General features: G+C 56.0%; 51 protein-coding genes and 1 riboswitch (1 of these 52 running past the window's edge). Of the genes, 20 read left to right on the top strand and 31 right to left on the bottom strand.

All coding sequences use genetic code 11. The features are described 5' to 3' along the window. A protein-coding gene (locus COO59_RS09635) for an ABC transporter ATP-binding protein (RefSeq protein ID WP_103059588.1) crosses the window boundary here: on the bottom strand, positions 1-37 show its 5' portion. It extends 1,796 nt beyond the left edge of the window; 37 of the gene's 1,833 nt are visible here — the first part of the coding sequence; the start codon lies at positions 35-37; its stop codon lies beyond the left edge, outside the window. 111 nt (positions 38-148) lie between these two features. Here COO59_RS09635 and COO59_RS09630 point away from each other — a divergent pair, with 111 nt between their 5' ends. Beyond that, positions 149-760, top strand: coding sequence for an alpha/beta hydrolase (locus COO59_RS09630; RefSeq protein ID WP_103059587.1), 612 nt, complete (start codon positions 149-151; stop codon positions 758-760). A 122-nt stretch (positions 761-882) separates the two neighbouring features. On the opposite strand, the gene crcB is transcribed toward COO59_RS09630, so the two are convergent. Further along, positions 883-1,260, bottom strand: a complete 378-nt coding sequence (crcB, locus tag COO59_RS09625) for a fluoride efflux transporter CrcB (protein WP_103059586.1) — start codon at positions 1,258-1,260, stop codon at positions 883-885. Between the two features lie 101 nt (positions 1,261-1,361). Continuing rightward, positions 1,362-1,436, bottom strand: a riboswitch (Fluoride riboswitch). A gap of 146 nt (positions 1,437-1,582) precedes the next feature. Further along, positions 1,583-1,765 carry a hypothetical protein gene (locus COO59_RS09615; protein ID WP_103059584.1) on the bottom strand — a complete coding sequence of 61 codons (183 nt, stop codon included), beginning with the start codon at positions 1,763-1,765 and terminating at the stop codon, positions 1,583-1,585. A 399-nt stretch (positions 1,766-2,164) separates the two neighbouring features. Here COO59_RS09615 and COO59_RS09610 point away from each other — a divergent pair, with 399 nt between their 5' ends. Beyond that, positions 2,165-2,329 carry a con-10 family general stress protein gene (locus COO59_RS09610; protein WP_103059583.1) on the top strand — a complete coding sequence of 55 codons (165 nt, stop codon included), beginning with the start codon at positions 2,165-2,167 and terminating at the stop codon, positions 2,327-2,329. A 320-nt stretch (positions 2,330-2,649) separates the two neighbouring features. Further along, complete coding sequence (locus tag COO59_RS09605; protein WP_103059582.1) at positions 2,650-3,126, top strand: YciE/YciF ferroxidase family protein; 477 nt, start codon at positions 2,650-2,652, stop codon at positions 3,124-3,126. Between the two features lie 52 nt (positions 3,127-3,178). On the opposite strand, the gene COO59_RS09600 is transcribed toward COO59_RS09605, so the two are convergent. Further along, positions 3,179-4,570: a hypothetical protein gene (locus COO59_RS09600; RefSeq protein ID WP_103059581.1), complete on the bottom strand. Its 1,392-nt coding sequence runs from the start codon at positions 4,568-4,570 to the stop codon at positions 3,179-3,181. Next, positions 4,563-5,486, bottom strand: coding sequence for an alpha/beta fold hydrolase (locus COO59_RS09595; protein ID WP_103059580.1), 924 nt, complete (start codon positions 5,484-5,486; stop codon positions 4,563-4,565). The genes COO59_RS09600 and COO59_RS09595 overlap by 8 nt, the downstream gene beginning before the upstream one ends. A 676-nt stretch (positions 5,487-6,162) precedes the next feature. Here COO59_RS09595 and COO59_RS09590 point away from each other — a divergent pair. The 4 genes from COO59_RS09590 to mqo all read left to right on the top strand — a co-directional run bounded on the left by COO59_RS09590 (position 6,163) and on the right by mqo (position 9,413). After that, the gene (locus tag COO59_RS09590; protein ID WP_103059579.1) at positions 6,163-6,405 is read left to right on the top strand and encodes a DUF1158 family protein; all 243 of its coding nucleotides are present in this window, start codon (positions 6,163-6,165) and stop codon (positions 6,403-6,405) included. Positions 6,406-6,615: 210 nt separating this feature from the next. Next, positions 6,616-7,011, top strand: coding sequence for a YgiW/YdeI family stress tolerance OB fold protein (locus COO59_RS09585; RefSeq protein WP_103059578.1), 396 nt, complete (start codon positions 6,616-6,618; stop codon positions 7,009-7,011). A gap of 36 nt (positions 7,012-7,047) precedes the next feature. Then, positions 7,048-7,443, top strand: coding sequence for a YgiW/YdeI family stress tolerance OB fold protein (locus COO59_RS09580; RefSeq protein ID WP_103059577.1), 396 nt, complete (start codon positions 7,048-7,050; stop codon positions 7,441-7,443). Positions 7,444-7,793: 350 nt separating this feature from the next. Further along, positions 7,794-9,413: a malate dehydrogenase (quinone) gene (mqo, locus tag COO59_RS09575; RefSeq protein ID WP_103059576.1), complete on the top strand. Its 1,620-nt coding sequence runs from the start codon at positions 7,794-7,796 to the stop codon at positions 9,411-9,413. Positions 9,414-9,548: 135 nt separating this feature from the next. Here the strand turns inward: mqo and COO59_RS09570 are convergent, their stop codons facing one another. After that, positions 9,549-10,850 carry an SLC13 family permease gene (locus tag COO59_RS09570; RefSeq protein ID WP_205960861.1) on the bottom strand — a complete coding sequence of 434 codons (1,302 nt, stop codon included), beginning with the start codon at positions 10,848-10,850 and terminating at the stop codon, positions 9,549-9,551. Positions 10,851-10,999: 149 nt separating this feature from the next. Between COO59_RS09570 and COO59_RS09565 the strand changes: the two genes are divergently transcribed. Beyond that, the gene (locus COO59_RS09565; protein ID WP_103059575.1) at positions 11,000-13,390 is read left to right on the top strand and encodes a phosphoketolase family protein; all 2,391 of its coding nucleotides are present in this window, start codon (positions 11,000-11,002) and stop codon (positions 13,388-13,390) included. A gap of 39 nt (positions 13,391-13,429) precedes the next feature. On the opposite strand, the gene COO59_RS09560 is transcribed toward COO59_RS09565, so the two are convergent. After that, on the bottom strand, positions 13,430-14,011 hold the full coding sequence (locus COO59_RS09560; RefSeq protein ID WP_103059574.1) for a LysE family translocator: 582 nt from the start codon (positions 14,009-14,011) through the stop codon (positions 13,430-13,432). Positions 14,012-14,145: 134 nt separating this feature from the next. On the opposite strand from COO59_RS09560, the gene COO59_RS09555 reads away from it, so the two are divergent. Beyond that, positions 14,146-15,603, top strand: coding sequence for an aminotransferase-like domain-containing protein (locus COO59_RS09555; protein WP_240614116.1), 1,458 nt, complete (start codon positions 14,146-14,148; stop codon positions 15,601-15,603). A gap of 5 nt (positions 15,604-15,608) precedes the next feature. Here COO59_RS09555 and COO59_RS09550 read toward each other — a convergent pair whose 3' ends face one another. Further along, the gene (locus tag COO59_RS09550; RefSeq protein WP_103059573.1) at positions 15,609-16,232 is read right to left on the bottom strand and encodes a glutathione S-transferase family protein; all 624 of its coding nucleotides are present in this window, start codon (positions 16,230-16,232) and stop codon (positions 15,609-15,611) included. A gap of 111 nt (positions 16,233-16,343) precedes the next feature. Between COO59_RS09550 and COO59_RS09545 the strand changes: the two genes are divergently transcribed. The 4 genes from COO59_RS09545 to COO59_RS09525 all read left to right on the top strand — a co-directional run bounded on the left by COO59_RS09545 (position 16,344) and on the right by COO59_RS09525 (position 21,075). Continuing rightward, entirely contained in the window at positions 16,344-17,195 is an 852-nt protein-coding gene (locus COO59_RS09545) for a PhzF family phenazine biosynthesis protein (protein WP_409371598.1), read from the top strand. A 307-nt stretch (positions 17,196-17,502) separates the two neighbouring features. After that, a complete protein-coding gene (locus tag COO59_RS09535; protein ID WP_103059570.1) occupies positions 17,503-18,402 on the top strand; it encodes a LysR family transcriptional regulator in 900 nt (299 codons plus the stop codon). Between the two features lie 54 nt (positions 18,403-18,456). Next, positions 18,457-19,461 (top strand): inner membrane protein YhjD, encoded by a 1,005-nt coding sequence (yhjD, locus tag COO59_RS09530; protein WP_103059569.1) that lies wholly within the window; start codon positions 18,457-18,459, stop codon positions 19,459-19,461. Between the two features lie 282 nt (positions 19,462-19,743). Continuing rightward, a complete protein-coding gene (locus tag COO59_RS09525) occupies positions 19,744-21,075 on the top strand; it encodes an MFS transporter (RefSeq protein ID WP_103059568.1) in 1,332 nt (443 codons plus the stop codon). A gap of 119 nt (positions 21,076-21,194) precedes the next feature. On the opposite strand, the gene COO59_RS09520 is transcribed toward COO59_RS09525, so the two are convergent. The 3 genes from COO59_RS09520 to pdeH all read right to left on the bottom strand — a co-directional run bounded on the left by COO59_RS09520 (position 21,195) and on the right by pdeH (position 24,793). Next, the gene (locus tag COO59_RS09520; protein WP_103059567.1) at positions 21,195-21,692 is read right to left on the bottom strand and encodes a hypothetical protein; all 498 of its coding nucleotides are present in this window, start codon (positions 21,690-21,692) and stop codon (positions 21,195-21,197) included. A 207-nt stretch (positions 21,693-21,899) separates the two neighbouring features. Then, positions 21,900-23,960 (bottom strand): AsmA family protein, encoded by a 2,061-nt coding sequence (locus COO59_RS09510; protein ID WP_103059566.1) that lies wholly within the window; start codon positions 23,958-23,960, stop codon positions 21,900-21,902. Between the two features lie 53 nt (positions 23,961-24,013). Continuing rightward, a complete protein-coding gene (gene pdeH, locus COO59_RS09505; protein WP_103059772.1) occupies positions 24,014-24,793 on the bottom strand; it encodes a cyclic-guanylate-specific phosphodiesterase in 780 nt (259 codons plus the stop codon). Between pdeH and COO59_RS20930 the strand changes: the two genes are divergently transcribed. The 3 genes from COO59_RS20930 to COO59_RS09495 all read left to right on the top strand — a co-directional run bounded on the left by COO59_RS20930 (position 24,770) and on the right by COO59_RS09495 (position 26,674). Continuing rightward, positions 24,770-24,970 carry a hypothetical protein gene (locus COO59_RS20930; protein ID WP_165786506.1) on the top strand — a complete coding sequence of 67 codons (201 nt, stop codon included), beginning with the start codon at positions 24,770-24,772 and terminating at the stop codon, positions 24,968-24,970. The genes pdeH and COO59_RS20930 overlap by 24 nt on opposite strands. An 81-nt stretch (positions 24,971-25,051) precedes the next feature. Next, on the top strand, positions 25,052-25,984 hold the full coding sequence (gene kdgK / locus COO59_RS09500) for a 2-dehydro-3-deoxygluconokinase (protein ID WP_103059565.1): 933 nt from the start codon (positions 25,052-25,054) through the stop codon (positions 25,982-25,984). Positions 25,985-26,032: 48 nt separating this feature from the next. Next, on the top strand, positions 26,033-26,674 hold the full coding sequence (locus tag COO59_RS09495; protein ID WP_103059564.1) for a glutathione S-transferase family protein: 642 nt from the start codon (positions 26,033-26,035) through the stop codon (positions 26,672-26,674). Between the two features lie 100 nt (positions 26,675-26,774). Here COO59_RS09495 and COO59_RS09490 read toward each other — a convergent pair whose 3' ends face one another. Further along, on the bottom strand, positions 26,775-27,014 hold the full coding sequence (locus COO59_RS09490; RefSeq protein ID WP_103059563.1) for a hypothetical protein: 240 nt from the start codon (positions 27,012-27,014) through the stop codon (positions 26,775-26,777). Positions 27,015-27,357: 343 nt separating this feature from the next. Here COO59_RS09490 and COO59_RS09485 point away from each other — a divergent pair, with 343 nt between their 5' ends. Further along, complete coding sequence (locus tag COO59_RS09485; protein ID WP_103059562.1) at positions 27,358-28,248, top strand: alpha/beta hydrolase; 891 nt, start codon at positions 27,358-27,360, stop codon at positions 28,246-28,248. A gap of 51 nt (positions 28,249-28,299) precedes the next feature. Here COO59_RS09485 and COO59_RS09480 read toward each other — a convergent pair whose 3' ends face one another. The 10 genes from COO59_RS09480 to bcsR all read right to left on the bottom strand — a co-directional run bounded on the left by COO59_RS09480 (position 28,300) and on the right by bcsR (position 44,997). Beyond that, positions 28,300-29,793, bottom strand: coding sequence for a M16 family metallopeptidase (locus COO59_RS09480; protein WP_103059561.1), 1,494 nt, complete (start codon positions 29,791-29,793; stop codon positions 28,300-28,302). Positions 29,794-30,221: 428 nt separating this feature from the next. After that, positions 30,222-31,508 carry a dicarboxylate/amino acid:cation symporter gene (locus COO59_RS09475; protein WP_103059560.1) on the bottom strand — a complete coding sequence of 429 codons (1,287 nt, stop codon included), beginning with the start codon at positions 31,506-31,508 and terminating at the stop codon, positions 30,222-30,224. A 333-nt stretch (positions 31,509-31,841) separates the two neighbouring features. Further along, positions 31,842-32,201 (bottom strand): helix-turn-helix domain-containing protein, encoded by a 360-nt coding sequence (locus COO59_RS09470; RefSeq protein ID WP_103059559.1) that lies wholly within the window; start codon positions 32,199-32,201, stop codon positions 31,842-31,844. A gap of 141 nt (positions 32,202-32,342) precedes the next feature. Then, a complete protein-coding gene (hmsP, locus tag COO59_RS09465) occupies positions 32,343-34,352 on the bottom strand; it encodes a biofilm formation regulator HmsP (RefSeq protein ID WP_205960860.1) in 2,010 nt (669 codons plus the stop codon). Between the two features lie 130 nt (positions 34,353-34,482). Next, positions 34,483-37,974 (bottom strand): cellulose synthase complex outer membrane protein BcsC, encoded by a 3,492-nt coding sequence (gene bcsC, locus COO59_RS09460; RefSeq protein ID WP_103059557.1) that lies wholly within the window; start codon positions 37,972-37,974, stop codon positions 34,483-34,485. After that, positions 37,956-39,074, bottom strand: a complete 1,119-nt coding sequence (gene bcsZ, locus COO59_RS09455) for a cellulose synthase complex periplasmic endoglucanase BcsZ (protein ID WP_409371597.1) — start codon at positions 39,072-39,074, stop codon at positions 37,956-37,958. Before bcsZ ends, bcsC begins: the two co-directional genes overlap by 19 nt. After that, positions 39,071-41,452, bottom strand: coding sequence for a cellulose biosynthesis cyclic di-GMP-binding regulatory protein BcsB (gene bcsB, locus COO59_RS09450; RefSeq protein WP_103059556.1), 2,382 nt, complete (start codon positions 41,450-41,452; stop codon positions 39,071-39,073). Before bcsB ends, bcsZ begins: the two co-directional genes overlap by 4 nt. 19 nt (positions 41,453-41,471) lie before the next feature. After that, on the bottom strand, positions 41,472-44,078 hold the full coding sequence (bcsA, locus tag COO59_RS09445; RefSeq protein ID WP_103059555.1) for a UDP-forming cellulose synthase catalytic subunit: 2,607 nt from the start codon (positions 44,076-44,078) through the stop codon (positions 41,472-41,474). After that, the gene (gene bcsQ, locus COO59_RS09440) at positions 44,075-44,806 is read right to left on the bottom strand and encodes a cellulose biosynthesis protein BcsQ (RefSeq protein ID WP_103059554.1); all 732 of its coding nucleotides are present in this window, start codon (positions 44,804-44,806) and stop codon (positions 44,075-44,077) included. Before bcsQ ends, bcsA begins: the two co-directional genes overlap by 4 nt. Next, complete coding sequence (gene bcsR / locus COO59_RS09435) at positions 44,794-44,997, bottom strand: cellulose biosynthesis protein BcsR (RefSeq protein ID WP_103059553.1); 204 nt, start codon at positions 44,995-44,997, stop codon at positions 44,794-44,796. Before bcsR ends, bcsQ begins: the two co-directional genes overlap by 13 nt. Positions 44,998-45,171: 174 nt before the next feature. On the opposite strand from bcsR, the gene bcsE reads away from it, so the two are divergent. The 3 genes from bcsE to bcsG are packed head-to-tail and all read left to right on the top strand — an operon-like array spanning position 45,172 to position 48,568. Further along, positions 45,172-46,722: a cellulose biosynthesis protein BcsE gene (bcsE, locus tag COO59_RS09430; RefSeq protein ID WP_103059552.1), complete on the top strand. Its 1,551-nt coding sequence runs from the start codon at positions 45,172-45,174 to the stop codon at positions 46,720-46,722. After that, positions 46,719-46,907 carry a cellulose biosynthesis protein BcsF gene (gene bcsF, locus COO59_RS09425; RefSeq protein ID WP_103059551.1) on the top strand — a complete coding sequence of 63 codons (189 nt, stop codon included), beginning with the start codon at positions 46,719-46,721 and terminating at the stop codon, positions 46,905-46,907. The genes bcsE and bcsF overlap by 4 nt, the downstream gene beginning before the upstream one ends. Then, entirely contained in the window at positions 46,907-48,568 is a 1,662-nt protein-coding gene (gene bcsG / locus COO59_RS09420) for a cellulose biosynthesis protein BcsG (protein ID WP_103059550.1), read from the top strand. Before bcsF ends, bcsG begins: the two co-directional genes overlap by 1 nt. Before the next feature lie 120 nt (positions 48,569-48,688). On the opposite strand, the gene COO59_RS09415 is transcribed toward bcsG, so the two are convergent. From COO59_RS09415 to COO59_RS20925, 9 genes are all read right to left on the bottom strand, one after another. Beyond that, positions 48,689-49,687, bottom strand: coding sequence for a methyl-accepting chemotaxis protein (locus COO59_RS09415; RefSeq protein ID WP_240614115.1), 999 nt, complete (start codon positions 49,685-49,687; stop codon positions 48,689-48,691). A 524-nt stretch (positions 49,688-50,211) separates the two neighbouring features. Beyond that, the gene (dppF, locus tag COO59_RS09410; RefSeq protein ID WP_103059548.1) at positions 50,212-51,216 is read right to left on the bottom strand and encodes a dipeptide ABC transporter ATP-binding subunit DppF; all 1,005 of its coding nucleotides are present in this window, start codon (positions 51,214-51,216) and stop codon (positions 50,212-50,214) included. Then, entirely contained in the window at positions 51,206-52,192 is a 987-nt protein-coding gene (gene dppD / locus COO59_RS09405) for a dipeptide ABC transporter ATP-binding protein (protein ID WP_103059547.1), read from the bottom strand. The genes dppF and dppD overlap by 11 nt, the downstream gene beginning before the upstream one ends. A gap of 12 nt (positions 52,193-52,204) precedes the next feature. After that, entirely contained in the window at positions 52,205-53,107 is a 903-nt protein-coding gene (gene dppC, locus COO59_RS09400; RefSeq protein WP_103059546.1) for a dipeptide ABC transporter permease DppC, read from the bottom strand. 9 nt (positions 53,108-53,116) lie between these two features. After that, entirely contained in the window at positions 53,117-54,136 is a 1,020-nt protein-coding gene (gene dppB / locus COO59_RS09395) for a dipeptide ABC transporter permease DppB (protein ID WP_103059545.1), read from the bottom strand. 234 nt (positions 54,137-54,370) lie between these two features. Further along, complete coding sequence (gene dppA / locus COO59_RS09390) at positions 54,371-55,981, bottom strand: dipeptide ABC transporter periplasmic-binding protein DppA (protein WP_103059544.1); 1,611 nt, start codon at positions 55,979-55,981, stop codon at positions 54,371-54,373. A gap of 119 nt (positions 55,982-56,100) precedes the next feature. After that, positions 56,101-56,448 (bottom strand): hypothetical protein, encoded by a 348-nt coding sequence (locus COO59_RS20795; RefSeq protein WP_133158601.1) that lies wholly within the window; start codon positions 56,446-56,448, stop codon positions 56,101-56,103. A gap of 178 nt (positions 56,449-56,626) precedes the next feature. Further along, on the bottom strand, positions 56,627-57,133 hold the full coding sequence (locus COO59_RS09385; RefSeq protein ID WP_103059543.1) for a lysozyme inhibitor LprI family protein: 507 nt from the start codon (positions 57,131-57,133) through the stop codon (positions 56,627-56,629). A gap of 170 nt (positions 57,134-57,303) precedes the next feature. Then, on the bottom strand, positions 57,304-57,671 hold a 368-nt coding region (locus tag COO59_RS20925), incomplete at its 5' end, for a lysozyme family protein (protein ID WP_476738904.1).

Raw genomic sequence — 57,671 nt, 5'->3', positions numbered from 1 at the left:
AGATATTGATATAACGTTCGAAACGGCGAAATAGCATAGTTACGCTCACTTTTTGCCCTACGAATCACTGAGCTTAGTGCAAATTGCCATAAGGGTTTAACTCCGAAACGTAAAAGCGCATGCTAAAACTTTCCGCGCGGAGGCGAAGATGTCAAAAAAACTGGTGATTTTTCTACACGGCGTCGGCAGCAACGGCGACGATTTAGCCGGGCTTGGCCCGCACTGGGCGCCGCTGCTGCCCGCCACCGCTTTTGCCGCGCCCGATGCGCCCTTTCGCTTCGATCACGGTCCCGGCTTTCAGTGGTTTAGCCTTGACGGCGTAACCGCGCAAAACCGGGGCGAACGGGTAAGGGAAGCGCGTGCCGCCTTCGATAAAACGCTGCGCGGCCTGCTGAGCGCGCACCAGATGACGCAGCCGGAAAAGGTGCTGCTGGTGGGCTTTTCCCAGGGATCGATTATGGCGCTGGATGCGCTGGCGTCCGGGCGCTGGCCGTTAGCGGGCGTGGTGGCTTTTTCCGGCCGTCTGGCAACGCCCGATCCGCTGATGCCGGTCCGCAATGCGCCGGTACTGCTGGTTCACGGCAGAGCTGACCCGGTAATTCCGTGGGAGGAAACCGAATCCGCCGCGCTGCGGCTGAAGGCAGCGGGCATGCCGGTAGAAACGCTGTATGAAACCGGCGTCGGCCATACTATATCCGGCTCTGGCGCGCAGCGGGCGCTCAGTTTTATTGCCCGCTGCTTTAGCGACAGCGAACAATAAGGGCCAGCAATACGGCGCAGCACCAGGTTAATAAATGTACGGTTGATGGTCATTCGTCCTCCTTGTTCACCGGGAAAACCGGCGCGTAAAAAGCGCCGCCCGGTTTAACTGTAGAAGGTTATTTAGCCCAGCAGGGTGACCAGGGCAAAACCGGCAAAGGTCATCAGCAGCGAGCCCATGACATGAACCAACACCTGGCCCATTGCCCAGAAGTATTTGCCGCTTTGCATCAGCAGCATGACTTCTACAGAGAAGGTGGAAAAGGTGGTCAGCCCGCCGCACAGCCCGGTGACAACCAGCAGTTTCCATTCTGACGATAAATGCGGATTCTTGATAAACCAGGCCGTCGCCATACCGATGATCAGCCCGCCCAGCAGGTTAACCAGCAGCGTGCCCGGCGGCAGGTTGGGAAATAGCGCGTTAAAGCGCAGCGAGATTAGCCAGCGCAGCGTACAGCCTGCGGCGCCCCCCAGCATAACTGCCAGCATAGATTTCAACATTGCCGTTAAGACCCGTTAACCCTTTTAATTTAATAAGATATGACGCAGCAAGGAGGCAGAGCGAGATCCTGACATACGTCACACCTTTCCCGGAAGGAAGTGTCGTGTCAGGCGTCATCAGCTCTCAGAAGAAGAGTAGCGGTTGGGTAAGGTGGTACGCCATCACCTCAGGCGCGTATTTTAGCCGCGGCCTGAGCGGCATAGCAATCAAAAACGCCGCAGCTTTTCTGCATCCGGCCATCATGACGCGCCTTCTGCCGTTCCTGAGCCACGGAATTTTATCAGGCAGGCCGCGCGCGATGGCCGTCGCCGGTAAATCAGCTTAGCGTAGGCGAGAGGAGGCGTTCACCGGCTCGAAGGCGTGGCAGTGCCGCCGCAGCCACTGTGCAGAGCGGGAAATCGCGCCGCCGTTACGGAACAGCAGCCACGCCACTTTACCTTTCTTTAACACGATAAAAGACCCCAGCTGGGGAAGTTCACGGGATCGTAACCATCTGGAGTTCATCAGTTCTCTCCTCCGTAGTGAATTAACTTATTAACTAAGTAAAGACCAAATAAAATAAAACGGCCTCGGTTTTTTAACTGATCAGACCTGAAGCCAACCCGCTACGGGTTTGGCCCAGGAAACATCCTTATTTCCCGCTAAAAACTATTCTTTCGTCTCTCTGTAATAACAAGCGAAGCGTCTGATATATATCTGGCTTTATTCATAAAATATAACATTTTCATTTATCCGTTACGTAACGCGTACTTATGCAATATTAACCACCATAAGCAAATCTTTTAGCTGCGGCTGACTTGCAATATCACCCTCAGCCGCTAGATTTAAAAACGTTGGATGCGCATATATTTATTGCCCACTGATAAATATATGCATTCTTTAATACACACGAGGAGAAATAATATGACTCAGCATCGTGGTGGTTCAGGAAACTTTGCAGAAGATCGTGAGAAAGCCTCTGAAGCCGGTAAGAAAGGCGGCCAACACAGCGGCGGCAACTTTAAAAATGACCGCGAAAAAGCCTCTGAAGCAGGCAAAAAAGGCGGAAAGAATAGTCACCGCAGCTAGTTTCCATCAGATCATCACCTGTAAGAATTAGCAAAACCCGCAGCGCGCCTTTGCGTGCTGTGGGTAGCGTCGTTTAGCCCTGTGCCTCATCCCCTATTTTATTTATATTTCCCTTCGCTTATATAGAGCAAGCTTCTCCTTCTGCTATTTATTATTAACCCAGCCCATTACTTATTTAAAAACAGCCAGACTGGCAGCGACCGGAAGAATCCTGGTTCTCTATTTTGCCGTTGCAGTTGTTTATTTTTGACTATACTTGAGTGAAGAGGGTTCGCTACCCTGAGCTAATAAACTATTCCCCTTTGGTTATGGAGATAACGATGACTATTAAAACGCTGGAAGACCTGTTTATTCACGATCTGTCTGATGTTTATAGCGCTGAGAAGCAAATTAGCCGTGCCCTGCCGAAAATGGCGCGTGCCGCCAGCGATGAGAAACTTATTGAGGCGTTCAACACGCATCTGGAAGAAACCCAGGGCCAGATCGAGCGTCTCGACCAGCTGGTTGAAGCGACGCCTGAAGTGCGGATTAAGCGTATGAAATGCCATGCGCTGGAAGGGCTGGTAGAAGAAGCGCAGGAAATTATCGATTCCGTAGAAAAAGGCGTGGTGCGTGATGCCGGCCTGATCGGTGCGGCGCAGAAAGTCGAGCACTATGAAATCGCTACTTACGGCACGCTGCGTGCGCTGGCACAGAAGCTGGGCTATAAAGAAGCGGCTCGCCTGCTGGAAGAAACGCTGCAGGAAGAGAAAGCGACCGATGAAAAACTGACCATCATCGCTGAAAAAACCCAGTAATGCTGTAGCCAGCAGTCAGGTCATCCGGCCTGACTGCTCGCGCTTCCCCGCCTCAATTGTGCAGTAAACACTCCACCTGAAATTTATCCCCGTAACGCTGTACGCCCGCTAAAAATTTCTCTGTCGTTAACGGTTCGGGTGGCGGCAACAGCGGCGCTCTTTGCTGTAGCTCGCTGTCGAAACGCGCTAACGTAGCAAAATCACGCGGGAAACGTTCAGGATCGACGCCGACAAAGCTCCCTTCATCCGTGGCGTAATTCAGCAGCTGCTGCCAGCGCTCAACCGAAGCCAGACCAATACTTTCCGTGCCGTGAGAAAACAGCAGCATATCGATATTACGAAACGGCGGCTGACGATCGAGATAGCGCTGTAAAGAACTCGCGGATGGCTCGGTACAGAACGTCAGCCAGAAGGGGATCGCATACTGCTGCATGGTGGTCCAGGGATCCATCAGCAGAAAGCTATCCACCACCAGCCGCGACGCGATCACGCCTGCCGACAGATACCAGTCGCGATAAATCTCTGCAGTAACAAAGCTCAGCGCTTCCGGGTTCTCATAGCGCAGCTCTACCAGCTTCCAGTTCTGGCTGTTGGCCAGTTTTTTCAGCTCGGCCATCAGGTGCGCGTCAAATCCCCACTCGGCTTCCGGTACGGTAACATTCGGCGCCGGCGGCTCCCATTTTTCCCGCTCAATCCCATAGCGCGCCAGATATTCCCTCACCCGTGGTCCGCCGGAAAAATATTCCTGCTCCGTTGCGCCGCCCAGCGCGCCAAACTGATAAAACGAGCGATCGCTGGTGCGCGTGGCGGGCCACTGCTGCGTACAGTGATTGATAACCAGCGTGCCGCCCGGCGGCAGCGCGCTTAATAAAAATTCGTTGTATTCCAGCGGCAGTTTTCGATGTTTTAAACGGAAATAAGACATCTGCTCCAGCATCAACCGATCCTGATTCGGATCCTGCATTTGATGTACCGCCAGATGCGGCGAGGCCGCCAGCAACGCATCGGTTATCGGTTTGCCGTCCGCCATGCCTTTTTGCGCATCGTCCGGATCGTTATGCAGCGAGCGCACCGGACACAGAAAAGTTTGTGGCAGCCAGGGCACGCCCATCGCCGCCGCCAGATGCACCATCGCTCCGTTAGAGGAGCCGACGAACGCCGCCTGATACTGCTGCTGCGGATATTGATTAGCGACCCAGCGCGCGATGCCTTCAATATCCAGCTGCTGCGCCTGGCTCAGAGAAATACCTTCGGCCATGCCGCCAAGCGCGTAGCCCCATTCGCGTACGCGCTCCGGCAGCAGATTCAGCGCCGGCAAAACGCGATCCAGCGTCGGCGACTGGCTTGGGCTGCTGAAAGGTCGCTGATGCAGCGCGTTACTGAGCGCCATCACCATCGCGGCGGAGGAGTCAAAGCGGGCAATGCCCTTTGGAGGTTTACTCATGGTTTTCCTGTTCCTTCTGCACGCGAGCGATAAAAGGCCGAATCGCGCGGCTGTAGCTCCACGGATAAACGTAGTGCAGCGTATGGGTGCCCTGCGGAATGGTCATCAGCTCGCCGCGCGGCAGCAGCGCCACCATTTCTGCCGCCCAGCGGGCGGGCGAAACCACATCGTAAGAGCCGCGCACCACCAGCGTCGGGGCTTTGATATGCGGCAGACGCTGTTCAATGCGATCGCGCATCATGGCGCGCACGGTACCGATTGCTCGCCAGATACCGGCTTTGGCGTAATCGATACGGCTGAGCGCGGCGGGTGAGCGGTGCTTTTCCCGGCGGCCATTGCGCCAGTCTCGCCAAATCTGGCGCAGCAGCGTACGGTTATGACGATCGACGGTTGGCCCCTGCAGCACCAGACCGGCGACCGCTTCAGGATGCGCAACCGCCAGCGCGGCCAGTATCTGACAGCCCAGGGAATTGCCGACGAAAATAGCGCGCGGCAGCTGGTTTTGCTGCATCCACATCCACAGCGCCTCTGCCAGCCGATCGATATTCAGCACCGGCTGCGAGGCCGGAAGCGAACTGCCGCCAAAGCCCGGCAGGTCGGGCACAAGTACGCGATATTCCCAGCCTAACGCCAGCGCTAAATCCTCCATTGCCCGCCCGGACAGCACCAGGCCATGCAGCAGTACCACCGGCAGGCCGGGACGGGTTTCCGGCGTCACGCGGGTAAACATCCGCCACGGCCCGATCTGCTGGTAATAACCTGCCAGGCCCGCCTGATGGCTATGAATGCCCACCGGCGGCGTCTGCTGCCATTTGCGCCATTGCTTAACAAGCAGCGCCGTACCGGCCATTGCTGCGGCCGCACCGAGAAGAAGTGTGCGGTTATTCGGCCCGCGACTCCGGGTTGCTCTCTTCATCAGCTGCTCTCAGGTTAGGGGATACCCGCTAAGTTTAGGCGCTAAATAGCGCTTCGCCTTGTTTGCCGGGGCGCGGCATAAGAGCGGCTGATAAAAATGTGCGACGGTTATCAACAACGGGCATTTAAGAAAATTTCTGTAGATCTTTGTCAGGTTCAGGACGCCAGAAAGGAGAAGGTTACGGAAAAGGGCTTATCAGCAAGAGCAGGGTTATTAGCAGGTAAAGCAGAAGGGAGAAAAATGGGACGCTGTTAAGCGGGTTTGATAACCATCGGTCGTTCCCTGGCCGCGGTTATCGAGGGTTTCGGTGCGGCGCTGCCGTTAGTTCAGCGCGCCGGGCGGTACGTGCTTAAAGGTTTCAACATAAGCGCGAAACACATACCGGAAGAACTTTTTCATAACTGATGACCTGCTTAACTTCTGTTGAAAAAAACAACGAAAATTATAACGACAGCCGTTTTTTACAGCAACTTTTTTTTGAAGCAGGTCACAAAATTCACGGCGATTATGCAAAGCAAAACATCAACAAAAGCTAAACCAGACCAGATTTCCCAGGCTTTTCGCCGAAAAACCAGAACGCAAGCTATTGATTTAACAAAGACGAACGCTAAACGTTGAACCCATCAGCTGATTCACGGACAATAACCATCTCGTTTTCTTTGTCATCCTGAACCTCATGAAATCCACTTTTGAAAACTGGCTTGCGCCGATGAGCATCCTGCTGCTGGGCTTTTTATCTGCGCTGCTGCTGCCCGCGCCTTCCCCTGGCCCTCAGCTTACTGCCCGCCTGATGGCGCTGTTTCATTTCAGCGATCTTAATCAGCTGTATACCTTTGTGTTGTGCCTGTGGTTTCTGGTGCTGGGTACGATAGAATTTTTTGTGCTGCGTTTTCTCTGGCGTCGCTTTGGCCAGGTTTAACCCCTGCCGCGCTCCGTTTGCGGCGCTCTGCTCAGCCTTGCGCAACCGTATCGTCGCCACCGGTAACCTTTCCCGCCTCTTTTCCTAAAGTTGTGCAATATCAAGGCGGCCGTGCGCCGTTTTCTCCCGACTTCACCAGACTGTGCCAGGCTTATATTCTGCAAAGGCGTCTTTCGCCTGGCCCGAACGGACAGTTATTAAGGAGAATGTATGGCTAAAAAATTGACTATTGCAGCCCTTATCGCCCTTTTCACGCTGCCAGCCTTCGCCGACGATACCGGCGGCTACAAGAGCGGCGAAACGCCGCCGGCTAAACAGGACAGCGGCTATAAAGGAACCGAAGACACCGCTTCCGCGCCCATCAAGCTGGTAAAAACGATGCATGACGGCGCCTGGGTAACGGTTGAGGGCTATATCATTAAGCAAAAAGGCGACAATCGCTATCAGCTGCGCGATCAATCGCAGGACACCATCGACCTGGTTATTCCGAAAAAAGTTTGGGCTGGGGAAACCTATGGCGCCAAAGATCAGGTGCGGATGAATGGCCGCGTACGTCAGGATGGCGAACGTCACTGGATTGATGTGGAACAGCTGGGCGAACCCTAATGGCGCAGCGGTTACTGCCAACAGCAGGAGGAAGCGATGAATAAAATTCTGACGCTGTGCCTGGCCGCACTGTTTGCCGCACCGGCGCTGGCCGCCGATGGCGGCTTTAATCCGCACGGCAAAGCACCGCCGCCGGAAGATCAGAAAGATGGCTACCGCGCGGTAACCGATAACCAGCAGCTGACCGCGACCAGCCAGCTTGCGCAGCTTTCTACCGGCACCTGGGTAACCCTGCAGGGCAACATTATCCGGCAGACCGGTAAAAACAGTTGGCAGCTGCGCGATCGCTCAGGCACCGTCCAGTTACAAATTGACGATAACGTCTGGCAGGGACAGGAAGTGAAACCGGACGATTTAATTTCGGTTAATGGCACTTTACTCCGCCACGGCAAAAGCCTGCTGATCGACGTGAAAAAATTACATCTGCTTTAACTCCCCCGTTATTTTCCGTTCCCTTACCTAAAAAGTAAGGGAACGCTTACCTGCCATCCCTTTTCTCCAGCCGCCTGGTCAATTTTTAACATTTGACCATGCAAAAATGTGGGGTTAATCGCTTCAGCCTGGTTAAAACTAAAACAACTTTTAAAGTTTAAACAAAACATTCTATTTCATTGCGAGAATGTTATATTCCTTAGCACACTTATAACGTGCGGTTAACCTCCACTGTTTATGAGGTTATTACATTCGCTTTTTTAGTATGGAAAGAGAAATCCGCCACCAGAAGCTGAACTCTTTCACCTGCAAATATCTGTTGAGCGATCAACAGACGGAGATGTCGCCTCATGCGTAAAACAGCATCACTTCTGGCGCTGTGTATGAATGCTTTCGGCCTAAATAAGCATGCAGTAACAGAAGATAAAAAGGACGTCGATGTATTGCTCATCGGCGGGGGAATTATGAGCGCCACCCTGGGCGCTTACCTTCAGGAGCTGGAACCGGACTGGTCTATCGAAATGGTAGAGCGTCTGGATAAGGTCGCGGAAGAGAGCTCGAACGGCTGGAACAACGCCGGTACCGGCCACTCCGCGCTGGCGGAAATGAACTATACGCCAGAGAAAGAAGATGGTTCTCTCGACATCAGCAAAGCAGTCGATATTAACGAATCCTTCCAGATTTCTCGTCAGTTCTGGGCCTTTCAGGTACAGAAAGGCGTTCTGCACGACCCGCGCAGTTTTATCAATACCACCCCGCATATGAGCTTTGTCTGGGGCGACGATAACGTTAATTTCCTGCGTAAACGCTATGACGCGCTGCAGAAAAGCACGCTGTTCCGCGGCATGGAATATTCAGAAGACCACGCGCAGATTGCTAAATGGGTGCCGCTGCTCATGAAAGGCCGCGATCCGCAGCAGAAAGTGGCGGCTACGCGCAACAATATCGGTACTGACATCAACTTCGGCGAAATTACGCGTCAGCTGATAGCTTCGCTGGCGAAAAGCCCAAAATTCAACCTGCAGACCAGCCACGAAGTGCGTGATATTCAGCGTAACGACGACGGCAGCTGGAACGTTACCATCGCCGATCTGAAAAATAACGGCGCGGTGAAGGTGATTAAGGCGAAGTATGTCTTTATCGGCGCTGGCGGCGCGGCCCTGCCGCTGCTGCAGAAAACCGGCATTCCTGAAGCGAAAAACTACGCCGGTTTCCCGGTGGGCGGCTCCTTCCTGGTGACTGAAAATCAGGAAGTGGTGCAGCAGCATCTGGCGAAAGTGTATGGTAAAGCCTCGGTTGGCGCGCCGCCGATGTCCGTACCGCATCTGGATACCCGTATGCTGAATGGCAAACAGGTTCTGCTGTTTGGCCCGTTCGCGACCTTCTCGACCAAATTCCTGAAAACCGGCTCCCTGTGGGATATGTTCGGTTCCGTCACCACCAGCAACTTTATGCCGATGGTGCATGTCGGTCTGGATAACTTCAATCTGGTGAAATACCTGGTAGGCCAGCTGTTGCTGAGCGATGACGATCGCTACGCGGCGCTGAAAGAGTATTGTCCGAATGCGAAGAAAGAAGACTGGCACCTGATCCAGGCGGGTCAGCGCGTACAGATCATCAAGAAAGATGCAGAAAAAGGCGGCGTGCTGCGTCTGGGCACCGAAGTGGTCGCCTCTCAGGATGGCAGCGTTTCCGCCCTGCTGGGCGCATCGCCGGGCGCGTCTACCGCGGCACCGATTATGCTAAACCTGCTGCAGAAAATGTTTAAAGATAAAGTCGCTACGCCGAAATGGCAGGCGAAGCTGAAAGAGATTATCCCCTCCTGGGGCCAGAAGCTGAACGGCAATATCAGCGCAACCGAGCATGAGCTGGCAGAAACCAGCCGCGTTCTGCAACTTGATTACTTGCCGATGACGCCAGCCGCCGCTAACGACGAAGCGTCTCACGCCGCCGCAGCAGCAGGCAAATAAGCCTTAACGTTAAAGGTCAGCGCGAAGCGCGCGCCTGACGGCAACGCGTCAGCATCAGCGGGCGGCAGCAACGCCGCCCGTTTTTTTGTCCATCAGAATGATTCCACCTTGCCCGGCCCAGCGGCGACAGCAGCCTTATAAATAGCCCAGCAGCAGGAACCAGCCGTAATAAAGCGGTAGCAGCAAAATGATGCTTGCCAGCGCCACCAGCAGGCACAGCCTGAGTCCGTCCCGCGCCGACACTTTGCCCAGCCCCATCGCCAGCACAATCGGCGAAGCCTGATACGGCAGCAGCGGCGTCGCGTACGCCAGCACCTGCAGCATCACCACGCTGTCTAACGGGAAACCGGAGGCGGTGGCGAAACTCTGCGCCATCGGCGTAAACATCGCCGGAACGCCGTTAGCGGTTACCACAAAATTCAGCGCGCTGGTCAGGGCGCTCAGCGAGACAAAATTAACAAAGGGCGTGGCGGGATCGAGCGGCGTAATATGCAACAGCCCCTGGGCGATAATATTGCCGAGACCTGAATCGACCACTACCGCCGTCACGCCCAGAATAGCCGCGACATATAAACAGGTACGGAAATTAACCCCGCTGGCGAACGCCTCGCTGGAGATAAAGCCCACGCGCGGCAATAAACAGAAGCAGGCGGCGCACAGGCCGATCCAGGCGGGTGAAATGCCGTGCTGGCTGTCGGTCATCCACAGCATCAGCGTCAGCAGCAGCAGAATAATCAGCCGCCACTCTTCCCGGCTGAGCGCAGGCAACCGCGCGCCGTGCGCAACCGCATTGGGTCGCGCCGGAAACAGCCAGCAGATGCACAGCGTTAATAATACCCCTTTCAGCAGCCCAACCACCGGCGCCTGTAAAAACAGCCACGGCATATAGCCCAGGCGCAGGTGATAAGCGGTTTCCGCCGCCCCGCTCATCACCAGGTTCGGCACGTTAGCCGGCAAAATACTGGCGGAAAGCTGAAAGGTGCCAAATCCCACCGCCAGCGCCAGGCCAACCCAGCCGCGGCTGCCCTCTTTTATCCCGGACTGCTTAGCCAGCGCCCCGATCACCGGCATCAACAGCGCGATGCGGCCCATATTGGATGGCATAACAAACGCCAGCAGATAGCTGATGATGATCGTTCCGGCCACCATGCGCGGCCAGCTGGCGCTTAAGCGCGGCGCCAGCGCGTGCGCCAGCCGATCGGCCAGCCCCACTTTGCGGATCGCCACGCCCAGGATAAAGCCGCTGAGTACCAGCCAGAAGGCGGATGAGGCGAAGCCGCCAAATACGCTGGCCGCTGGCGCAATATGCAATATCATCGCGGCGGCGAAAAACAGCAGGGCGGTAATAAATTCCGGCAGGCGCGCGCTGGCCCACAGCAGGATGGTGACCGTGACCACCAGCGCGGTCAGCCACAGGTGAGAATCAGAGGTAAACACAGCATAGCTCCTTGCCAGCACGTCCAAAAAAGCCGGTTTTTTGGCTGATTAAGTTTTCTTCTATTAGGGTTAAAGAGTATTGAGTTTCATTTCATCCGGGTAAAGCGCCCCCTGCCCAAAATTGTGATTATCGTCACCGGAGGAACAGCATGACGAATGCACCAGATACCGCCGAAGAATTCAAACTGCTCGATCGCTACTGGCGCGCCGCTAACTATTTATCAGTGGGTCAGATCTATTTAATGAATAATCCCCTGCTGCGCGAGCCGCTACGGCCGGAACATATTAAACCGCGTCTGCTGGGCCATTGGGGCACCACGCCCGGCCTTAATTTTATCTATGCGCACCTTAACCGCATTATCCGCCAGCGCGACCTGGATATGATCTATATCTGCGGGCCGGGTCATGGCGGGCCGGGCATGGTGGCGAATACCTGGCTGGAAGGCAGCTACAGCGAGATTTATCCACAGATTAGCGAAGACGCCACCGGTATGCAGCGGCTGTTTAAACAGTTCTCCTTTCCCGGCGGCATTCCCAGCCACGCCGCACCGGAAACCCCAGGATCGATTAATGAAGGCGGCGAACTGGGCTATTCGCTGTCGCACGCCTTTGGCGCCGTCTTCGACTATCCCGACCTGATTGCCGCCTGCGTGATTGGCGACGGCGAAGCGGAAACCGGTCCGCTCTCTTCCAGCTGGCACGGCATTAAATTCCTTAACGCCGCCCGTGACGGCGCGGTGCTGCCGATCCTGCATCTCAACGGGTATAAGATCGCCAACCCAACGCTGACTGGACGCAGCAGCGATGAAGATTTGCATCAGCTGTTCAGCGGCTACGGCTATGAGCCGCTGTTCGTTTGCGGGCACGAGCCGGAGAAAATGCACCGGCAGATGGCCGAAGCGCTGGACAACGCCTTCGATAAAATCCGCGATTATCAGCGGCGCGCCCGCAACGGCGACACGCCGGAAACCATCCCGCGCTGGCCGATGATTATCCTGCGCAGCCCGAAAGGCTGGACCGGCCCGAAAACGGTAGATGGCAAAAAAGTCGAGGGTTTCTGGCGCGCGCATCAGGTGCCGGTCTCTTCCTGCCGTGAAAATGACGAGCATCGCCAAATCCTTGAGCAGTGGATGCGCAGCTATCAGCCGGACGATCTGTTTGATAAGCAGGGCAAGCTGAAGCCGGAGCTGCGCGCGCTGGCGCCGCAGGGCGAAAAGCGCATGGGCGCGTCGCCTTACGCCAACGGCGGACGGTTACGCCGCGAGCTGGATACGCCTGATATTTATGAGTTTGCCGTGGATGTCACCACGCCCGGTGAAAAGCAGGTGCAGTCCACCGAAGTGCTGGGACAATATTTGCGGGCTATTTTCCAGCGTAATCAAGATAACTTCCGCCTGTTTGGCCCGGACGAAACCGCTTCCAACCGTCTGAGCGACGTGTTTGACGTCACCAGCCGCACCTGGATGGAGGAGGTGAAGCCTTACGATGAGCAGCTGGCTCGCGATGGCCGGGTTATGGAGATCCTGAGCGAGCATCAGTGTCAGGGCTGGCTGGAAGGCTATCTGCTGACCGGACGTCACGGCCTGTTTAACTGCTATGAGGCCTTTATCCATATCATCGATTCGATGTTTAACCAGCATGCGAAATGGCTGAAGGTGACGCGTAAGCTGCCGTGGCGCGAGCCGGTTTCCTCGCTTAACTACCTGCTCTCTTCCCACGTCTGGCGGCAGGACCATAACGGCTACAGCCATCAGGATCCCGGCTTTATCGATCACGTCGCCAACAAAAAGGCCGACATTGTACGTATTTATCTGCCGCCCGATGCCAATACGCTGCTGTGGACCGGCGATCACTGTTTGAAAACCTGGGACCGCATTAACGTTATCGTGGCCGGTAAACAGCCGGAACCGCAGTGGCTGACGATGGATCAGGCCATTAAGCACTGTGAAGCGGGCTTGGGGATTTGGTCATGGGCAGGAACCGAACAGCCGGGCGACGAGCCGGATGTGGTGATGGCCTGCGCCGGCGATGTGCCAACGATGGAAACCCTGGCGGCCGTCGATCTGCTTAAAACCCATTTACCGGAACTGAAAGTGCGCGTGGTCAACGTGGTGGATCTGATGACGCTGCAAACCCAGGATCAGCACCCGCACGGTATGGAAGACGCCGAGTTTGATCGGATATTTACGGGCGATAAACCGGTGATATTCGCTTTTCACGGCTATCCCAACCTGATCCATCGGCTTACCTATCTGCGCAACAACCATCGGAATTTCCACGTGCGCGGCTTTATGGAGGAAGGCACCACCACCACGCCGTTTGATATGACGGTCATGAATGAGCTGGACCGCTATCACCTGGCGCAGGGAGCGATACAGCGCATCCCGGCGCTGGCGGGCAAAGCGGACGCCATCCTCGACGAACTGGCAGAGAAGATCGCCGAACATCATCGCTACGTGCGTGAGTATGGCGAGGATTTGCCAGAGGTGCGCAACTGGAAGTGGCCATCGCAGCAGGGCAGCAGCGACGCGCCGGAATAACTCCCCTGGCGGCCTCCTGCGCGAGGCCGTTTTACCTTCTTAGCGCCACACCTCATACAGCATCCACAGCGCCGTCAGCGCCAGCGAACCGGCCATCACGCTATTAAACAGGCGACGCTTCCACTCTACCGTCAGCAAAACGCGCAGGCGCTCCCCAAGAAAGGCCCAGAGTAAAATGCAGGGCAGATTCAACAGCGCATAGCCTGTCAGCACGGTGACCAGGCCATTATCGGCGATATAGAGCAGCGCCACATTGCTGACCATCAGCCAGGCCTTTGGGTTAACCGCCTGAAACAGCGCGCCGCCCAACGTGGTCATCGGCCGCGCTTTAGCCTGTAGCGTCGGCGCCGCCGATCGCCAAATTTTCCACGACAACCACAGCATCCAGCCGCAGCCCAGCAGCGTTAGCGGCTTGCGGATCGCCTCCATCCAGCCCAGCAGCAGATCGAGCGCCATGGCCAACAGCAGCAGCTGCACCAGACAACCCAGTATAAAGCCGCCGACCATTGGCAACGTGCGGCGCAAACCAAAGTTCACGCCGGAGGTCGCCAGCAAGAGATTGTTAGGCCCAGGCGTTATCGACATAACGGTGACATAGCTGAAAAAAGAGGGATCGATCATGACAAGCTCCAGCTTAAGAACAGAAGCTTTATGGTATGCAGCGTAACAGGATGGTAACAGAGACAGCAAAAGACTATTGTGATGAGTACAAACTGCCTTTGATAAAATTGTATCCATACCGCCAGGGAGCAACTGTGTCTATCGATCTTAGCGAAAATCGGCGTTATCAGCAGCTGGCGGATAATTTCGCCAGCGCTATTCATGACGGCACCTGGCTGCCGGGCAGCCGTTTACCGGCTATTCGCCGCGTAGCGATGGCGCAGCAGGTAAGCATTAACACCGTGCTGAGCGCCTGGCGCGTGCTGGAAGATCGCGGGCTGATTGAATCGCGTCCGCAGTCCGGTTATTACGTGCGCAGCATGCTGCCTGCGCCGGAAAAAAGTTTGAGCTATCAGGCCACCGTCAGCACGCCGGGGCAGGCTAAGCTGGATCTGATCGATACGGTGTTCGCGGCGCAAAATCATCCCGACTATATCAATATCTCCCTGGCCTGCCCGCGCGACGGCGATTTCTATCCTACGGCCAGGCTGGCGCGCATTACCGCTTCGCTGCTGCGCCGCCATCCGCAGATTATCGGCCGTTATGCGCTGCCGCCGGGTAACGAGCCCTTACGTAAAGAGATCACGCGGCGCGCCAGCTATATGGGCATGAAACTGACGGCCGAAGCGATTACGCTGACGCACGGCTGCATGGAGGCGCTACAGTTGGCGCTGCGTGCCACGACGCGGCCGGGGGATTGCGTCGGCCTGGAAACGCCGACCTATTTTTTCCTGTTTCCGCTGCTCTCCAGCCTGGGTCTGAAGACGCTGGAAATTCCCACCGATCCGCAAACCGGCCTGTCGCTGGATGCGCTGGAGATGGTATTGCAGGAAGGACGCATTCAGGCGCTGATCGCCATGCCGGGCCTGCAAAATCCGTTAGGTTGCAGCATGACGCCGGAAAATAAAAAGCGGCTGGCGGCGCTGATGAACCGCTGGCAGGTTCCGCTGATTGAGGATGGCTTATACGATGAGCTGCAGTTCCGCGAGCCGCAGCTGCCGACGGTAAAAGCGTTCGATCGCGACGGCTGGGTTATTTACTGCACCAGCTTTACCAAAACGGTGGCGCCGGATTTTCGTATCGGCTGGATAGCGGCAGGCCGCTATAGTAAAGCGATCGCCCGGCTAAAGGCCTTCTCTTCCATGGCGGAATCGGCGCTGCTGTGCGAGACGCTGGCGCAGTTTCTGGCAACCGGCGGCTACGATCGCCATCTGCGATCGCTGCGCCGTCGCTATGCGGCGAATCTGGATGAGGCGCGGGCGTTAATTGCGCAGCATTTTCCGGTTGGCACCCGCGCCACGCTGCCGCAGGGCGGCTTTGTTTTCTGGATAACGCTGCCGGACAGCGTTGATACCGAGGTGCTGTTTCATCAGCTGCTGCAGGAAAAAATCTGCCTGACGCCCGGCGCGCTTTACACGCTAAGCGATCGCGCTAACCATGCGGTGCGGCTCTCCTGCTGCTATCCGTTTGACGATCGCTATCGCTACGCCATCAGCCGCGCGGGCGCACTGGCGTGTGCAATAAGCAAGCTGCCCGCCGGGGCAGTGGCGTAAGGCTGTCAAGGGGTGCCGTTGCGTCCCCATTTTACGTAGCCTGCTCTGGCGGTAAGCCGCTCATAATAGGCGCGGATAGCGGGATAGTTCGCATGCTCAAGCGGCGTTTCATACCAGCGATTAACCGACAGACCGATGGGAATATCCGCCAGGCTGAAGCTAACGCCTGCGATATAGCCTCCGGTTTTTTGCAGCTGCTGATTCAGGATCCCCATGGTATACGTCCAGCCTTTACAGGCGGCGGCCAGCAGCCGTTCGTTTTGATGGGCGGGCGACTGACGCACCAGCGCCATAAACGCGTAGCGCCAGGCGGTATTAAGCTCGGTGGCCTGCCAGTCAATCCAGCGATCGACCTGCGCACGCGCACGCGGGGCGACGGGATAGATCCACTCGCCCTGGTAAGCGTTCGCCAGGTAGCGAATGATGGTATTCGACTCCCACAGCACAAAGTCTTCATCTTTAATTACCGGCACCATCGCGTTAGGGTTCAGCGCCAGGAAACGTGCGTCATGAGTCGATTTAAATCCTTCCCCCCACTCCTCCCGCTGGTACGGCAGGGAGAGCTCATCACACAGCCAGAGCACTTTACGCACGTTAATGGAGGAGGCGCGCCCTAAAATTGTCAGCATCGATTCAGCCCTGAAATTTTATACGGTTACTCTTATTCATAGTTGCCGCCATTGACGTTAGCAACGTAAACAGGCTAGTAATCAGTTTTCCGGATCAACGTTGGGATGATTATGGCAAACAAACTTCCTTTTAAGCAGGTTGATGTTTTCAGCAATACGGCTTTTTGTGGTAATCCGCTGGCGGTGATCCTTGCTGCCAGCGAGCTGAGCGATGCGCAAATGCAGGCTATCGCCCGCTGGACTAACCTTTCCGAAACCACCTTTGTGCTGCCGCCTCAGCATCCCGCGGCCGACTATCGGGTGCGCATTTTTACGATTGAAGGCGAACTGCCGTTTGCCGGTCATCCCACGCTGGGTACGGCTCACGCGCTGCTGGAGGCGGGCCATCAGGTTAAAACGCCGGGCCGTATCGTGCAGGAGTGCGGCGTGGGACTGGTGCCGATTAAGATAGCTGCCAACGGGGATTTAGCCTTTGCCGCGCCGGAAGCGACGCTGACCGGCTGGGAACATCCCGGCATCGCCGCCGCCCTTAACAGCGAAGCTTTTGATATGCAGCAGGCGGTGACGATTGTTGATATGGGCATTCGCTGGCTGCTGGTGCCGATGGCCTCAGCGCAGGCGGTGCTGGATATTACTCCCGACGTACCGCGCCTGGCGCAGCTGCTGAAAGATGCCAGGGTGACTGGCCTGATGCCGTTTGGCCCGGCCAGCGACGGCGAGGTACAGTATGAGGTGCGCGGGCTGCTGGTGGAACAGGGCGCGTTGACGGAAGATCCCATTACCGGCAGCGCCAACGCCTGCCTGGCGCGTTATCTGGCGGCGCAGGGCAGGCCGCATGATTACCTGGCGCGTCAGGGCACCGTTATTCAACGTAAAGGCCTGATTTCCGTTCAGTTCCAGGATGATGACATCTGGATCGGCGGCCAGGCCGTCACCCTTATTGACGGCACCCTGACGGTTTAAACCCTCTGCGGCCTGCATAAGCGGGCCGCCAGATCTCCCGGCGCGCCCATTCAGGGCGCAGAGCCTTGCCACTTTTTTCCGCCTCCAGCTTCCGGGTAAAGTCCACCCCAACGCCCTTTCCTGCCGGTTGCCGCGCCCTGTTACGCCCTCCATCCCCGCTGCCGCCGGTTATTAATATCATTTTATCGTTCATGATGCTTTGCCTGCCTTTTGTTGCTTAAAAAGCCAGCACGTTGAAAACAAAGCGCGCGATAACCTATGCTGATAACGCCCCACTGTTTCTCTTTTGACAACAAACGGTGCATAAATGGATAAAATTCACGCAATGAAGGTGTTTGTCACGGTCGCGGAGATGGAAAGTTTCACCCGTGCGGCGGCCTGTCTCGGACAGCCGAAAGGCAGCCTGTCACGTCAGGTGCAGGCGCTGGAAGGTCGGTTAGGCACGCGCCTGCTGCATCGAACTACCCGGCGCGTGCAGCTTACCCAGGACGGGCTGGCGTATTACGAACGCTGCCGCGATGTGCTGGCGACGCTGGATGAAATGGATGTTCTGTTCCAGAACGAACCGGCCACGCTGAGCGGTCGTCTGCGGGTGGATATGCCGATCGCGTTGGCAACCGATATGGTTATCCCTCAACTGCCGCAGTTTCTACAGCACTATCCCGGCCTGGAGCTGGAACTCAGCAGCAGCGATCGGCAGGTCGATGTAATGCGGGAAGGCTTCGACTGCGTGGTGCGCGTGGGCCCGCTCCAGGATTGCGGCCTGATGAGCCGTACGCTGGGCCTGCTGCAAATGGCGAACTGCGCCAGCCCCGGCTATCTGATGCGTTTTGGCATGCCGCTGCGGCTGGAGGAGCTTTCGCAACATGCGATGGTGCATTACAGCCAGCAGTTTGGCGGCGCGCCCGCTGGCTTTGAATATTATGACGGTCAGCGCAGCCATTTTATCCAAACCGGCGGCGCGCTGACGGTTAACTCAACGCAGGCTTATCGTCACGCCTGCCTTGCCGGGCTGGGTATTATTCAGGCGCCGCGCTACGGCATTCAGCCGCTGCTGGAAAATCAGCAGCTGGTGGAGGTGCTGCCCGGATTCCATGCCCGCGCCATGCCGCTGTCGCTGCTTTGGCCGCACCGCCGTAATCTGGCCCAGCGGGTAAGAGTGTTTATGGAATGGCTAACCCAGCTGCTGAAAGGCTACGTTGCGTAACAGCGCGGCTATAATGACAAGCTAAGGCCCTAAACAAAAGGATGATTCCGGTTGATGACGGACAAAAACCTCCAGCCTCCTGCTGAACAGGAAAAAGAAAAGCCACTGATTAACATCAAAACGGGCAACGCCAAAGTTGATCGTTCGATTACTCGCGTTTCACGCTTCGTCAGTTGGTTCCAGGCGATTCCGGCAGTCGCGCATTTTATTCGCGCCGGAGAACGCTTTACTGACCGCCTGGGCAGCCAGTTTGGCGCGGCGATTACCTATTTCTCGTTTTTATCGCTGATACCGATTCTGATGGTCTCTTTTGCGGCGGTGGGCTTTGTGCTGGCGTCGCATCCGACGCTGCTGAACGAGCTCATCGAGCGTATTGTTAACAGCATCAGCGATCCGACCTTAGCCAGCACGTTAAAAAACACCGTACAAACCGCCGTTCAGCAGCGTACTACGGTCGGCATCACAGGCCTGCTGGTGGCGCTCTATTCGGGTCTCAGCTGGATGGGCAACCTGCGCGAGGCGATTCGGGCCCAGTCGCGCGATGTCTTTGAGCGCGGCAAGCTGGACAAGGAAAAAATCTATTTCAAATATACCCGCGATCTTATTTCACTGATCGGTCTGGTGCTGGCGCTGATTATTACGCTGTCGCTGACCTCCATCGCCGGATCCGCGCAGGATGCGATTGTACGGGCGCTGGGGCTGGAAAGTATCGAATGGCTGCGCCCGGTAATGACGCTGATTGCGCTATCGATTTCTATTTTTGCCAACTATTTGCTGTTTCTGTGGATTTTCTGGATCCTGCCGCGCCATCGCCCGCATAAGAAAGCGCTGCTGCGCGGGACGCTGCTGGCGGCGATCGGCTTTGAGATCATTAAATTTATTATGACTATGACGCTGCCGAAGCTGGCCGCCTCGCCCTCCGGCGCGGCCTTTGGCTCGGTGCTGGGGCTGATGGCGTTCTTCTACTTCTTTGCGCGACTGACGCTGTTTTGCGCCGCCTGGATTGCCACCGCCAACTATAAAGACGACCCGCAGCTGGAGCGGCCCCGCAAAAAATAGCCCATGCGCGACGCGGCGGATCAGAGGAAAATGCCGCGTCATGCGCACTATTTCGCCAGCGGACAGCATGAATAACTAACCCCTCACTTTTATTTCCCCGTTTTGCAGTGATTCCCGCCAGAAAAATGGCCGTTCACCCTGCCATCCGCCGATAAAGCTTTATTGTTAAAAATTATTCACTTTTCACCCGCTGAAGCCAGCCGCGAAGCGGCTATTCACCATTGAACGCGCCTGTAGCAGTGCGTAAGATTCCTGGACACGGTTTACAAATAAGAAACAATTATGCAAGCATCCATCACTCCAACACTCGATACTGAAAACGACAACGCCCAGGTTAACTCGCGCAGTAAAGTGGTTATTGCGTCGCTGGTGGGAACCGCTATCGAATTCTTCGATTTCTATATTTATGCCACCGCCGCGGTGATTGTTTTTCCGCATATTTTCTTCCCGCAGGGTGACGCGACCGTCGCCACGCTACAGTCGCTGGCCACCTTCGCCATCGCCTTTGTCGCACGGCCTATCGGCTCGGCGCTATTTGGTCATTTCGGCGATCGCATCGGTCGTAAGGCGACGCTGGTCGCTTCGCTGCTTACGATGGGAGTCTCTACGGTAGTGATTGGTCTGCTGCCCAGCTATGCCACGATTGGCGTGTTTGCGCCGCTGCTGCTGGCGCTGGCGCGCTTCGGTCAGGGTCTGGGTCTGGGCGGTGAATGGGGCGGCGCTGCGCTGCTGGCGACGGAAAACGCGCCGGCGAAGAAGCGCGCGCTTTATGGCTCTTTTCCGCAGCTTGGCGCGCCGATTGGCTTTTTCTTCGCGAACGGCACTTTCCTGCTGCTCTCCTGGCTGTTAACCGACGAACAGTTTATGAACTGGGGCTGGCGCGTGCCGTTCGTGCTTTCGGCGGTGCTGGTGATTATCGGCCTTTACGTGCGCGTTTCGCTGCATGAAAGCCCGGTGTTCGCTAAAGTGCAAAAGGAGAAAAAGCAGGTGCGCATCCCGATCGGTACGCTGCTGAGCAAGCATCTGGGCGCGACGATCCTCGGCACCTTTATTATGCTGGCGACCTACACGCTGTTTTACATTATGACCGTCTATTCAATGAGCTACGGCACCGCGCCGGTGCCTGCCGGTCTCGGCTTCTCGCGTAATAGCCTGCTGTGGATGCTGATGGTGGCGGTAATTGGCTTCGGCGTGATGGTGCCGATTGCCGGCCTGCTGGCTGACCGCTTTGGCCGCCGTAAAACCATGATCGTGATTACGCTGGGGCTTCTGGCTTTTGCGCTGCTGTTCCCGTCGCTGATGGCGTCCGGCAGCCAGTCGATGATGATGGTGTTTCTGCTGCTCGGCCTGAGCATTATGGGGCTGACCTTCGGCCCGATGGGTGCGCTGCTGCCAGAGCTGTTCCCGACGGAAGTACGTTATACCGGCGCGTCGTTTTCCTACAATCTGTCGTCGATTCTCGGCGCGTCGGTGGCTCCTTATATCGCCGCCTGGCTTAACGCGAATTACGGCCTGTTTGCCGTCGGCCTGTATCTGGCGGCGATGGCGCTGCTCACGCTGTTTGCGCTGATTGCCTGTAAAGAGACGCGTCATCAAACGCTGTACGAAGCGTGATCGCATCGCGGTTCTAAAAGACCGCCGCCAAAGAAGGCGGTCTGAAGCGGGCAATAAAAGGCGTCTTTGTGACGCCTTTTTTATGTACCCGTCCTCGCATTAGACAGAGCGCCGCAGGCTTAATTATCCACGTTAAACGCCGCTGACTGGCCGATCGTATCTGTCATGATAGCTAAGCAGGTTTTTCCGTCGGGTATTTTGTAAAGGGTACGGATGGCATCCAAAACGTACTGGTTAAATTGCGCTTCTGTCAGTTGATAAAACGGCAAACTACAAACCTGGCGACGGCTCAGCGGTTGATATTTTTCAGTAAGAATATTGATAACGCCGGCAGGATTATGAGGTATTGCCAGAGCTACCGCTGAGCTTAATGTTTCAGCTGAAGCGGCATCCGTACCTGGGGCAAGCTGCGACGCAACGTCAAGCCAGCTATTTTCCCCTTTACTAATCTGAGTCGTAACATACTGCCACCCTTCTTCTTCATTAGCATACAGCTCAGAAATCACCGCTCTGGCGCCCTGGCTTTTAATTTCTTTTGTCAGATAGCCGGGCGTCAGATGCGCAATGGCATTTAAAGACGCAGGTAACAGGACAAGAAGTAAAACTAATTTTTTCATGGTCGTACTACCAGAATGAAATCGCCACTATTGATGATTTGCTGCCGACGCGAAACGCCATCGATAATTATGCAACCTTAGAAGCGGTTAATTTATCAACGGTAAGGGGCAGCGGAAATGTACTGGCCGGACAATATAAAAAACCCGTAATCACGCCGGATTACGGGTTTTTATCGGCTCACATCCACCTTCAGCCGGTGCGGCGCGTTATTTCTGGCTTTTCATCTGCTGCAGAACATTAACGCACTGATTGTCTTCATTATCGCTGGGCGAAATCAGCGCCAGCAGCGCCGCCGCCGGGGTCAGCACCGTGCCCAACGCCACAGCCGCCGCGCCGCGGGCCAACAGCGGCCCCGTCTTCACGCCCGCATCCGGATTTTTAAAGGTGCCGCGCACGTAAAGCGGTGAACGCAGGGTAACAATGCGCACGCCTTTACTTTCCGGGTTAATAGAGAGATCCATGCGCTCATTGCCGAAGTTAACGTTACCGGAAAGTTTAACCACCGCGTTGGTGGTATCGAAAATAAACAGCCGCGACGATGCGATACCGTTATGCACCTCCAGATTGGCCGCCGCACAGTTGATGCGAACTTCGTCATCACCAAAGAGCTTGCCGACTATATAGTTGCCCACGTTCAGACCAACAATCTCCATCAGGCTACGACTGATCACGCCATCGTTCATCAGCAGCTTCATATCGCCGTTGCTGGTAGCCAGCAAATCCGCCACGGAATTGCCGGTGCCGCTTAGCTTCGCATCGCCGTTCAGCTGGCCCATGCTGCTGCGCATCGTCTCTACGTCAGGGAAAAGCTGGCGCAGCTGCAGCCGACGGGCATGCAGGTCGGCGCGGCCACGCATTGGCGACCTGCTGCCTTCCAGACGAATAGTCGAGTTGATATTGCCGCCCGCGACGCCAAAGCGCAGCGGGTCCAGCAGCAGATCGCCATCCTTCAGTTCCAGATGGGTATAAAGATCGCTTAGCGGCAGTGAAGAGCTGTGCTCAATGCGCTTGCCGCTAAACTTCACGTCGGCATCCATGACGTCCCAGTTCTTAGTTTCAAAACGATCGTGAGGCAGGACGCGATCGGCGGGCTGGCTGCTGGTTTCGCCACGTTTTTCCTCCGCGCGCTTGCTCTTATCGCTACCCTTACCGGAATCCACGCCGATCAGCGGCCCTAAATCTGCCATGCGCAGCTGCTGCGAAACCACTTCGCCGCTCAGCTTCGGTCGCGGCTTGCCCTGCGTATAGGTCAGGGAGCCGTGAATATCACTGTCGCCGATATGACCATTAAAATGCTCATAATGGTAAACGGCATCGCCTTTTTCGTGGAATTTCACTTCCAGATGGCCGTCGGTTTCATATGGCGGCGTATCCGGCAGTAATACGCCGGTCAGATCGTAAAGGTTAGCCAGCGTATCGCCGGAGAAACGCACGCGCAGATCCAGGCCGCCCAGGTTCAGCGGGTCCTGCAGACTGCCGGTAATCCCGACGCGCGTCGTACCGTTACGCACATCGGCCTGCACCGGGAAAGGCGTGTTTTTGCTGCGCAACGAAAGCATACCGCCCAGCTTGCCGCTGCCATCCAGCTGCTGATCGTTATAAGTACCGCTGGCGCGCCAGCCAAATATGAAATCCGCCGCGCCCTTCTGCTTATCATCGCCGCCAGCAACCTGAGCATACGGCACCGGCTTGCCCAGCGGGTCCACTTCTATTTTTACCCTGGCTTTATTAATCGCATCGCGATAGGCAATATACGCCCGGTCAAACTGGATATTATCCAGCCGGAAAGACCAGGTGGAAGGCTGTTGCGCGCTTTGCGGCTGGTCGCTGTTGGCGAGATTAAAGGTCCAGTTGTTCTTTTTATTTGCGGTCTGAATCAGCCTGGCGTCCGGCTGCTGCAGCTTGATCCACGGAATAAAGATCTCTTTATGCAGCAGCGCCAGCGGGGAAAGAGTGGCGTCGGCGCGCTGTAAATGCACCATCGTCACTTCAGGAATATCAGGCGGATTGCCCAGCACAATATCTTCCGCATGAATCTGCGGCCAGGGCACCCAACGACGCCAGCCGGGCTCTTCGCGGTTGCGCGCCCAGTTAACGCCAAGGTCGCCGCGAATCGCGAAAGGTCGGTTCAGCTCCGTTGAGACCTTCTGGTTGATAGTTGGCTTCAGGCGATTCCAGTTAAAGGTTGCGATTACAACCACTATCACCACAACCAGCAAACAAAAAATCCCAATGACCCAAAGGGTAATTTTTCCTGCACGTGACATTTCTGTCTCCTTACCTGCAATCTATCTGCTAAAGATAGTAGAGATGAAGGAAATCAGCATCCTGGAAGCTGAAACGGCAGGTTAACCAGTGCATCAAAAGGCTGCGGACGCGCAAAGAAATAGCCCTGCGCGGCGAAAGCGGGCGAATTACGCACCTGCTCCCATTCTTCGGCGCTTTCCACGCCTTCGACAATCACGCCTTTGCAGTAGCGATTAATCAGCGCCAGCAGCGTGGTAAACAGGCTGCGGCCTTCTTCGCTGTTACGCAGCAGGATAAACAGCTCGCGCGCCAGCTTGATGTAGTCGTAGTTTAACTCCGTCAGGGCGGAGAAGTTCGCCATCCCGGAGCCGAAGTCATCCAGCCACAGCGCGCCCAGCTCCGGCATCTGCGCCACCATTTCTGCCTGCGGCAGGACATGATGCTCGACCAGCTCAAAGCGCACCCAGCTTAGCCGGGCAATCAGCGCGCGCAGCGGCGCATGATGCTGAATCGCCAGTAGCGTCGGTCCGTCGATGTTGACCGACGCGACGCACTCCGAATCAGCAAAAAAATGTTCCCAGCGGCTTAACAGCTCAAGCTGTTCCTGAATGACATATAAACGTTGGGAAATATCCAGTGCAGCAAAATAGCATTCCGGCGACAGTTTCTGACCCGGCGCGGACGGATGCGACACCGCGGTCAGTAGCTCAATTGCCATCAGGCGGCCCGTAACCTGATAAATCGGTTGAAAGGTGTAAAAACGCTGGCATCCCAGCCAGTAGTGCCGCTGTTCCTGATGTTGTTGCGTGACAATTGAGGAAGGAAGCCGATGACTAAATTTATTCATCATGATTTTAATCCGGGTTGTCAGGCTCTGTTCCTCAGTCAATCGCGACGTGCCGGCAAAGTTATCACGGCTAACGCTGCGTTGAGGTCAGCTACTTTATCAGCGGTTAACCTTTTCAATCGTGACAATAACACGGTGATTTACCGCTTTATCGCCGCTTATCTCAGCAAATTAATCACTTAAGTTAAATTAAAACGCTGTTTTAAAATATTGACTCACCGTCGCGCCCGGTGGAGACTAAGACCTTTTAACCGGGGGACTATGATGACAGGGAAAAAAATAGCGGTAATCGGCGAGTGTATGATCGAACTTTCATCGCAGGGAGAGGCGCTGAAGCGAGGCTTTGGCGGCGATACGCTGAACACCGCCGTCTATATTGCACGCCAAACGCAGGCGAACCAGCTGGCGGTGGAGTACGTTACCGCGCTGGGCAACGATAGCTTTAGCAGCGAAATGCTTGCCGCCTGGCAGCAGGAAGGGGTGCAGACTCAGCTGGTGCAGCGCCTGGATAACCGACTGCCCGGCCTGTACGTTATTGAAACCGACGCTCACGGTGAGCGCACCTTTAGCTACTGGCGTAATGAAGCCGCCGCGCGCTTCTGGCTGCAAAGTCCGCAGGCGGAGGCGATTTGCCAGCAGCTGGCGCAGTTTGATTATCTCTATCTCAGCGGCATTAGCCTGGCGATCCTGTCGGCGGAGGATCGGCAGCGGCTGATGACGCTGCTCTCTGCCTGTCGCGCCAACGGCGGCAAAGTCATCTTTGACAACAACTATCGTCCGCGCCTTTGGTCAAGCCGCGAAGCCGCCCGGCAGGCTTATCAGGCTATGCTCAACTGCACCGATATGGCTTTCCTGACGCTGGATGATGAAACCGCGCTGTGGGGAGAGGCACCGATCGCGCAGGTCATTGCCCGCACCCGCGCCGCTGGCGTTAGCGAAATTGTGATCAAGCGCGGCGCAGAGGCTTGTCTGGTAGCGCTGAACGATGAGCCGCTGCTGGAGGTGCCGGCCATCCGGCTGGAGAAAGAAAAGATTATTGATACCACCGCGGCTGGCGACTCCTTTAGCGCGGGCTATCTGGCGGTGCGGCTGTGCGGCGGCAGCGCGCAGGAAGCGGCGCAGCGCGGACACCTGACCGCCAGTACGGTGATCCAGCATCGCGGCGCAATTATTCCGCTTAATGCTATGCCGCGTTAAAAGCGGCGATTATGCTGTACTTTCCGCCATCGCTCAGGAGAGTAAGCAATGCTTAAGGTTTGGGGACGTAAAACTTCATCAAATGTACAGATTGTCATGTGGTGTATCGGTGAGCTGGGGCTGCCTTACCAGCGCATCGATATTGGCCATAAATATGGCGGTAACCATACGCCAGAATTTTTGGCGATGAACCCTAACGGCCTGGTGCCGGTGCTGCGCGATGATAACAGCCAGCCGCTGTTTGAATCCGCCGCCATTGTCCGCTACCTCGCCAGCCGCTATGGTGATGATGCTTTCTGGCCGCAGGACGCGCTGGCGCGAGCGACGATTGATATCTGGGCGGAGTGGGCGAAATCGAGCGTTTACGTGGGTTTTATCCGCCCGGTGTTCTGGCCGGTATTTATGGTCGCGCCGCAGGATCGCGATAATCAGGCGATTGCCGCCGCGCTGGATAGCCTGACGAAGCTGTTGAAGATTGCCGACGATCGCCTGGCGCAGCACGATTATCTGGTGGGCGATCGGTTGACGGTCGCGGATATTATGTTTGGCACGCTGCTGTACCGTTATTACACGCTGGAGATTGAACGCCCTTCTTTACCGGCTGTGGAGAAATATTATCAGCGCTTAACGCAGCGCCCGGCCTATCAGGAGCATGTTATGGTGCCCTACGCCGAACTGCGTAACGGGTAATCCTGAGGCAGGCACTACGTTACCTCACAACCGCTTCGGGTAACTGGAGCGGTATTGCAGGTACGTGCGTTAAGGATACAGACGGCTTTTTACAGCAAGGTTAACGCTTCCTGCCGCGCCTTACGATAACGCCCAGCGCAACAATAAAAGCGGCAACAGCCAACGAGATAATAAAGGAGATATTTACCAGTCTATTACCCACCTGCTCTGCGCCAGCCACGCCGAGTATCTCTGCCATACGATATTGAAGGTCAACGGAAATAAACTGCGGCACGATAAGGTTGAGCATCAGCAGCAGGATAATAAAACCCAGGGTACGCACTATCCATTTAACGCTCATTAGTTTACCGTCACAGTGCCAAAAGCTTTCATACTGGTTTCTGGAATAATAAACGTGCGGGTATCCAGAAGCTTAGCGCGCAACTGGATTGAACATAAGAGGAGCCGTTACTCTCTCTGATAATTTCCTCTCTGATGCCGCAATTCGTTAATAAATATCACTATTTATACCTAAGCTAAATTTACTTTTTCTGCGCCAGGCTAATTCTGATTCTGTCGTTTAGCGCACAGTAAATGCTGGACGCGAACGCCTCTCAACGCCAATGATTAATGATGCCCCGCCTGAATTTTATCCGCTGCGATACGGCTCCGGCACTTAAACATCACGCTAATCAGGACAGGTTATGAAAGCAGAAATTTTCAATCTCTGGCCACACGGCGACGCGCCCGGAGCCAGTCAGTCGTCCGCTAAACCGCAAATCATCGATTTAGCCAAAGAATTTGAACCCTACAATCGGGCGGCGTCAGGCGTTCGCTGTCCTGAACTGGCCGTCTGGTATCCGGAAGAATCAAACGGCACCACGCTGCTGGTCGCGCCTGGCGGCAGCTTTGCGCGCATTATGATCGATAGCGAGGGCAGCTCGCTGGCGACATTCTTTACCGCGATGGGTTATACGCTGGCGGTTATGACCTATCGCCTGCCGGGAGAGGGGCATCATGAAGGAGCCGATGCGCCGCTGGCTGATGCACAGCGTGCGGTGCGCGTTCTGCGCGATCGCGCCGCGCGCGGCCTTAACGGCAAACGCATCGTGATGCTCGGTTTTTCTACCGGTGGCTATGTTGCCGCCAGCGTTGGCACGCGCTTTAGCGAAAAACTTTATCCACCGCAGGATAACGCAGACAAACTTTCGGCGCGTCCGGATGCGCTGGTGCTGGTCTATCCGGTAATCTCCATGCGCGATGGACTGGCGCACGCCGAGGCGCGTCAGCGCCTGCTTGGTGAATGGCTGGACGATAAAACTCTTGAAGCTTATTCGCTGGAAACCCGCGTCACGCGTGAAACGCCACCTGTGCTGCTCATCCACGCCGTCGATGATGAAAGCGTGCCGGTATCCCACAGCATGGCTTTTTTCAGCGCGCTGCGGGAGCAAAAGGTGCCGGTAGAGCTGCATTTTTATGAGCGCGGCGGCCACGGTTTCGGCATGCGCAATCTGGCCGATTCGCCGCTAGCCAGCTGGCCGATGTTGGTAACCGAATGGCTGCGGGCGAAGAAGACCGCCGCCGCCACCGCCTGAGCAGAGTGCTAAAAAGCCGCCGGTGAGATGTAACCCCGCCGGCGGCGTTATTTATGACTGCGGCACCGGAATATCTGTCACTTCCGTTTTTCCCTCTTCCGGCGTGGCAACGGCAGGGGCCGACGGCGGTGCCATGATCTTCTGCCAGCTCTCATACAGCGCTTTGATATTGGCTTCCGGCTCGCCCTGCGGCTGCATCAGCGACATCGTCAGCGCCTGGGAGAGCTGTTGACGCAGCTCCTGATTCAGCGCGGCCAGCGTCAGGCCATTAAGAAAATCCTGGCGATATTTTTGATACTGCTCCGGCGCAATATCCACCACCGCGTTTTGCTGCGAGCGTAAACGCTGGCTCATCAACACATCGGTATCGGTCCGCGCATAGGTCGCGAACAGCTTATTCAGCTCGGTGGTTTTCTGCGCCATCAGCGCGTCAAATTCCGACTGCGGCAGACCGTTATCACGCACGTTAGCCAGCTCATGGGCAATCAGATTCATATTCTTTTCCAGCGTTTCCGCGCTGGAATCCATGCTGATAGCGCACTGCGCCCGCTGATACAGCACGCGGCAGTCAAAGCCAACCTGTACGCCCTGCGCTTTGCTATCGCTCAGCACGCGTTGAACATGCCAGAACAGCGCTTCACGCGCCAGATCGCTCTGCCAGTAACGGATAAGGTTTTGAGAATCGCGGATGGGCTGCCAGGCCATATCCCAGATCAGCGACAGGCGATCCTGCTTCAGGCTGGGATTTACCAGGATAACCGGCTGGGGCGGCAGCGGAGAGAGCGTCGGCACCGGCGCAGGCGTATCACGTTTGCCTGCCAGCGGCGCGAAGGTTTTATTGATTTGCTCGCTAAGGGCACGGCTATCAACATTGCCGACCACAAATAGCGTCATCGCATCTGGCGTATACCATTGCTTATAGAAGCTGCCGAGCTGATTAATATCAACCGGCGCTTTAGGCTGCTCGGCGGGATCGTGCCCCAGCAGCGTAGAGCCTTTCAGCCGGTAACGCCACCAGACGTCACGCGGATTTAGCGGCCAGCTGGCGATGGGATCGTCAGCGCCAAGCGCGGTGCTTACCACCTGCTCGTTAATCGACATTTTGCCTGCCGTGGCGGCGAGCCAGCTTAACGCGTCCTTTAACAGTTCCGGACGGTTATTTGGCAGGCTGAGATTATACAATGTGAATTCATAGGATGTGATGGCCGGCGGCAGCGGACGATCGGGGTCCATACCCTGCTGCCAGAGCGAGCGCTGCTGGGCTGGATCGAGCTCGGTATTATGGACCATCGCCAGGCGAGGCAGCAGATGGCTGAAGCCGGTTTGCTGGGCATTTTCCATCAGCGAGCCGGTATCCACCATCAGGCGGATTTCCACGCGATCGTTGGGACGCTGCGGCGTGCTGAGCAGCTGCCATTTAAGGCCGTTAGCTAATTTTCCCTGCTGCCAGGCGGGATCGGGTTGTAGTGTTTCAGCCTGCAATGTGCCGCTGACGGCTGCCAGCAACAACCCACCAACCAAAAGACGCATTCTGGTGCCCTGCATGTGAACCCCTACTCAATTACCAACTTAATCTCATTGATGACGCACGATAGTCTGACGCTATCTTCCTGTTGATAACGCACAGCGGGCGCACCGGCAGTTAGACCACGCAAAAACGAGGTTGTCACACAACGACGTGAAATAAAATGTACGTTAACCGTGCCCGGCAATATCAGGTGCAATAGGCTTACACAGTCTGTGTGGGCTTTATTATGCAAATGCCCGCTGCAAGGGCAAGTCACAGCGGGCACAGATAGCGATTTTTATGAATATTTATAGACTTACGGCTCTTGTTCGCCCGCAGACGTTCATAAACTGTACAACCAGAGCCGCCACGCAAAGCCAGCGGATTAAAAAGGGACGCGGCCTGAGCGGCAGGCGGCGTCCCCGTAATGTTTAGCGCCGGGCGATGGCGCGCTTTACGACTGCGATTAGACCGACGTTTCCGGCAGTTTTTTCGCTTTTTTCGCCGATGTCAGTTCATCACGCAGCTGCTTTTCATCCAGCTGATCGACCCACTTAGCGACCACTATCGTCGCCACGCCGTTACCGACCAGGTTGGTTAGCGCACGCGCTTCGGACATAAAGCGGTCGATACCCAGAATCAGCGCCAGTCCGGCAACCGGTAAATGGCCCACCGCCGACAGGGTTGCGGCCAGCACGATAAAGCCGCTGCCGGTGACGCCTGCCGCCCCTTTTGAGGAGAGCAGCAGCACCACCAGCAGCGTGATCTGATGCAAAATATCCATATGGCTGTTGGTGGCCTGCGCGATAAATACCGCCGCCATCGTCAGATAAATCGAGGTGCCGTCGAGGTTAAATGAATAGCCGGTAGGAATAACCAGCCCGACCACCGATTTTTTACAGCCCAGCTTCTCCATCTTATCCAGCATGCGCGGCAGCGCTGATTCAGAGGAGGAGGTGCCAAGCACGATCAACAGCTCTTCTTTGATGTAAGCGATAAATTTAAAAATATTAAAACCGATGACGCGGGCGATCGTTCCCAGCACCAGCACCACAAACAGGATACAGGTAAGATAGAAGCAGATAATCAGCTGGCCCAGCTGCACCAGCGAGCCGACGCCATATTTACCGATGGTGAAGGCCATCGCGCCGAAAGCGCCAATCGGCGCAAGGCGCATAATCATATTGATGATGCCAAAAATCACTTTCGAGAAGCTTTCGACCACGTTAAAAATCATCGTGCCTTTATCGCCCAGGCGATGCAGCGCAAAGCCAAACAGAATGGCGAACATCAGCACCTGCAGAATATTGCCGCTGGCAAAAGCGCCGATTACGCTGCCGGGAATAATATCCAGCAGGAAAGCCACTACGCCCTGCTGCTCTGCCTGCTGGGCGTAAACCGCTACCGCTTTGGCATCCAGCGCGGCCGGATCGACATTCATACCCGCGCCTGGCTGGATCACGTTCACCACCACCAGGCCGATAATCAACGCGATAGTACTGACCACTTCAAAATAGAGCAGCGCCACCGCGCCGGTGCGGCCCACCGCTTTCATACTTTCCATACCGGCAATACCGGTTACTACCGTACAGAAAATCACCGGTGCGATAATCATTTTGATCAGTTTTACAAAAGCATCACCCAGCGGTTTCATCTGCGCGCCCAGCTCCGGGTAAAAGTGCCCAAGCAGGATGCCGATAGCAATCGCGGTTAATACCTGGAAATACAGGCTCTTAAACAGAGAAGTTTTCATAAAAGCGTATCCGTTGACGACGTGGGAGGCGAGGCGTAGCTGTTTTTTTCAGCAAAATATAGCGCGAAAAAAATAACACCGCATTAACAAAATTGGTATCTTCTGTCATCACCTGCGCAGTTCATAAACAAAATTTATGAACTGAAACGCTTCAGCTTGAATATCCATAACCAAATGTTCAGAATTAAATGCTAAGTCCTGGAAGGGTTATCCACCTCTCCCCAGGGCTTCAACGGTATCGCGGGCAGGCCAAATTTAAAGCAGGGATAGCGGCATAATGTATACCGCCTACACCAAAAAAGAGGCGGGTAAGGAACAGCTGCCGAATCGGGGTTATGCGCCAACCAGGCTTTCCAGCGGTATACCGAACTGACGGTGTAACCGGCGAATCATCGGCAGCGTCAGGTTGCGCTTACCGTTCAGCACCTCATAGACGCGATTAGCTTTGCCGATAGCAGGTTCAAGATCTCTTACGGACAGGCCCTGTTGCTCCATGCGAAACTTGATGGCTTCAATGGGATCGGGCGCTTCAATGGGATAATGTTTTTTCTCATATTCTGCTATAAGCAAACACATCACCTCAAAATAATCACCCTCTGGCGTGTTCATTTCTGGTTCGTTATCAAACCCAGGAGAAACGGCACGGAGCGCTGCTGCGTAATCCTGTTCGGTTCTGATGGGTTTAATTTGCATACTCATTACTCCAGCTCTACAGTTTCGGCATTAATTTTGTCGTACTCTTTATCAATGCTGTCAGGGAAATAAGGAGGTCTATTCGGTGAATAAGCCGCCAGCTTCCCGTAAAGCAAAGGGCCGCGTTGCGGCCCTCTGTATTTAATTCTGATGAGAAAGCGTCGCCAGCCACTTCTCAAAATCATGCAGCGAAAGCGGCCCGTCAAACAGGTAGCCCTGCCCAATGGTGATGCCGCGCGCCAACAGCCAGTCGCGCTGTGAAACGGTTTCGATACCTTCGGCCACCACATCCAGCGCGGTGATCTCGGAAATGGCCGCCACAATTCTGACCATCGTATCGTCATCGGGCAGCGCGGAAACAAAACTGCGATCCATTTTTAACTTGCTGATCGGCAACGATCGGAACTGATGCAGATAGCTAAGATTCGCGTAGCCGGTGCCGAAATCATCCAGCGCCACCGCCACGCCCGCCTCCTGCAGCGCGCCCAGCAGGCTTTTTGCCTGGACGGGATCGCCGATCTGCGCGGTTTCCGTCAGTTCCAGCACCAGGCTGCCGTGTTGAATGCGATGCCGCTCTAACAGCTCCTGCAGATGCCAGACGGTGCCCGGCTCGCGTAGCTGAACGGCAGAGATATTTACGCTCAGCGGCAGCTCGATACCACGCTTCTGCCAGGCCGCCAGCACGCGGCACGCCTCTTCCAGCGCCCAGCGCCCAAGCGCACCGATCACGCCAATCTCCTCGGCATTGGTGATCAGCTCTTCCGGCAGGCTATAGCTGCCGTCGGGCTGGCGCATACGCAGCAGCGCCTCGGCGCCGACCAGCTCGCCGTTGGCCATATTGATCTGCGGCTGTAAAAACAGCGCAAACTTTTCCTGCTCCAGCCCCTGCAAAATATCGTGTTCCTGCGTCAGCCGTCGCTGCGCCCGCTCGGTCAGCAGCGGATCGAAAAACAGCACCTGATTTTTGCCCTGATGGCGGGCGGACATCATGGCGGAAATCGCGCGGCCCAGCAGTTCTGGCGCGCCCAGGTTGTTGGCGTCGCGCTGGGCGATGCCAATGCTGAGCGTCGGGCGTAGCTGTACCTCATGCAGGCTGACCGGCTGATTGAGGCGGTTCATCAGATTACGCGCCAGACGGTAGGCCCGGAACGGATTGTTCGCCTTTTTCACCAGCAGCGCGAAATCGCTGACGCCCAGCTGGCCCAGTACGGTGCGTTCTTCAATAACGCCGCGAATTTTTTCCAGCAGCGTTAAGGTTAGCGTATCGCGCTGCTCCTCCGTCAGTACGCCGTTGGCTTCCAGCAGCGTCTCTATACGTACCACCATCACGGTAAACGGCCCGCTGTAGGCCGCAGCCTTCAGATGCTGCTCCAGCAGCGCCAGGAACAGCGTACGGTTGGGCAGATCGGTTAAAACGTAATGCGTAGTCAGGCGGCTTATCTCATTATGCGCCGACTCCAGCACCTGCAGATTGCGGTTATAGCTGCGGATCAACATGCCGATTTCATCGTCATGATGCAGCGTTGACAGCGGCAGTTTGTGGGTCAGAATATCCTGCGGCGGCAGATCCTGCAGCGCATGAGCAACGTCGCGCAGCGGATGAATAACCAGCCGGTTGATACACCAGCTGATCGCAATCGAAAGGATCAACGCCAGCAGCAGATAGGTGGTCAGCATGGTGGCGATGGTGCTGAGGATAAACTGATAAACGCGCCAGGAATCGGCCTGCAGCACCAGATAGGCCAGCGGCTTCGGCGAGGCGGCGCTTTCCACCGAATAAAGCGGCACGGTAATCTGCACCGGCAGTTCAAACAGCCGGGCAATCAGACGCGGCACGGCTTTTTCATTCTCAAAATCGGTATGCAGCGCCTGAAAGGCGTTGGGCAGCACCACCTCGGCACGTGAAAGAATACCGGCGGGTTTTAAGGATTGCAGGATGCGTTCGGCCTGCGGAATATCGGCGCGCAGCACCGCTTCGGACAGCGGCTGACGCACCGTATGCGCGATGTTTTCCATCTGCTGGGCGTAGTCTATCCTGCGCTGCTGCACAAAATGGAAAAGCTGAATAACGATAAAAATACAGATAGTCACTACCGCAACGCCAGAAACCGTTGCCATCTGCTTGATAGTAAGTGACCGACTAACGCGCAAAGCTATTCTCCAGGCCCCGGAAAGCGGGCAATAACGATAAAAGCAACCAGGAGTATATCTCATGGTTGCTGTTTTTTAAGCAATGATGGTGACGGCAGGAAACCGTTTTAGGTTTTTTCCAGGCAGGACGCTACTTAAAGTCGGCGTAAGGCGTCAGAGGCTGCGGCGGCAGATCGAGATCGCCTTCCCAGTCGCCCAGCGAATAACGGGCGTAAATCAGACCGTGGCTGGGCGTATAGTCTTTCGCCTGCTGAATATCCACCGCCAGGCCTAACGTCCAGTGCGCCGTCAGACGTCGCTCCACCGCCGCGCGCAGCGTATAGCCGAAGCCGCTGCCGGAACTGCCTGCGGCGGTATCATTTGCCGTCGTCACAAAGCCAGGATAAACCGGATAGCGCTGCTGCGAACGGGTTTTTGAGCGCGACCAGGAGACCGAGCCGCCAACGTCAAATGACCAGTTTTCAGTGCGCTGCCGCCAGGTTAACGGCACCGCCAGCGAAAAATAGCGCTGCGGGCTGTAATAACCGCCCTGGCCAAAAGCGTAATCGCTGAGATCCTTTTGGTAGTGCCACAGCATACCATTCAGGCCAATCGTGGCGCGCCGGTTATCTTCGTTTATCAACTTATAATAGTAGCCCGCCATGAGGCGCTCGCGACTGTTATCCGCGACGTTTTTACCGCTGATTTGATGCGCGCTAAGATCGGCCCAGACTCCGTGCGATCCGCCCCGATCGTAGCTCAGGCCTACCGAGCCGCCGGTCGCCACCACGCCGCCCCAGCGCTTTCCGCCCTGCGGGCTGGGATCGCGCGCGCCGGCATAGGCCAGCAGCGAGCTGGAAATGGGCCGCCGCGAGGCGGTAAACGTCAGGCCCACATCCTTAACGTCGGTGTTCCAGCTTACTCCGCCAACCCAATTAACTACCTCAAAGCCCATCGGCGAGGTGCCAATATCCGCCGACCAGCGATCGTTTTGCCAGCCAGCGCCCAACGCCACCCCTTCCGCGCGCTGTTTCAGATCGCTGCTACAGCCTGCGGTGCCGTTATCGGCACAGGTGCCGAACACTTCGGTATGACGGCCGTTTTCGCTGGAAAAGGTGCCCGCCGAAACCTCAACGCGATCGACGCGCACAAAGCTTTTACCGGCGGCCAGCGGCGTCTCCAGCTGTAACATAGTGGTATGCGCAGTGAAATCGGAAATCCCACCGGTGCCTTTATTGCGTGAATAATCCTGCTCCAGCTTCAACGTGGTGTCCTGACGCTGATAAAGATCGGCGGCATCGCTGCGAATGCCGCGCTTCAGCCAGTCATCGCCCTGATTATTACGCATCAGCCGGGTAAAGGAGGGATTATCTTGCGGCGGCGCCAGGGTAATGCCGCTGGCGACCATCGCCTGGCGATAGTCCAGCAACGCCAGCTCAGGCTGCTGCTGCGCCTCCAGCCGGGCCGCATCGCGGAACACCAGCGCGCTGCTCTGCGAAGGCGTTTCCTGCTGCGCGCGCGGTTTCAGCTGCTGATAAAGCTGACGCGCCCGTGCGGCATCGTCCACGCTTTGCCAGGCGTTAGCCAGACGACGGCCGACGTTAATGCTCGCTTCAGCCGCGCCGGCTGGCAGTGCGTTCAGCGCGTTACGCGCCTCGGCCTTGCGATTCAGCGCCACCAGCGCCTCGATCTGCCCCAGCGCGGCGTCCTGATTGTTTTTATCCTGTTCCAGCAGGCGCTGATAACCTGCCAGCGCCTGCTGAGGATAGCCATCCGCCAGCGCCCAGTCAGCCAGCGTAATATCACGCCGTGGCGAGGCGGGCAGCCCGTTAAGCAGCGCGACCGCCGCGCTATTGTTGCCCGCCAGCCGTTGCGCGTCAGCCTGCGCATAAACTTTATCCTGCTGCAGACGCCCGGCCAGCTCGTGCATATTCTGGTCCCAACGCGCCTGCGGCAGACTGTTAAGCTGGATCAGCGCCTCTTCATCCCGATCGCTGCCGGAAAGATAAAGGCTGTGGGCATACACCTGGCCTGGATCGGTCGGAAGACGCTGAGCCATTGCGGCCATCAGGCTATCGGCCTGCTGGGGTTCGCCGGCATTAAGCAGCGCGTTGGCGAGCCGATAGTTGAGCCAGACATCATCCGGCGCATTTTGCTGCGCCGCGCGATATTTTTCCGCGGCCTGCGCCCAGCTGCCCTGCTGGGCCAGCGTATCCGCCTCGGCGCGCAGCACGTCGCCACGCAGGCTGTTCAGGGTGCTGCCGAGCGCGCGCTGCTGTTCGCCGCTCAGCCCGTTGATAAAGGCGATCGCTTTTTGCGGCGACTGCTGCTGATAAAGCCCCGCCAGCCGCCGTACCGCCGTGCTGTTGGTGCGATCCATTTGCCACGCCTGACGAAACAGCCGCTCCGCCTCCGCATCGTTTTTACGCGCCAGCGCCACATCGCCTAAACCAATAAGCGCATAGCTGTCGGTAGTATCCAGCGTGCGCGCCTGCTGATACTGCCGCTCGGCTCCGGCAATATCGCCTTGCGCCAGCGCCTTATCGCCGTTTTCAATCGCCAGCCAGTAGCGGTTGGTTTGCGCCAGGCTCTGCCATTTGTCAACGCTGGAGCTCTGCTGGCCCGCCTTTAGCGCCTGCTCAAAATAGCCGGCGGCAGCGGCGCGATTATTGGCGCGCATCTGCGCCTGTCCCATAGCGCCCAGCAGATCGGCATCGTTCGGGTTCAGTTTCAGCGCTGCCTGCAGCACCGGGATCGCTTCGGCGCCTGCGCCCTTATCCACCAGCGCCAGCCCGCGTGAACGCAGCTGGAAAGCGGGATCGGCCAGCATTTTTTGCTGACGCGCCAGCTCCTGTTCGCCGTTACTGCGCGCATTGCCGCTGGTAAAGGTCGCCAGATACTGTTGCAGCTGCGCCACGCTCTGTGGTGTGACCGGCTGCGCCTGAATATGGCTCAGCCACAGCGCGGCGGCCTGATCGCGCCCGGCCGGATTTTCCGCCAGCGTTTTCAGCTCGTCGGTCGCCTGGGCTGGATTATCATTGCGGTACTGTAGCCGCGCCAGCTGCATACGCACGCCGACGTTGCCCGGATAGCGCCGATCCAGCGCCTGCAGATTGGCCAGCGCAACCGGCCGCTGGCCGTCGATACGCGCCACCAGGCTCCAGTATTCCAGCGCCAAATCCACGTCGGGGAAGATGCCGTTAAACAGCCGATCCCAGGCCACGCGCGCCTCCGGTAAATGACCAGAGGTTGCCAGCAAACGCGCCTGTTGCAGCCGTTGACGGCCTTCGGGGCTAATCAGCAACATGCTGGACTGCGCCTCTTTGGCCGCCTGCGAGTCGGGAGCGATCTGCTTTAACTGCGCCATATAGCGCTGAGCTTTGATTTGATCGCCCTGATGCAGCGCCAGCCTGAGGCGCGCGGCAATCACTTCCGGGTTATCAGGATCGATTTTATCCAGCCGATAAAGCGCCTGCGTGACCAAATCATATTTGTTGGTCGCCTCCCCGGTGCGCACCTGCTCCAGCAGCCACTCAACCGGCGAAACTTCGCGCGCCGCCTCGGCGGCCAGCGCGGGCAGACCGCTGATGCCGATAACGCCCGGCAGCAAAAGGCTCAGGCAGCTTAATCTGACGTTACGCATTGTGGACCCCATGCCGGTAACAGGTCGCCCTGCGCATTAAAACGGTAGCGGTTATCACTCCAGCCGCTACCAAACAGATTGAGTACGCTGCTGTAATAGGCGTCGCTGCCGGGCGGCTGCTGTTGCACGCGCCGTTGCTGCGCCGTTAGCGCAGACGAACCCTGCAGGAACGGCAGCAGCGCCGCAGAAAAGCCCACGTTGCCCTGGTTGGTCATCTCGCCGGTCAGCACATTGACGCGCTCCGGCGGGTTGCCCGACGCTTCCGTCAGGCGCGCCATCGGCGCAAAATGCGCCAGCAGCGGCGCTTTACGCGGATCGTCGTCGCTCAGCATTCCGGCCCACAGATAAACGCGGATGGCATCATAGCTGCCCGTCGGCCCTTTGGTTTTATCGGGGCGCCAGCCGCTGCCGCTCTGCCAGACATACCAGTCCGGCGCGAAGCCTTTCGGCGCGGTTTCCTGCAACAGACGCAGCGCGTTACGGTTGATCTCCGGCCACGGCCCTTTTAATGCGCTAAGGCGGGTTAATAACTGCAACGGCAGATAGCTGGGGTTAATCATCCAGCTATCGGGCTGGCTGAAGCCGATTTTACCCGGCATCAGCATCAGTCCAAAACCCTTCAGATCGGCCACTTCCTCTTTCGCTACCCGGTTTAACAGCAGCGTGCCGGTAACCTGATAGCTGCGGCTGTGCCATAAATGGCTCGCCTGCAGCAGCGTCCAGCCGATCCACAGATCGGCGTCGGAAGCCGGGTTCTTATCCAGCACCTGCCATTTCCCGCTTTTACTCTCCTGCCCCCACAGCCAGGCGGGCAAACGCTGCGTCAGATCGCCCGCCGCCAGATTGTTTTCCGTCCAGCTCAGCAGCAGGTCGAAGGTTGGCCGATCGTTCGCCACCAGCGCGAAGAACAGCGCGTAGCTTTGTCCTTCGGAGGTAGTGATATTTTTCCCTTCATAGGGATCGATCACCCGTCCCTGCTCGCTGATGTAGTGGTGTTTAAACTGCTCCCAGTTTGACCAGGCGGCACAGTCAGCGCTGGCGCGCCCTGCGCCCAGTAATATCAGCGCCAGCATTGCGCAACGCAGTATCAGCGCGATCACTCGTCATCCTCATTACCAAGACGACGACGCGTTACCAACCGCATCAGCCGCCAAACCATCAGGGCAACCAACAGCACTACCACTACCGCAAACAGCGCCATCAGCACCGGATGGGACGCCAGTGCATGCCACAGGCGCTCCCACCACGGCAGATGGCCGACAAAATAGCTGTCGCCCACGCGCAGGCTGTTGACGCCGGATTCGCGAATAATGGCGGCGGAGCCGTAGATAGCGGCGCGTTTACCGCTGTCGAGCAGGGCATTATTTAATAGCTGGTAAGCGCGCGGGCTGTCCGCCAGCAGCGCCACCACGCTGCGCTGTTGATTGAACGGCGACTGGAAGCCGATAATCGCCGCCATCGGGCCGTCGGAAATAATGGTGGTGCGGCTGGCTGCCGTGCGATCGCCGACCGGCGTATCCGCATCATCCAGCACCGACTGACGCACCGGTTTATCCACCCAGCTTTTCGCCCGCTCTACCAGCAGATTAATGCGGCTATCTTCGCGCAAATCGGCGGGGATAGTGCCGATCATCAGCAAATCGGCATCAGCCGTCTTCGCTTTTGACCAGTCGTCGCTAATTTGCACGTTAAGCGCCGGGAAACCGGTTTGCGCGCCGATATTGCCCAGCGCGTTCAGCAGCGCGCTAACCTGATCGGCCTGCGGCTGGGGATTCACCAGAACCAGCGTCTGCGCTAAATCGGCCAGGCGGCTGAACGGGAAACCCGCGTTGGCGAAAGCGCGCAGCGAAGGCATTTCGAGATAGTGACGATAGCCGGTCAGATCGATAGTCGAATTGCCATCAACCACTACGTGATGCGCAACCGGCGTTACCGTTTCACAGCGTCCATCGCTGCTGCCGCCGATAACGGTGGTGGCGTAATCGAAATCGAAACGCAGCTGGTTAACCACGCCAAGGCGCAGCGCCGGAATAGTCAGTGAGGCGCTGCTATCCTGTAATGCCTGAACCAGCGGAATATGCAGCAGCTGTTTGCCGTTATCTTCCTTCACCTGCAGCGGATAATCCTGCATAAACTGGTTATTCAGGTTAACCGCCAGCCGCGAACCATCGTTTTGCAGCGGCGAGGTGTAGCGATAGGCCAGATCCATTTTGATGCCGCGCGCGCGCACCAGGAACAGGTCCGGCGGCAAGTTGAGCGTCAGGCTAACCGAAGAGGGCTGAATACCGTCCGCCTGCAGCTGGTTTTCATACTGTTGCAGCTCAGAGAATTTGGTGGCGCGATCGGTGCGCACCCAGTTTGGCGCATCGTAAGGCTGGCGCGCCGCCAGCTGTTTCACCTGTTCAACGGTGGAAGACTGCCCGCGCAGCAGCATATCGCCCTGGGCGATGCCTTTTACCGCCGTCAGCAGATCGTCATCGTTGCGCCCCAGCACCAGCAGCATCTTCTGATAAGGATTGTCAGGCTGGCTGATGATTTCTACGGTGGGTTTTTCGACCGGCGGATAATCCTTGAGGAAGTCGGGACGTCGATCGTTGGTGGCGAAAACCACCGCGTGCTGCTGCTGCGGCAGCTGATTATACAGCACCGGGAACGACTGGCCGCGCCACTGCGCCTGTACGCCAAACCATGAGGCGAGCAGCGCCGCCGCGTGTTGCTCGCCGAGGTTCGGCGCGCTGGCAAAAATCATCGGCAGCTGCAGCGGACGATTATCGCGGTGGTCGAAAAAAGGTTCCGGGAAGTCGGAAAGGTCGTTTTTCAGCGGCAGTTTTTGCAGCGTTAAATCCAGTCGGCTTTCCTTACCAATATCCAGCCAGATGGCGCTGTTGGCTGGATTTTCGCAGACGTTGCTGTAATGACCGACCAGCTCGAAGCGCACGCGGTTAAAATCGCTGATAAAACGCGGATCGATATTTACCGCCGCCTGACTCTCTTTGCCCAGCTGCTCTGGCGTGATCGTTACCAGCCCGACCAGCTCATCATTCAGGTAGACCTTGAAATGCGATAGCGTCGGCAGCAGCGCCGGTGAGGGACGGTAGCTCAGATGCAGCACCGCCTGAGTTACCAGCTCATCGCTGCGCACGCCAAACTCGATTTGCCCGTTCGGGCTGGTGCCCTGTAGCTTAAAGCTGCCCGGCGGCGGTGCAACATTAGTAAACGCCAACTCACTATTACGCACCGGCGCGGCTACGGGCTGCGTATCGGCAGCGGCTACGGGCTGAGTTTCAGCAGCGGCTATGGGCTGCGTTTCGGCAGGCTGAATCTGAGCGGGCGCAGCAGCCGGCGCGGCGGCCATGACAGCATCCGCCGGCTGGACAATACCCATCCCCTGAGCGGCTGGGCCAGGTTCGGGTGCGGCATGGGCTAACGGTAACAGTCCCATCAGCATTGCGGTAAACCAGCTTATTTTTCTCGTCATTGTCGCATCATCAGTTGAGTCATTGTTTTACACCGGCAACGCCTGCCGTTGCGCTTCCCACGCCTTTGGGAAAAAACGACGCCAGCCAGGAAAGGAAGGCGGTCAGTATTAAGAACAGCTGGCGTAATCGCACCGGACCATACTCAGCCAAGCGAATGTAACCTTTAAAACCCAGGATCATAATATCGGTCAGGCTTTGGATCGGTTTATCTTCCGGAAAGCCGTCCTGCCACAGCGCCCAGGTATCGGCGCGGGCGAAGGTACATTGAATAAATTCAATATGCTCCGCGGTAGAAAGTTTGTTGAGGCGGATACCGGCCCGTCGGCCAAATACGCGCTGCACCTTCGCCGGAAAGCTGAACTCCTGCTGGCCGCGTCGCAGCAGCAGATAGATCTCTTCGCCATCTTTCAGCGCATCGGTTTCGCGCAGCTCGACGCCTACGCCCCCGTCCGAATAATCGCGCAGCGTACAGGGCAGCATATGTCCATCCTGGCGGGCAATCGCGGCGGGCATCGCCATCTCCACGCGATGCGATTCACGGATCTGACGCGCTTCGACCGAAACGGCCACCGCGCCGCCAAGAATAATCATGTTGTAGAACACCCACAGCAGGCTGACCAGCACCGTCAGCACCTCGTTCTGCGGGCCGTAAGCGATACGCCAGCCCGCCATAAACACGCCCGCCAGGTTGAGCAATACCAGGGCCATATAAGGCTTGGTGATCACCCAGTCGAGATGCTGTTCCGCTACCAGGCCGCCCTTCGCCGTCACGTTAAATTTGCCCTTGTGCGGATTAAACAGCGCCACCGTGGTAGGCCGGGCAATATACCAGGCCAGCACCGTTTCATAGACCTCGCTCCAGAAAGAGTGTCGATAACGGCCCTGAATGCGCGAGCTGGTCAGGCTGGTATGCAGCATATGCGGCAGCACGTAAATGGCGATCGCCATCGCCGGCGCGAAAATGATATAGGCGTGGGTCAGCAGGAAGGCGAGCGGCGCCAGCAGAAAGATCAGGCGCGGAATGCCGGAGAGAAAGTGCAGCATGGCGTTGGCGTAGCACAGCCGCTGCACCAGCTTCAGGCCGCGCCCCATCAGCGGATTATCGAGGCGGAAAATTTGCACCATGCCGCGCGCCCAGCGAATACGCTGACCAATATGCGCGGACAGGCTTTCGGTCGCCAGACCGGCCGCCTGGGGGATACGGATATAGGCGGAAGTGTGGCCGCGTCGATGCAAACGCAGCGAGGTGTGCGCATCTTCCGTCACGGTTTCTACCGCAATGCCGCCGATTTCATCCAGCGCGCTGCGGCGCAGCACCGCACAGGAGCCGCAGAAAAAAGTGGCGTCCCAGGTATCGTTGCCATCCTGCACCAGGCCATAAAACAGCGTGCCCTCATTCGGCGTACGGCGGAAGCGGCCCAGATTGCGCTCAAAAGGATCGGGAGAGAAGAAATGGTGCGGCGTTTGCAGCATCGCCAGTTTCTTATCTTTGATAAACCAGCCCAGCGTCATCTGCAGGAAAGAGCGCGTCGGCACGTGGTCACAGTCAAAAATAGTGACAAACTCGCTCTGGCATTCGGTACGCAGCGCGTTATTGATGTTGCCCGCCTTGGCATGCTCGTGCGTTGGACGCGCCACATATCTGACGCCAACGCTGGCCGCAAAATCGCGGAATTCCTGGCGGTTGCCGTCATCAAGGATATAGATATTGAGCTTATCCTTCGGCCAGTCGATGCCCAGCGCGGCGTAAATGGTTGGTTTTACCACGCTCATCGGCTCGTTATAGGTGGGCACCAGCAGGTCAACTGACGGCCACAGGCGGGTATCTTCCGGCAGCGAGACGGGCTGACGATGCAGCGGCCACAGCGTCTGGAAATAGCCCAGCACCAGCACCACCCAGGCGTAGGTTTCCGCGCCGATAAGCAACAGGCCGAAGGTCAGGCTGAGCGGATCGTCCCAGTTCAGCGTGGAGGTGTAGCGCCACCAGAGATAGCGGCAGGAGACGGTCAGCGACAGCACGATCAGCATCATGGTCGCCAGCCGTCCCGGCACGCGCCGCACCACCATCGCCAGCCCCCACAGCACCACCACAAAGATAAACTGCGTAAACAGATCAAACGGCTGGGAAATACAGAGCAGCGCCAGCAGGGCGGCGGCAATGCTGCACGAGACAAATATCAGCTTGCGCAGCAGCGGCGGCAGACGGCTAACCCGCTGTTCCAGCCGCTCGCCATGTTGAATACGCTGCGGCAGGCGATCAAGCCACAGATAAAAGCGTTGCCGCCAGCTGAACAGGTGGCGAAACGCATTAAACCTTTTACGTTGGCTAACGGCGCTGCCGTCCTGCGGCAGGCAAAGCAGCAGCCACAGGCTCTGCGAGAAAAAGCGCACGATGTCCAGCGGGCGCGGGCGCTCCGGAGAAATGTGCGGATACAGCGTTCGGCGCTGCGCAATAATGCGCTGCCAGTCAGGGGTTTCAAAACGCAGCAGAGACCAGCCCAGCGCCAGCCAGAAACAGTGGATACCGGCCGCCAGCCTTGAGGCTCCGGCCTGAAGATAGCCGTCATAACGCGCGCTCAGCGTCTGCCAGGCCGGCGCCGCGATGAGCCAGCGTAACGGATTCATACGCTCTCCCCGCGGATATGTATAATCAGCCAGTTCGCCAGCGTGGCGATCTCTTCGCTGGCCAGCGCCAGCGGCCGATACTCGCCCAGCGGCTGCTTATTCAGCAGCGCTTCAAACAGCGCCTCATCACGATGGATCATCAGCGGAATCAGGTTGCGCAACGTGCTCATCCATAGCTGATGCAGATCCTGCTGCACTTTGCTGTTGGCGTTAAACTGGTTAAGCAGATAAAGCGGCTGAAGATCGGCGGCGGGCTGATGCAGCCGCAGATGACAGTTGGCGTCGGCCGACAACAGCTGAATCAGCCGATCGGCCTGTGCATAAACCGGCTGCAGCCAGGGCTGCTCGCCGCCCGGCAAATCGAGCAAAACCCAGCGGTAATGGGTTTTTAGCGCGGCAAGGTAAGGCAGCCAGCCGTTGGCAAACTGCGCCGGATCGGCGTAAAAGCGTGCGCGCTCGGCGCTGGTTAGCTGACCAAACGGGATAAAATCGGGGCCGCCTGGATAGCGTAACGCCACATGCTGCGGGGAGCCGCCGTCCAGCATGGCGCGCATCCAGCCGCGAGTCTCGCCCTGCGGCGTATTAAAATGCTGACGCAGCTGATTGCTCGGCGACCAGTCCATCACTATCGTCGGCTCGCCCAGCTGCTGTAAAACCCAGGCCAGGGCCGCCGTTACGGAGGTGGTGCCCGCCCCTCCCCGCACGCCCTGTAGCGCTACGACCGGCATGCCTGTTCCTTCTGCTCCGCGGATAGCTCATTCAGCAGCGGCCAGCGCGCCAGAATAGCCGTCAGCCGTTCTTCACGCGCAATATCAACATAGCGAAATGCAGAAAAAGAAAAGGCTTCGCCAAGCGTGCGAATGTCATCATGCAGCCCGGTATTATCAGGCGTGTCAGAAATTTCTTGCGGTTGTTTCATTTACCTTGCCATTAAAAAAGTCATTGAATAGCGTTCGTTTTTTCCTTACCGACAGTAAGGATGCAGGCTAAACATATGGCCTGGCGTTTTATTATATTTGCTTAAATTATCCAGGCGAAATAAATCGCTGTCTATAATAAAATAGCTTCGGTTGAACCAATTTGCGAAACTTCTATGGCACTCTCTTTTACGCTCGGCATTGAGCAGGTTCAAAATGAATTAATTGAAATGCAGCCGCCGGGCTGCTACTGGCTTACCGTTAACCGGCCTGAGGATGCCCGCAGGCTGGCGCGTCAGGTTATCGGCGCGCAGAAGGCGCTGACGCTGATCAGCGCCGGTGAAAAGCCGCAAGCGTTACTGGAACCCGCGCTGTCTCAGGGGCCGGAGCGTATTCCTTTTTATTCTTTGCCGGAAAAACCTCGCGCGCTGTTAAATTTGCCGGAAGATTTAGCCCGTACGCTTTCAGCGAAGCCGCGGTTAATTTTATTTTTCAATAATTTTTCTTTCCTGGAAAAACTATCACCTGCGGAAGTAAACGCATGGATAAAAAAAATTAACCGTACTCTGTCCGCGCGTCATTGCTGCCTGTTAATTATCACTTCCGGCTCCGGTGTAAATAATTTACATCAGATGTTACTGAATAGCTTTCGGCAATTAAACGGCCTCGCTCACCTGGAGTATCAGCAGGACAGCTGGAATTATCGCGTTAGCTGGTGGTGTCACGATCAACGTCTGATGGCGGATCGGACGCTACGCTTAACCGCCCAGGACTCAGGCTTTGCGGCCATGCGTGAAGACGATCAGAACACGCCGCTGTCGCTGAACGATGAAGCCGTCTGCATTGCTGAGCGCCAGGTACTGGAAGGCGCGCCGCCGCTTTCCAGCCATTGGCAGCTGTTTGACAGTAACGATATGGTTGCCTCACGCGCGCAGCAGGCGGATTCCGCCACCGTGATTTTCTGTCTGAACCATAACGAGGAGATCCGCACGCTGGCCCAGAATATCCACAGCCTGCGACGCGCGCGCGGAGCCGGGTTGAAGATTATGGTGCGTGAAATGCAAACCAGCCTGCGCTACAGCGACGAACGTCTGCTGTTAGCCTGCGGCGTTAATGCTATCGTGCCCTTTGGCGCGCCGATGTCGCGCTTTTTGACCACGCTGGAAAGCATTCAGGGACAGCGCTATAACCGCCATGTGCCAGCCAATCTGGATGCGCTGTTGCAGTCGCTCCAGCCGCTGCAGCAGAAAGGCTTTTTGCCGCTGGATGCCTTCTGCCAGTCGGTTGCGCAGCTGGTCAGCAATACGCTGCTGCCGGAAAACGGCAAAGGTCTGCTGGTGGCGTTGCGCCCGGTGCCTGAGCTAAAACCAGAGCAAGCGCTCACGTTATGTAAGCCGCGTCGTTACGGCGATCTGGTCACGGTGCGCGGCGATCGGCTTTACCTGTTTCTTTCCTCATGCCGCTATAACGATCTTGATACCGCGCTGAAGTTTATTTTCCGCCTGCCGCACGACGAGCTGTTTTCCAACCGCCTGGTCTGGTTTGAAGATTTACAGATCCTTTCTGAAATCAGGCAGATGAAAGCGCTGGTGCCGGAGGCGTGGAAAGATATGCCGCCAGAAATAAACGTCGCGCTGCCGGAGGTTACGCCGCCGCAGCCGATCGAGCATCAGACACCGCAGCCGATCGTGCTCAGCTTTAATCAACAGGGGGTTCCGCGCGAATGACATTAATGGATGGCGTGCAGATTTTGATTCTGCTGGTTCTGATCGCGCTGCTGACGAAACCGCTGTATACCCGCTGGCTTCCCGCCCGCTGGCGCGGCGTTACGCAGCGGCTGTTGCCGCCACGCTCGTTAAAATATGAAGGTACCTGGCAACGCCGGTCCACCAAAACGGATAAAGATAAATAATGACTGATGGTAAAAAGACGCAGCCTGCCACGGCTGCTTTCTGGCGTAGCTGGCGCGGGCTGGGCGGCTGGAATTTCTATTTTTTAATTAAATTTGCGCTGCTGTGGTTTGGCTATCTTAATTTTCATGCGCTGGCGAATCTGGTGTTTCTCGCCTGGCTGCTGTTCCCGCTTCCCTCGCAGCGGCTGCATCGTCTGCGTAGCTGGATTTCCTTACCGATCGGTCTGGCGCTGTTTTGGCACGATACCTGGCTGCCTGGCCCGGCCAGTATTTTGAGCCAGGGCGGGCAGCTGGCAGGCTTTTCCGGCGCTTATCTGCTCGATCTGGTTAACCGTTTTATTAACTGGCAGATGCTGGGCGCCGCCTTTGTCATGCTGGTACTGTATCTGTTTATTTCCCTGTGGGTGCGCATCACGGTGCTGGTTTCGCTGCTGCTGATCTGGATAAACGTGATCAATCTCGCCGGGCCGTCGATCTCGCTGCTGCCGACCACATCGGCCACGCCGGACGTGGTGCTGAACAGCAAAACATCGGCGAATAACGCCGCCGCGGATAAAAATGCCCTGGATGAAACCGCGCCGCCGACCAGCGCCAATCTGACGGCGTATCTGAACCGCTTTTATCAGACGGAAAAGCAGCGCGTCACCCAGTTCCCGGCGATGCTGTCGCCCGACTCGCAGCCGTTTGACGTGCTGATTATTAATATCTGCTCGCTCGCCTGGTCAGATATGGATGCGGTGCAGCTGCGCGACCATCCGCTGTGGAAGCACTTTGATATTCTGCTCAATAACTATAACTCGGCGACCGGCTACAGCGGCCCGGCCGGTATTCGTCTGCTGCGCGCCAGCTGCGGCCAGACGTCGCATAGCGATCTTTATAAACCCGCCGAACAGCAATGCTATCTGTTTGATAACCTGGCGAAGCTGGGCTTTAAAGAACAGCTGATGATGGACCACACCGGCGTATTCGGTAATTACCTGCAAGAGCTGCGTAGAGATGGCGATCTTCAGGCGCCGTTAATGTCGCAGGCCGGGATTGCGCCGGAACTGACCTCGTTTGACGGTTCGCCGGTCTATAACGATGCGCAGCTGATGCAGCGCTGGCTGGACGATCGTACCAAAAGCAACGAGGCGCGCACCGCAACTTTTTACAACCTGATCCCGCTTCATGACGGCACGCGCGAACTGGGCAGCTCCGGTACGGCCCCGTATAAACCGCGTGCGCAGGTGCTGTTCGATCAGCTGGATGCTTTCCTGACTAACCTGGAGAAATCGGGACGGCGGGTGATGGTAATGGTGGTGCCGGAACATGGCGCCGCCCTGGTGGGCGATAAGATGCAGATGTCCGGCCTGCGTGATATTCCCAGCCCAGGCATTACTCATGTTCCGGTGGGCATTCGTTTTGTCGGTATGAAATCGCCGCATCAGGGACAGCCGTTAACCGTTGATACGCCGACCAGCCTGCAGGCAATTTCTGAGCTGGTTTCACGCGTGGTGGACGGGCAGGTGTTTAATGCGGCTAACGTGAATATGTCGGTACTCACGGAAAACCTGCCGCAGACGCCGGTGGTTTCAGAAAATGATAATGCGGTGGTGATGATGTACCAAGGCAAGCCGTGGATACGCCTGAACGGCGGCGACTGGGTGCCTTATCCGCAGTAATCCTGCTCTGGCGGCCGCGTTATACCGGCGTCCGCCAGACCTTTACCGTCGAGACGTAAAAAGCCCGTATCGTTGAACTGCTGAAGCTGGCTTGTAATGCGGTTAACGATACGGGATTTTTTAATGGCCGCGGGCCTGGGCGATATAGTCCGGAGTAATATGCTCAATCAGGCGATCGATAATCAGGATCACCTGGGAGCTGGCGTGTTCCATTTTCCCCAGCAAATCGGCAAGCGCTTTAATATCGCCCTTGTCAAACGCCGTCAGCGCCGCGCGCCCATTGTTGTGTACATCGGCATGAGGCCGCTCAAGCTGGCGAAAATGATCGTTTCCGGCAAACAGCGTACGGCCTTCTCCCTCGTAATACCATTTACCCAGGCGACACTCATGATGGGTATTCACTTTTCCCTTTTTATCTTTATTAAACAGTAGAGAATAGACCTGCTGCTTCCAGATAATATGATCAAGCTTAACCGTATTAAGGAACTGCTGTTGGGAAATAAAGCGGATAACCGATTGCATACGCCCGGAGCGTTTAATAATTTGCTCTAACGCTTCGCAGACTTGTTCAATCTCTTTTTTAACGGTAGACAGGGTATTGATAACCGTTGCGGTATTATCACAGACCTGACTGGCCGACAGATTAATATGGCCGGTGATTTTTTCTATTTTAGCAGACTGCCTTTTTACCTCCTCCGCCAGGCTTTTTACTTCCTTTGAAAGAACGGTAAAGCCGCGTCCCATTGCGCCAACCCTGGCCGCTTCTATTGCTGAGTTGATCGCCAACAGATCGGTTTGGTTGGCCAGACGGTTAATATCGCTTATGCAGTCGTTAATCTCATCTACCGCCGCCTGCAACGCCTGGCTGACCAAGATCCTATTTTCGGCTTGCTGTTTAAAATGACATGCTTTATCCAACAGCGCCTGGATACAATTGCGTGCATACAGGTTCTTTTCATTAAGGCGCTCAATGATATTTTCTTCTTTCTTTAGCTCTTCGCTGGAGTTAAGTAATGAATTACGAATAATTTCAATGGTATTGATACCTGAAAGGAGGTTTTGACAAATAAGTCGCTCATAAAGCGAGTTATTATGAGTTGCTATGATCTCTTGTAGCAATGCCTCATTTTCTTCAGCTGGCTTTTCCCTGTTTCTAAATAACCCAAACGCATATTCCATATTAAACCCGCTTATTTAATTGTCCATTTATCTGTTAATTATCACCCTCACTGCAGCTGAAGACGGCCAGCTTAATTAAGGCCAAAATCAGGGCATAATGATGTTTTAATAACCTCGAACGGTAAATATGGCAATTATATGGGTTATTTTGTATAGAAAAGTCATTAAATCTAAAGAAGCTGCTTTGAGAGTTTTCTTGCAATAATAAACTGAACAAACATTACCACGTAAAATATTCAATAATAATAAACAAAAGTGCTAAAACTGTGACGGAAAAATATAAATTATTTTTTCCCCGAAACTTAACCAGCTCAAACGGAAAAATAAGGCTATTTAAGCGAGGCTTTTCCAGCATACAGGCCGGAGTTTAACCTTTGTTTAAGCGAGCGGGATTGTTTGCCGTGACGCGCCAGATAAAACCTGCCGCAGAGCGGGCGTAATAGTACGCCCGCTCCGCCTAAGGCTTAACTCACCTTCTGCTGCTCATCCTGATCGACGGCGAAACAGGCAATCTGCTGATCGCCGTACTGCTTCAGCTGCGGCTGTAGCTGAACACAGGTGCCGAAGCGACGGCGACAGCGCGCGTTAAAGGCGCAGCCGGGCGGTGGGCTCAGCGGGCTGGGCAGTTCGCCGGTCAGCTTGATACGTTCGCGGCGGTCGTCCGGGTTCAGACGCGGCGTTGCGGAAAGCAGCGCCTGAGTGTAAGGATGGCGCGGGTTGGCGAAGATCGCCTCTTTCGAGCCCCTCTCCACGCAGCGCCCCAAATACATCACCATCACTTCATCGGCAATATGCTCCACCACCGACAAATCGTGCGAAATAAAGACGTAGGAGAGCCCCATTTCCTGCTGCAAATCCATCATCAGGTTAAGCACCTGAGCGCGAACCGACACATCCAGCGCGGAGACCGGTTCATCGGCAATCAGCACATCCGGGTCCAGCATCAGGCCGCGAGCAATGGCGATACGCTGACGCTGCCCGCCGGAAAACATATGCGGATAGCGGTCATAATGTTCGGTCTTCAGCCCAACCTTCGCCATCATTTCCAGCGTTTTTTCCCGGCGCTCCGCTTTGCCAAGCGAGGTATTGATCAGCAGCGGCTCTTCCAGGATCTGGCTTACTTTTTTACGCGGATTCAGCGAGCCGTACGGGTTTTGAAACACAATCTGGATTTTCTGCCGACGCAGCGACTGCGCTTCGCGGTCGTGCTTCAGCAGATCCTGACCATGCCAGAACAGCTGCCCTTCGGTCGGCGTTTCAATCATCGTCAGCAGGCGGCCCAGCGTTGATTTGCCGCAGCCCGACTCGCCCACCACCGCCAGCGTTTTTCCGCGTTCAAGGTTAAAGGAGACGCCGTCCAGCGCCTTCACCAGCCGTGGCTGGCCGAACAATCCCTTCTTCACCGGATAGTGCTTTTTCAGGTCGATAGCCTGCAGTAAATACTGCTGCTCTTGAGTTTCAGGACGCATAGGTTGGTCTCCCGGCATCATCCAGCGGATAGTGACACCTGGACTGACGCCCCGGAATATCACGAAGTTCAGGTTCTTCCACACGGCAATGGTCGGTGGCATAAGGGCAGCGCGGATTCAGCAGGCAGCCGCTGGGCCGATCGTATTTCCCCGGCACCACGCCCGGCAGCGAGGCCAGACGCGCTTTATCTGCCGCAAACTCCGGCAGCGCGCGCAGCAACGCCTGGGTATAAGGATGGCGCGGCGCTTTGAAAATATCGCTCGCCTTACCCGTTTCCACCACCTGTCCGGCATACATCACGATGATGTGCTGCGCGGCTTCAGCCACCAGCGCCAGGTCATGCGTAATCAGGATCAGCGCCATGTTCTCCTGCTTTTGCAGCTCAAGCAGCAGCTCGATAATCTGCGCCTGAATGGTCACGTCGAGCGCGGTGGTCGGCTCATCGGCAATCAGCAGGCGTGGCCGACAGGCGATAGCCATCGCGATCATTACGCGCTGGCTCATACCGCCGGAAAGCTGATGCGGATAAACGTCCAGCCGCGATTCTGGATCGGGAATCCCGACCTGGTTCAGCAGATCGATAGCGCGCTGTCGCCGGGTGCGACGGTTGCCGCCCTGGTGAACTTTAATCGCTTCCATAATCTGATAGCCGACGGTATAGCAAGGGTTCAGGCTGGTCATCGGATCCTGGAAAATCATCGCCACTTCCGAGCCTACCAGCTGACGCCGCTCTTTTTCAGAGATGCGCTTCAAATCGCGCTGGTTGAATTCCAGTTTGTCCGCCATCACGCGGCCGGGATAATCAATCAGGCCCATAATCGCCAGCGAACTGACCGATTTGCCAGAGCCGGATTCACCCACGATACCGACGACCTGCCCCTGTTCTACCTGGTAACTGATGCGGTCAACCGCACGGAACGGTGCTTTTTCATCGCCGAAATGCACCGACAGTTTTTCTATATTTAATAACGCCATCTCGGTGCCTCTTTACTGCTTGAGTTTCGGGTCGAGCGCATCACGCAAGCCATCGCCCATCAGGTTAAATGCCAGTACCGTCAGCAGGATCACCAGGCCTGGAAAGGTAACTACCCACCAGGCACTTTGCGCATACTGCAGAACGTCGGAGAGCATGGTGCCCCACTCCGGCGTCGGCGGCTGCGCGCCCATACCGAGAAAGCCCAGCGCGGCCATATCCAGAATCGCGTTGGAGAAGCCCAGCGACGCCTGCACAATCAGCGGCGCCAGGCAGTTAGGCAGAATGTTAATAAACATCTGGCGAATAGCGCCGGCACCCGCCACGCTGGAAGCGGTCACGTAATCGCGGTTGATTTCCACCAGCACCGCAGCGCGGGTCAGACGGATATAGTGCGGCAGCGCCACAAAGGTCAGCGCCAGCGAGGCGTTAACAATCGACGGACCGAAAATCGCCACCAGCACCAGCGCCAGCAGCAGGCTTGGCAGCGCCAGCATAATATCGACCAGGCGCATAATGGTGGCGTCCACCGCGCCGCCAACGTAGCCAGCCAGCAGACCGAGGATAACCCCAAGGATCAACGACAGCAGCACCACCAGACAGCCAACCAGCAGCGACAGCCGCGCGCCGTACATCAGACGCGACAGTACATCGCGGCCCACGTCGTCAGTGCCGAGAATATATTGCCAGCTGCCGCCGTCCTGCCAGACCGGCGGATGCAGCAGCGCATCACGGAACTGTTCAGCCGGGCCGTGCGGCGCCAGCAGACCGGCGAAAATCGCCAGCGTCACCATAATGACGATATAGACCAGGCCGGCTACCGCGCCTTTGTTGCGTTTAAAGTAATGCCAGAACTCCTGTAACGGGGTCATCGGCTTGGGTGCAGCGCTGACGCCGCCCGGATTAATAACAGACATAGCGCCCCCTTATTTTTTGTGACGAATGCGCGGATTCACCACGCCATAAAGCAGATCAACCAGCAGGTTAACCAGAATGATCAGCGTGGCGACCATCAGTACGCCGCCCTGCACCACCGGATAATCCCGGCGCTGTAAGGCCTCAATCAGCCAGCGACCCAGGCCCGGCCAGGAGAAGATGGTTTCGGTAAGAATCGCACCGGCCAACAGCGTACCGATTTGCAGGCCGATAACGGTGACCACCGGCAGCATCGCGTTGCGTAGCGCGTGGACGATAATTACCCGCATCCGCGTCAGGCCCTTAGCGCGCGCGGTTCGAATATAGTCTTCGCCCAGCACCTCCAGCATTGAAGAACGGGTCATACGCACAATTACCGCCAGCGGAATGGTGCCCAGCACGATAGCGGGCAGGATCATATGCATCACCGCATCTTTGAAGTCGCCCGGTTCACCCCAAATCAGCGTATCGATCAGCATAAAGCCGGTCAGCGGCTGCGTATCATCCAGGAACACCGCATCACCTAATCGCCCGGATACCGGCGTCAGGTTGAGCTGCACCGAAACCAGCATAATCAGCATGATGCCCCACCAGAAAATCGGCATCGAGTAGCCGGTCAGTGAGATACCTACCGCGGTATGGTCAAAGATAGAGCCGCGTTTTACCGCCGCCAGTACGCCAACCGGGATCCCGATAGCAATGGCAAACAGCATGGCGCAAATGCCCAGCTCCAGCGTAGCCTTAAAGCGCGGCACGAATTCATCCCATACCGGCGTGCGGCTTTTCAAAGAGATGCCGAGATCGCCGTGCAGCACGCCGTTAATGTAGGTGAAGTATTGTTTCCACAGCGGCTGATCCAGCCCCATCTGGGCCATAAGCTGTGCGTGACGTTCGGGGGAGATCCCGCGCTCGCCCGCCATGATCAGCACCGGATCGCCAGGGATCAGATGAACAAAGGCGAACGTTAACAGGGTAATACCGATAAACGTTGGGATCACCAGACCCAAACGTCGGAATATGAACTGCAGCATAATCCGGTTTCTCTATTTTTATCCCACCGCTCAGGGCGGGTTTTGCTCACATCCTGCGCTGGCGTGAAGCCAGCCGCGACGCAAAAAATTGCGCCTTAGCCATTTTTTTCGTCCGGGAAAGGGGGTGAAAATGTTTCAACCCGCAGACATCGCCGTCGGGCCGTCACTGCCGGTAAAATTACAGGCAGCGACAGCAACGTGATTTATCAGGCCAGACGCTGCTGGCCCGGTAGATTATTCAGCGACATCGACGTTAACGAAGTAGTGACCGCCCAGTGGGTCCACCACGTAGTTAGACACTTTTTTACTTACCGGCTCATAGACCGTGGAGTGGGCGATAATCAGCGCGGGCGCCTGATCGTGCATCACTACCTGAGCCTGCTGGTAAAGCTGAATGCGTTTTTCATGATCTTCCGTGGCGCGGGCCGGCTGGATCAGATTTTCAAACGACTTATCGCACCAGCGCGAGTAGTTAGAACCATCTTTAGCCGCCGCACAGCTGAACAGCGTGGCGAAGAAGTTATCCGGATCCCCGTTATCGCCGGTCCAGCCCATCATTACCGTCTGGTGCTCGCCATCTTTGGCGCGCTTCAGATATTCGCCCCACTCATAGGTAACGATTTTGGCTTTGACGCCGATTTTCGCCCAGTCAGCCTGGATCATCTCCGCCATACGGCGCGCGTTCGGGTTATAGGGACGCTGTACCGGCATCGCCCACAGGTCGATAGCGAAGCCATCGGCCATGCCCGCTTCTTTCAGCAGTTCTTTGGCTTTAACCGGATCGTAGGGGTAATCCTGCACCGCATCGTTATAGCCCCACATGGTTGGCGGGATCAGGTTTTTCGCCGACTGACCGGCTCCCTGATAAACGGCAGCGATAATCGCCTTTTTGTTCACCGCCATAGTCAGCGCCTGACGTACTTTCAGGTTATCCAGCGGCTTTTTCTCAACGTTAAACGAGAGATAGCCGACGTTCAGCCCTGGCTGCTCCATCAGGTTGATGTTTTTATCCTGCTTCATGCGGGCAATATCCGCCGGGTTCGGATAAGGCATCACCTGGCATTCGCCTTTTTGCAGTTTGGCGTAACGCACCGAGGCATCCGGCGTGATAGAGAACACTAAACGATCGACTTTCGGCTTAGTGCCCCAGTATTCGGCGTTGGCTTTATACAGGATGCGTGAATCTTTTTGATACTGCAGCAGCTGGAACGGGCCGGTGCCGACCGGATTGAGGTCAACTTTTTCCGGCGTACCCGCCTGCATCATCTTGTCGGCATATTCCGCAGAGAGAATAGAAGCAAAGTCCATGCCTAAGTCAGCCAGGAACGGGGCTTCCTGCCGGGTCAGCGTAAAGCGCACGGTATAGTCATCAACCTTTTCGACTTTGCTGAGCAGGTTAGGCATATCCATGCCTTCGAAGTATTCGTAGCTGCCGCCGGAAACGCCATGGTATTTGTTGTTTTTATCGAGCTGACGCTCAAAGGTAAATACCACGTCATCCGCATTAAAATCGCGGGTTGGCTTAAAATCTTTAGTGGTGTGCCATTTCACGCCTTTACGCAGATGGAAAGTATAGGTTTTGCCATCTTCACTCACGTCCCACTTCTCGGCCAGCGCCGGATGCAGTTCGGTAGTACCGATAGTGAACTCGACCAGGCGGTTATAAATCTGGCGGGAGCTGGCATCATAGGTGGTGCCGGAGGTGAACAGCTGCGGGTTAAACCCTTCTGGCGATCCTTCTGAACAATAAACCAGAGTCTTTGCCTGAACGCTAACGGCAACGGACATTGCCATCAGGCTCAGGCCGACCTTTAGCACCCCTGATTTAGCCAAGGAAATACTCATGCTTATGCTCCAATGTGTGATGTGTGTTGTGCGCGTATGCCCGGCCTGTGTTTTTTTTGTGCAGCCGGTGCGGGCTGGGAGATAAGGGATGGCGGGTGGTTCTGACAGCGCGAAATCTATCAGAAGAATCTGCTTCCCTTACTCCAGTGAAACATCAATTTGTCAACAGAATGAAAGAACGTCAATACAGATGTGAGGTATTTACACAGAGTGTGAGAAACAGCAAGCAAACATAAAAAAAACCTTCCGATAACAAAACTAGTTGGAAAATTCGCTACAGAGCCGATTAACCCTATAAACATCGGGTTAAAAACGCGCCAGCCAGCAGGTTTAACCGCAAAAAAACGATTAAAATTTATCGTTGAACGCTGCATAACTGAACGATTAGATAGCTGTTCAGGCAAAGAGCCAGCTAAAAATGCTGCAACATCGGTATAAGAAAACGCCACTACGTAATTTTCGGTCATAAGTTATGCGTAGGGCGAATTAAGCGCGCAAGCCAGATGTGGCGGTGAGCGAACGGCTAAAAGCGGGATTAATATCGGTTTTCTTGCGCAAGCCGAGTCTGAGGGGCAAAAGATGAAGTTATGGCCGGAGCATACGTCATAACTTTAGGTGATAGGCACAGGCGTTATGAGAATAACGTTAATGGTTTTCTTTTTCAGTGCTCTTTTGGCCATCATCTTGTGAAGGGTAAAGCATTTTGATTTCATCAATGCGACGTCGATTCATTGTTATTATGCATGAGATTTCTATATCTCCCGCTGCGCTGGCCCAGGAACCTGGCAAAGATGCTTCAGCAGAACAGAATGTATTTCTTGATGCCAGCCAATTTTCTTGTGATGAGCTAAATTTCTGCCAAAAGACATCCTTTATCTCTATCCCTATTCCTTCTGTATCATCAAGCAACCATGGATTATCATAATTTTTAAATATATGGGCTTTTAACTTTTCCGTTTCTTTTTTAAGGGCATCATTTGATTCTTCAAAAACTCTGGTTTTACAATCAAATTCATTATTCTCAACAGTGTTTCTTGGTAGAGTAAAACAGTAAGAAAAGCCTTCATCAAAGGGCATTGACGCATCAGCAGTATTATTAAAAAGAAAAAGCATCATAGTTAACCGAATATTGTATTTTATAAAAGATGACATATTCTTTTCCTCTCTTTTTCATACTTCATATAAAGCTTGCTTTTTTCAATCAAATCTATCATATCCTTTCTTCTATTTGTCGACGCCGCCTTGGTTAAGGTATTGATGTTATCGATACCTTGATAAACAATAGCGACATAAACCTCTTTTATTTTTGGAACCATTGCCTCTCAGCTAACAGCATCCGGGATAATCTGGGCCTTCTTCGTATGCCTAAAATAATAACCTTTAGCCAGGCTAACATACTGGGGATAAATCACATTAAACAAACGTATCTGCTGCTGATGAGTAATCTCTCCAGTCATTGGGCCAAACACCGTGACAAACTGCTGCGCCGCCCTTCCGCTCAGGCCCGTTGCGCGGGAACAGATCACCGCCTTATGCTCTTCTAATCCGGCCTGACGCAAAATACTGTAAATTTCACCCGCGCTGCGCAGTTTCATATCAAAGCCGCGTCCTAACGTGACGCCGGAAAAGCCACCCGGCCAGTGCAGCACGCGTGAAAACCAGGGCGTTGGCACGGCGCGAAAAGGCACCG

This window comes from Mixta theicola, from assembly GCF_002895925.1.
Taxonomy (GTDB): domain Bacteria; phylum Pseudomonadota; class Gammaproteobacteria; order Enterobacterales; family Enterobacteriaceae; genus Mixta; species Mixta theicola.
This window is presented reverse-complemented; position numbering and strand designations above follow the sequence as displayed.

Coding starts and splice junctions, on each gene's coding strand:
- COO59_RS09565 (WP_103059575.1), top strand. CDS start 11,000: ATGACGAATGCACCAGATACCGCCGAAGAATTCAAACTGCTCGATCGC.
- COO59_RS09615 (WP_103059584.1), bottom strand. CDS start 1,765: ATGAACTCCAGATGGTTACGATCCCGTGAACTTCCCCAGCTGGGGTCT.
- COO59_RS09470 (WP_103059559.1), bottom strand. CDS start 32,201: ATGCAAATTAAACCCATCAGAACCGAACAGGATTACGCAGCAGCGCTC.
- mqo (WP_103059576.1), top strand. CDS start 7,794: ATGCGTAAAACAGCATCACTTCTGGCGCTGTGTATGAATGCTTTCGGC.
- COO59_RS09545 (WP_409371598.1), top strand. CDS start 16,344: ATGGCAAACAAACTTCCTTTTAAGCAGGTTGATGTTTTCAGCAATACG.
- dppF (WP_103059548.1), bottom strand. CDS start 51,216: ATGCGTCCTGAAACTCAAGAGCAGCAGTATTTACTGCAGGCTATCGAC.
- bcsE (WP_103059552.1), top strand. CDS start 45,172: ATGGCACTCTCTTTTACGCTCGGCATTGAGCAGGTTCAAAATGAATTA.
- COO59_RS09630 (WP_103059587.1), top strand. CDS start 149: ATGTCAAAAAAACTGGTGATTTTTCTACACGGCGTCGGCAGCAACGGC.
- dppA (WP_103059544.1), bottom strand. CDS start 55,981: ATGAGTATTTCCTTGGCTAAATCAGGGGTGCTAAAGGTCGGCCTGAGC.
- COO59_RS20930 (WP_165786506.1), top strand. CDS start 24,770: ATGACTAAATTTATTCATCATGATTTTAATCCGGGTTGTCAGGCTCTG.
- bcsC (WP_103059557.1), bottom strand. CDS start 37,974: ATGCGTAACGTCAGATTAAGCTGCCTGAGCCTTTTGCTGCCGGGCGTT.
- COO59_RS09600 (WP_103059581.1), bottom strand. CDS start 4,570: ATGAGTAAACCTCCAAAGGGCATTGCCCGCTTTGACTCCTCCGCCGCG.
- COO59_RS09585 (WP_103059578.1), top strand. CDS start 6,616: ATGGCTAAAAAATTGACTATTGCAGCCCTTATCGCCCTTTTCACGCTG.
- bcsR (WP_103059553.1), bottom strand. CDS start 44,997: ATGAAACAACCGCAAGAAATTTCTGACACGCCTGATAATACCGGGCTG.
- bcsG (WP_103059550.1), top strand. CDS start 46,907: ATGACTGATGGTAAAAAGACGCAGCCTGCCACGGCTGCTTTCTGGCGT.
- COO59_RS09485 (WP_103059562.1), top strand. CDS start 27,358: ATGAAAGCAGAAATTTTCAATCTCTGGCCACACGGCGACGCGCCCGGA.
- kdgK (WP_103059565.1), top strand. CDS start 25,052: ATGACAGGGAAAAAAATAGCGGTAATCGGCGAGTGTATGATCGAACTT.
- COO59_RS20795 (WP_133158601.1), bottom strand. CDS start 56,448: ATGACCGAAAATTACGTAGTGGCGTTTTCTTATACCGATGTTGCAGCA.
- COO59_RS09595 (WP_103059580.1), bottom strand. CDS start 5,486: ATGAAGAGAGCAACCCGGAGTCGCGGGCCGAATAACCGCACACTTCTT.
- COO59_RS09385 (WP_103059543.1), bottom strand. CDS start 57,133: ATGTCATCTTTTATAAAATACAATATTCGGTTAACTATGATGCTTTTT.
- COO59_RS09480 (WP_103059561.1), bottom strand. CDS start 29,793: ATGCAGGGCACCAGAATGCGTCTTTTGGTTGGTGGGTTGTTGCTGGCA.
- COO59_RS09525 (WP_103059568.1), top strand. CDS start 19,744: ATGCAAGCATCCATCACTCCAACACTCGATACTGAAAACGACAACGCC.
- COO59_RS09495 (WP_103059564.1), top strand. CDS start 26,033: ATGCTTAAGGTTTGGGGACGTAAAACTTCATCAAATGTACAGATTGTC.
- COO59_RS09580 (WP_103059577.1), top strand. CDS start 7,048: ATGAATAAAATTCTGACGCTGTGCCTGGCCGCACTGTTTGCCGCACCG.
- COO59_RS09475 (WP_103059560.1), bottom strand. CDS start 31,508: ATGAAAACTTCTCTGTTTAAGAGCCTGTATTTCCAGGTATTAACCGCG.
- COO59_RS09560 (WP_103059574.1), bottom strand. CDS start 14,011: ATGATCGATCCCTCTTTTTTCAGCTATGTCACCGTTATGTCGATAACG.
- bcsF (WP_103059551.1), top strand. CDS start 46,719: ATGACATTAATGGATGGCGTGCAGATTTTGATTCTGCTGGTTCTGATC.
- COO59_RS09535 (WP_103059570.1), top strand. CDS start 17,503: ATGGATAAAATTCACGCAATGAAGGTGTTTGTCACGGTCGCGGAGATG.
- COO59_RS09490 (WP_103059563.1), bottom strand. CDS start 27,014: ATGAGCGTTAAATGGATAGTGCGTACCCTGGGTTTTATTATCCTGCTG.
- COO59_RS09610 (WP_103059583.1), top strand. CDS start 2,165: ATGACTCAGCATCGTGGTGGTTCAGGAAACTTTGCAGAAGATCGTGAG.
- COO59_RS09550 (WP_103059573.1), bottom strand. CDS start 16,232: ATGCTGACAATTTTAGGGCGCGCCTCCTCCATTAACGTGCGTAAAGTG.
- dppD (WP_103059547.1), bottom strand. CDS start 52,192: ATGGCGTTATTAAATATAGAAAAACTGTCGGTGCATTTCGGCGATGAA.
- COO59_RS09590 (WP_103059579.1), top strand. CDS start 6,163: ATGAAATCCACTTTTGAAAACTGGCTTGCGCCGATGAGCATCCTGCTG.
- COO59_RS09510 (WP_103059566.1), bottom strand. CDS start 23,960: ATGTCACGTGCAGGAAAAATTACCCTTTGGGTCATTGGGATTTTTTGT.
- COO59_RS09520 (WP_103059567.1), bottom strand. CDS start 21,692: ATGAAAAAATTAGTTTTACTTCTTGTCCTGTTACCTGCGTCTTTAAAT.
- COO59_RS09605 (WP_103059582.1), top strand. CDS start 2,650: ATGACTATTAAAACGCTGGAAGACCTGTTTATTCACGATCTGTCTGAT.
- bcsB (WP_103059556.1), bottom strand. CDS start 41,452: ATGACGAGAAAAATAAGCTGGTTTACCGCAATGCTGATGGGACTGTTA.
- crcB (WP_103059586.1), bottom strand. CDS start 1,260: ATGTTGAAATCTATGCTGGCAGTTATGCTGGGGGGCGCCGCAGGCTGT.
- dppB (WP_103059545.1), bottom strand. CDS start 54,136: ATGCTGCAGTTCATATTCCGACGTTTGGGTCTGGTGATCCCAACGTTT.
- bcsQ (WP_103059554.1), bottom strand. CDS start 44,806: ATGCCGGTCGTAGCGCTACAGGGCGTGCGGGGAGGGGCGGGCACCACC.
- yhjD (WP_103059569.1), top strand. CDS start 18,457: ATGACGGACAAAAACCTCCAGCCTCCTGCTGAACAGGAAAAAGAAAAG.
- dppC (WP_103059546.1), bottom strand. CDS start 53,107: ATGTCTGTTATTAATCCGGGCGGCGTCAGCGCTGCACCCAAGCCGATG.
- bcsA (WP_103059555.1), bottom strand. CDS start 44,078: ATGAATCCGTTACGCTGGCTCATCGCGGCGCCGGCCTGGCAGACGCTG.